The 57,671-nt window shown below is 64.5% G+C and carries 50 protein-coding genes, 1 tRNA gene and 2 pseudogenes (2 of these 53 only partly in view); 19 read left to right on the top strand and 34 right to left on the bottom strand.

Annotation, left to right across the window (positions count from 1 at the left end; genetic code table 11):
* From recG to ubiA, 7 genes are all read left to right on the top strand, one after another.
* Positions 1-810: the end of an ATP-dependent DNA helicase RecG gene (gene recG, locus PQR02_RS11515; RefSeq protein WP_408229944.1), read on the top strand. 1,551 nt of this gene lie to the left of the window's left edge; the window shows 810 of its 2,361 coding nt (coding positions 1,552-2,361); the start codon falls outside the window, past its left edge; the stop codon is at positions 808-810.
* A gap of 148 nt (positions 811-958) precedes the next feature.
* Positions 959-1,918 carry a LysR substrate-binding domain-containing protein gene (locus PQR02_RS11510; RefSeq protein WP_408229941.1) on the top strand — a complete coding sequence of 320 codons (960 nt, stop codon included), beginning with the start codon at positions 959-961 and terminating at the stop codon, positions 1,916-1,918.
* Between the two features lie 192 nt (positions 1,919-2,110).
* Entirely contained in the window at positions 2,111-2,251 is a 141-nt protein-coding gene (locus PQR02_RS11505; protein ID WP_408229938.1) for a hypothetical protein, read from the top strand.
* Between the two features lie 85 nt (positions 2,252-2,336).
* On the top strand, positions 2,337-3,791 hold the full coding sequence (locus tag PQR02_RS11500) for a catalase (RefSeq protein WP_408229935.1): 1,455 nt from the start codon (positions 2,337-2,339) through the stop codon (positions 3,789-3,791).
* Positions 3,792-3,891: 100 nt separating this feature from the next.
* Positions 3,892-4,053, top strand: a complete 162-nt coding sequence (locus tag PQR02_RS11495; protein WP_408229932.1) for a hypothetical protein — start codon at positions 3,892-3,894, stop codon at positions 4,051-4,053.
* Between the two features lie 153 nt (positions 4,054-4,206).
* On the top strand, positions 4,207-4,701 hold the full coding sequence (locus tag PQR02_RS11490) for a Dps family protein (protein ID WP_408229930.1): 495 nt from the start codon (positions 4,207-4,209) through the stop codon (positions 4,699-4,701).
* Between the two features lie 241 nt (positions 4,702-4,942).
* The gene (gene ubiA, locus PQR02_RS11485; RefSeq protein WP_408229927.1) at positions 4,943-5,806 is read left to right on the top strand and encodes a 4-hydroxybenzoate octaprenyltransferase; all 864 of its coding nucleotides are present in this window, start codon (positions 4,943-4,945) and stop codon (positions 5,804-5,806) included.
* A gap of 225 nt (positions 5,807-6,031) precedes the next feature.
* Here ubiA and proC read toward each other — a convergent pair whose 3' ends face one another.
* From proC to PQR02_RS11455, 6 genes are all read right to left on the bottom strand, one after another.
* Positions 6,032-6,847 (bottom strand): pyrroline-5-carboxylate reductase, encoded by an 816-nt coding sequence (gene proC, locus PQR02_RS11480; RefSeq protein WP_408229924.1) that lies wholly within the window; start codon positions 6,845-6,847, stop codon positions 6,032-6,034.
* A gap of 48 nt (positions 6,848-6,895) precedes the next feature.
* Complete coding sequence (locus PQR02_RS11475; protein ID WP_408229921.1) at positions 6,896-7,594, bottom strand: YggS family pyridoxal phosphate-dependent enzyme; 699 nt, start codon at positions 7,592-7,594, stop codon at positions 6,896-6,898.
* A gap of 39 nt (positions 7,595-7,633) precedes the next feature.
* Positions 7,634-8,860 carry a glycolate oxidase subunit GlcF gene (gene glcF / locus PQR02_RS11470; RefSeq protein WP_408229918.1) on the bottom strand — a complete coding sequence of 409 codons (1,227 nt, stop codon included), beginning with the start codon at positions 8,858-8,860 and terminating at the stop codon, positions 7,634-7,636.
* Between the two features lie 8 nt (positions 8,861-8,868).
* The gene (glcE, locus tag PQR02_RS11465; RefSeq protein WP_408229915.1) at positions 8,869-9,957 is read right to left on the bottom strand and encodes a glycolate oxidase subunit GlcE; all 1,089 of its coding nucleotides are present in this window, start codon (positions 9,955-9,957) and stop codon (positions 8,869-8,871) included.
* A gap of 139 nt (positions 9,958-10,096) precedes the next feature.
* Positions 10,097-11,590 carry an FAD-linked oxidase C-terminal domain-containing protein gene (locus PQR02_RS11460; RefSeq protein WP_408229912.1) on the bottom strand — a complete coding sequence of 498 codons (1,494 nt, stop codon included), beginning with the start codon at positions 11,588-11,590 and terminating at the stop codon, positions 10,097-10,099.
* A 114-nt stretch (positions 11,591-11,704) separates the two neighbouring features.
* A complete protein-coding gene (locus tag PQR02_RS11455; protein WP_408229909.1) occupies positions 11,705-13,120 on the bottom strand; it encodes an FAD-linked oxidase C-terminal domain-containing protein in 1,416 nt (471 codons plus the stop codon).
* 225 nt (positions 13,121-13,345) lie between these two features.
* Here PQR02_RS11455 and PQR02_RS11450 point away from each other — a divergent pair, with 225 nt between their 5' ends.
* Positions 13,346-13,900, top strand: coding sequence for a cob(I)yrinic acid a,c-diamide adenosyltransferase (locus tag PQR02_RS11450; protein ID WP_408229906.1), 555 nt, complete (start codon positions 13,346-13,348; stop codon positions 13,898-13,900).
* A gap of 39 nt (positions 13,901-13,939) precedes the next feature.
* On the opposite strand, the gene PQR02_RS11445 is transcribed toward PQR02_RS11450, so the two are convergent.
* From PQR02_RS11445 to PQR02_RS11420, 6 genes and pseudogenes are all read right to left on the bottom strand, one after another.
* On the bottom strand, positions 13,940-14,272 hold the full coding sequence (locus PQR02_RS11445) for a helix-turn-helix domain-containing protein (RefSeq protein WP_408229903.1): 333 nt from the start codon (positions 14,270-14,272) through the stop codon (positions 13,940-13,942).
* Positions 14,273-14,275: 3 nt separating this feature from the next.
* Positions 14,276-14,613, bottom strand: a pseudogene (locus tag PQR02_RS11440) (type II toxin-antitoxin system RelE/ParE family toxin).
* 197 nt (positions 14,614-14,810) lie between these two features.
* Complete coding sequence (gene aroG / locus PQR02_RS11435; protein WP_408229900.1) at positions 14,811-15,884, bottom strand: 3-deoxy-7-phosphoheptulonate synthase AroG; 1,074 nt, start codon at positions 15,882-15,884, stop codon at positions 14,811-14,813.
* Between the two features lie 405 nt (positions 15,885-16,289).
* On the bottom strand, positions 16,290-17,756 hold the full coding sequence (gene tldD, locus PQR02_RS11430; protein WP_408229897.1) for a metalloprotease TldD: 1,467 nt from the start codon (positions 17,754-17,756) through the stop codon (positions 16,290-16,292).
* A gap of 88 nt (positions 17,757-17,844) precedes the next feature.
* Positions 17,845-18,708 carry a carbon-nitrogen hydrolase family protein gene (locus PQR02_RS11425; protein ID WP_408229894.1) on the bottom strand — a complete coding sequence of 288 codons (864 nt, stop codon included), beginning with the start codon at positions 18,706-18,708 and terminating at the stop codon, positions 17,845-17,847.
* 143 nt (positions 18,709-18,851) lie between these two features.
* The gene (locus PQR02_RS11420) at positions 18,852-23,057 is read right to left on the bottom strand and encodes a YhdP family protein (protein ID WP_408229891.1); all 4,206 of its coding nucleotides are present in this window, start codon (positions 23,055-23,057) and stop codon (positions 18,852-18,854) included.
* A gap of 157 nt (positions 23,058-23,214) precedes the next feature.
* Here PQR02_RS11420 and glnE point away from each other — a divergent pair, with 157 nt between their 5' ends.
* Positions 23,215-26,040, top strand: coding sequence for a bifunctional [glutamate--ammonia ligase]-adenylyl-L-tyrosine phosphorylase/[glutamate--ammonia-ligase] adenylyltransferase (gene glnE, locus PQR02_RS11415; RefSeq protein ID WP_459252527.1), 2,826 nt, complete (start codon positions 23,215-23,217; stop codon positions 26,038-26,040).
* A 120-nt stretch (positions 26,041-26,160) separates the two neighbouring features.
* Here glnE and recN read toward each other — a convergent pair whose 3' ends face one another.
* Both recN and PQR02_RS11405 read right to left on the bottom strand, forming a co-directional pair.
* Positions 26,161-27,831, bottom strand: coding sequence for a DNA repair protein RecN (recN, locus tag PQR02_RS11410; RefSeq protein ID WP_408229885.1), 1,671 nt, complete (start codon positions 27,829-27,831; stop codon positions 26,161-26,163).
* A gap of 80 nt (positions 27,832-27,911) precedes the next feature.
* Positions 27,912-28,814 (bottom strand): NAD kinase, encoded by a 903-nt coding sequence (locus PQR02_RS11405; RefSeq protein WP_408229882.1) that lies wholly within the window; start codon positions 28,812-28,814, stop codon positions 27,912-27,914.
* Between the two features lie 348 nt (positions 28,815-29,162).
* Here PQR02_RS11405 and hrcA point away from each other — a divergent pair, with 348 nt between their 5' ends.
* The 3 genes from hrcA (at position 29,163) to PQR02_RS11390 (ending at position 31,839) form a co-directional block, all read left to right on the top strand.
* On the top strand, positions 29,163-30,182 hold the full coding sequence (hrcA, locus tag PQR02_RS11400) for a heat-inducible transcriptional repressor HrcA (protein ID WP_367838965.1): 1,020 nt from the start codon (positions 29,163-29,165) through the stop codon (positions 30,180-30,182).
* Between the two features lie 170 nt (positions 30,183-30,352).
* The gene (hemH, locus tag PQR02_RS11395; RefSeq protein WP_408229878.1) at positions 30,353-31,423 is read left to right on the top strand and encodes a ferrochelatase; all 1,071 of its coding nucleotides are present in this window, start codon (positions 30,353-30,355) and stop codon (positions 31,421-31,423) included.
* Positions 31,424-31,431: 8 nt separating this feature from the next.
* Positions 31,432-31,839: an RNA-binding S4 domain-containing protein gene (locus PQR02_RS11390; RefSeq protein WP_408229875.1), complete on the top strand. Its 408-nt coding sequence runs from the start codon at positions 31,432-31,434 to the stop codon at positions 31,837-31,839.
* Here the strand turns inward: PQR02_RS11390 and PQR02_RS11385 are convergent.
* Positions 31,811-31,972, bottom strand: coding sequence for a hypothetical protein (locus PQR02_RS11385; protein WP_408229872.1), 162 nt, complete (start codon positions 31,970-31,972; stop codon positions 31,811-31,813). The two genes, PQR02_RS11390 and PQR02_RS11385, sit on opposite strands and share 29 nt — an antisense overlap.
* A 377-nt stretch (positions 31,973-32,349) precedes the next feature.
* On the opposite strand from PQR02_RS11385, the gene grpE reads away from it, so the two are divergent.
* The 5 genes and pseudogenes from grpE to PQR02_RS11360 all read left to right on the top strand — a co-directional run bounded on the left by grpE (position 32,350) and on the right by PQR02_RS11360 (position 38,760).
* Positions 32,350-32,931, top strand: coding sequence for a nucleotide exchange factor GrpE (gene grpE, locus PQR02_RS11380; RefSeq protein ID WP_408229869.1), 582 nt, complete (start codon positions 32,350-32,352; stop codon positions 32,929-32,931).
* 45 nt (positions 32,932-32,976) lie between these two features.
* Positions 32,977-33,260 (top strand): annotated as a pseudogene (locus tag PQR02_RS11375) (hypothetical protein).
* A gap of 153 nt (positions 33,261-33,413) precedes the next feature.
* Positions 33,414-35,366 carry a molecular chaperone DnaK gene (dnaK, locus tag PQR02_RS11370; RefSeq protein WP_408229866.1) on the top strand — a complete coding sequence of 651 codons (1,953 nt, stop codon included), beginning with the start codon at positions 33,414-33,416 and terminating at the stop codon, positions 35,364-35,366.
* A 270-nt stretch (positions 35,367-35,636) separates the two neighbouring features.
* Entirely contained in the window at positions 35,637-36,776 is a 1,140-nt protein-coding gene (gene dnaJ, locus PQR02_RS11365) for a molecular chaperone DnaJ (RefSeq protein ID WP_408229863.1), read from the top strand.
* A gap of 25 nt (positions 36,777-36,801) precedes the next feature.
* Positions 36,802-38,760: a chorismate-binding protein gene (locus PQR02_RS11360; RefSeq protein WP_408229860.1), complete on the top strand. Its 1,959-nt coding sequence runs from the start codon at positions 36,802-36,804 to the stop codon at positions 38,758-38,760.
* Between the two features lie 101 nt (positions 38,761-38,861).
* On the opposite strand, the gene panB is transcribed toward PQR02_RS11360, so the two are convergent.
* From panB to PQR02_RS11325, 7 genes are all read right to left on the bottom strand, one after another.
* A complete protein-coding gene (gene panB / locus PQR02_RS11355) occupies positions 38,862-39,677 on the bottom strand; it encodes a 3-methyl-2-oxobutanoate hydroxymethyltransferase (RefSeq protein ID WP_408229857.1) in 816 nt (271 codons plus the stop codon).
* 35 nt (positions 39,678-39,712) lie between these two features.
* Positions 39,713-40,393, bottom strand: coding sequence for a deoxynucleoside kinase (locus PQR02_RS11350; protein WP_408229854.1), 681 nt, complete (start codon positions 40,391-40,393; stop codon positions 39,713-39,715).
* On the bottom strand, positions 40,390-40,932 hold the full coding sequence (gene folK / locus PQR02_RS11345; RefSeq protein ID WP_408229851.1) for a 2-amino-4-hydroxy-6-hydroxymethyldihydropteridine diphosphokinase: 543 nt from the start codon (positions 40,930-40,932) through the stop codon (positions 40,390-40,392). The genes PQR02_RS11350 and folK overlap by 4 nt, the downstream gene beginning before the upstream one ends.
* 48 nt (positions 40,933-40,980) lie before the next feature.
* A complete protein-coding gene (gene pcnB / locus PQR02_RS11340; RefSeq protein WP_408229848.1) occupies positions 40,981-42,573 on the bottom strand; it encodes a polynucleotide adenylyltransferase PcnB in 1,593 nt (530 codons plus the stop codon).
* On the bottom strand, positions 42,570-43,256 hold the full coding sequence (locus PQR02_RS11335) for a histidinol-phosphatase (RefSeq protein ID WP_408229845.1): 687 nt from the start codon (positions 43,254-43,256) through the stop codon (positions 42,570-42,572). Before PQR02_RS11335 ends, pcnB begins: the two co-directional genes overlap by 4 nt.
* Positions 43,249-44,025, bottom strand: a complete 777-nt coding sequence (gene hda, locus PQR02_RS11330) for a DnaA regulatory inactivator Hda (RefSeq protein WP_408229842.1) — start codon at positions 44,023-44,025, stop codon at positions 43,249-43,251. Before hda ends, PQR02_RS11335 begins: the two co-directional genes overlap by 8 nt.
* A 74-nt stretch (positions 44,026-44,099) precedes the next feature.
* Positions 44,100-45,176, bottom strand: coding sequence for an AI-2E family transporter (locus tag PQR02_RS11325; RefSeq protein WP_408229839.1), 1,077 nt, complete (start codon positions 45,174-45,176; stop codon positions 44,100-44,102).
* Positions 45,177-45,277: 101 nt separating this feature from the next.
* Between PQR02_RS11325 and purM the strand changes: the two genes are divergently transcribed.
* Positions 45,278-46,345 (top strand): phosphoribosylformylglycinamidine cyclo-ligase, encoded by a 1,068-nt coding sequence (gene purM, locus PQR02_RS11320; protein ID WP_408229836.1) that lies wholly within the window; start codon positions 45,278-45,280, stop codon positions 46,343-46,345.
* A gap of 91 nt (positions 46,346-46,436) precedes the next feature.
* Here the strand turns inward: purM and miaA are convergent, their stop codons facing one another.
* Both miaA and mutL read right to left on the bottom strand, forming a co-directional pair.
* On the bottom strand, positions 46,437-47,387 hold the full coding sequence (gene miaA, locus PQR02_RS11315) for a tRNA (adenosine(37)-N6)-dimethylallyltransferase MiaA (RefSeq protein ID WP_408229833.1): 951 nt from the start codon (positions 47,385-47,387) through the stop codon (positions 46,437-46,439).
* Between the two features lie 43 nt (positions 47,388-47,430).
* Positions 47,431-49,503, bottom strand: a complete 2,073-nt coding sequence (gene mutL, locus PQR02_RS11310; RefSeq protein WP_408229830.1) for a DNA mismatch repair endonuclease MutL — start codon at positions 49,501-49,503, stop codon at positions 47,431-47,433.
* Between the two features lie 205 nt (positions 49,504-49,708).
* Between mutL and PQR02_RS11305 the strand changes: the two genes are divergently transcribed.
* Complete coding sequence (locus PQR02_RS11305; RefSeq protein ID WP_408229827.1) at positions 49,709-50,380, top strand: VTT domain-containing protein; 672 nt, start codon at positions 49,709-49,711, stop codon at positions 50,378-50,380.
* Positions 50,381-50,550: 170 nt separating this feature from the next.
* Here PQR02_RS11305 and PQR02_RS11300 read toward each other — a convergent pair whose 3' ends face one another.
* The 10 genes from PQR02_RS11300 to tolR form a co-directional block, all read right to left on the bottom strand.
* Entirely contained in the window at positions 50,551-51,333 is a 783-nt protein-coding gene (locus PQR02_RS11300; RefSeq protein WP_408230063.1) for a mechanosensitive ion channel family protein, read from the bottom strand.
* A 346-nt stretch (positions 51,334-51,679) separates the two neighbouring features.
* Entirely contained in the window at positions 51,680-52,054 is a 375-nt protein-coding gene (locus PQR02_RS11295) for a hypothetical protein (protein WP_408229824.1), read from the bottom strand.
* A gap of 425 nt (positions 52,055-52,479) precedes the next feature.
* On the bottom strand, positions 52,480-52,884 hold the full coding sequence (locus PQR02_RS11290; protein WP_408229821.1) for a hypothetical protein: 405 nt from the start codon (positions 52,882-52,884) through the stop codon (positions 52,480-52,482).
* The gene (locus PQR02_RS11285; RefSeq protein ID WP_408229818.1) at positions 52,881-53,141 is read right to left on the bottom strand and encodes a hypothetical protein; all 261 of its coding nucleotides are present in this window, start codon (positions 53,139-53,141) and stop codon (positions 52,881-52,883) included. The genes PQR02_RS11290 and PQR02_RS11285 overlap by 4 nt, the downstream gene beginning before the upstream one ends.
* A gap of 445 nt (positions 53,142-53,586) precedes the next feature.
* A tRNA-Lys gene (locus PQR02_RS11280) sits at positions 53,587-53,662 on the bottom strand.
* A 180-nt stretch (positions 53,663-53,842) separates the two neighbouring features.
* Entirely contained in the window at positions 53,843-54,592 is a 750-nt protein-coding gene (gene ybgF, locus PQR02_RS11275; RefSeq protein ID WP_408229815.1) for a tol-pal system protein YbgF, read from the bottom strand.
* A gap of 20 nt (positions 54,593-54,612) precedes the next feature.
* On the bottom strand, positions 54,613-55,122 hold the full coding sequence (gene pal, locus PQR02_RS11270) for a peptidoglycan-associated lipoprotein Pal (RefSeq protein WP_408229812.1): 510 nt from the start codon (positions 55,120-55,122) through the stop codon (positions 54,613-54,615).
* Positions 55,123-55,154: 32 nt separating this feature from the next.
* Positions 55,155-56,447, bottom strand: a complete 1,293-nt coding sequence (gene tolB / locus PQR02_RS11265) for a Tol-Pal system beta propeller repeat protein TolB (protein ID WP_149672950.1) — start codon at positions 56,445-56,447, stop codon at positions 55,155-55,157.
* A 140-nt stretch (positions 56,448-56,587) separates the two neighbouring features.
* Entirely contained in the window at positions 56,588-57,589 is a 1,002-nt protein-coding gene (gene tolA, locus PQR02_RS11260; protein ID WP_408229808.1) for a cell envelope integrity protein TolA, read from the bottom strand.
* Positions 57,586-57,671, bottom strand: the 3' portion of a protein-coding gene (gene tolR, locus PQR02_RS11255; RefSeq protein WP_149672952.1) for a protein TolR. Its footprint extends 361 nt past the window's final position; the window shows 86 of its 447 coding nt (coding positions 362-447); its start codon lies beyond the right edge, outside the window; its stop codon occupies positions 57,586-57,588. Before tolR ends, tolA begins: the two co-directional genes overlap by 4 nt.

Below are 57,671 nucleotides of genomic sequence, written 5' to 3'. Positions count from 1 at the left end.
CTGATGATGTCCGCGACGCCGATTCCGCGCACGCTCGCAATGACCTATTACGCCGACCTCGACGTGTCGACCATCGACGAATTGCCGCCCGGACGCACGCCGATCCTGACCAAACTCGTCTCCGACGCGCGGCGCGACGAGGTGATCGGCCGCGTGCGCGAGGCGGCGCTCACGGGGCGTCAGGTGTACTGGGTGTGTCCGCTGATCGAGGAAAGCGAGACCTTGCAGTTGCAGACCGCGGTCGAAACCTACGAGACGCTGGTCGCCGCGCTGCCCGAGCTGAACGTCGGCCTCGTGCACGGGCGTCTGACGCCTGCCGAGAAGGCGTCCGTGATGGACGGGTTCACCCGCAACGAGGTGCAGCTGCTGGTCGCAACCACGGTGATCGAAGTGGGCGTCGACGTGCCGAATGCGTCGCTGATGGTGATCGAGCATGCGGAGCGCTTCGGCCTCGCACAGCTGCATCAGTTGCGCGGCCGGGTGGGGCGCGGCAGCGCCGCGTCGGTGTGCGTGCTGCTTTACACCGGACCGTTGTCGATGACGGCGCGCGCGCGCTTGCAGACCATGCGCGAGACGACCGACGGCTTCGAGATCGCGCGGCGCGACCTCGAGATTCGCGGACCGGGGGAGTTTCTGGGCGCTCGCCAGTCGGGCGCGGCGATGCTGCGGTTTGCCGATCTCGAAAACGACCAGTGGTTGATCGACCCTGCGCGCGAGGCGGCCGGGGTTCTGCTCGACGAATATCCCGACGTGGTGCTGCGGCATCTGGCGCGTTGGCTCGGCGCGCGTGAGCAGTATCTGAAGGCGTAATTCTGTTGATGTCGGCTAGCGCGCAGGAGGGCGTCGGAAAAATCTTCTTCTGTGCCAGCCCATTAGCCAGCAAACCAGAGGTTGGCGAACCGACCCTATCGGTGTATAACTAGAACCTATCAAAATCATCGCACTGATTGGTCCCCGAATGACGCTCACCGAATTGAAATACATCGTTGCGGTTGCCCGCGAGCGGCACTTCGGCCGGGCTGCCGAAGCGTGCTTCGTCAGCCAGCCGACTCTGTCGGTGGCGATCAAGAAGCTCGAAGACGAGCTGAACGTGCAGATTTTCGAGCGCGGCACCAGCGAAGTCAGTGTCACGCCGATTGGCGAGCAGATCGTCACGCAAGCCCAGCGCGTGCTCGAACAGACGCTCGCCATCAAGGAAATCGCCAAACAGGGCAAGGACCCGCTGGTCGGGCCGCTGCGGCTCGGCGTGATCTACACGATCGGGCCGTACCTGCTGCCCACGCTCGTCAAGCAGATGATCAAGCGCGTCCCGCAGATGCCGTTGATGCTGCAGGAAAATTACACGCTCAAGCTGATCGAACTGCTCAAGCAGGGCGAAATCGACGTCGCGATCATGGCGCTGCCGTTCCCTGAAACGGGTCTAATGCTGCGTCCCATGTATGACGAACCGTTCGTCGTCGCGCTGCCGTCCGGCCACGCGTGGGAAAACCGTCAGAAAATCGACGCCGACGATCTGAAGCAGGAAACCATGCTGCTGCTCGGCAGCGGTCACTGCTTCCGCGACCATGTGCTCGGCGTGTGCCCGGAGCTGATGCGCTTTTCGCAGAACGCGGATGGCATCCAGAAGACTTTCGAAGGGTCGTCGCTGGAGACCATCCGCCATATGGTGGCGAGCGGCGTCGGGATTACCGTGCTGCCGCGCATGTCGGTGCATGAGGTCAAGCCGCATGCGGGCGGCATCGACGCGGGTCTGCTCAGCTACGTCGCGTTCGACGAACCCGTGCCGGATCGCCGCGTCGTGCTGGCGTGGCGCAAGAGCTTCACGCGCATGCCCGCAATCGACGCCATTTGCGACGCGATCAACGCCTGCGAACTGCCGGGCGTCACGAAACTCGATCAGCCCGTCGCCGTTAGCTGAGGTTTCGCATCTTTTGTAGCAAGGTTGGCTGCGGGCGCGGACGCCCAGCAGTCACTTGGCGTTTCGTCCTCCGCATGCGGAAAGACTATGGAATAGATAAATTTAATCAACAACGAATATTCAATAGTATTGTTATAGTTTCCTCCACGGATCGCCCGATCCCTTATTTATTCGATAAGACCGGAGGACATCATGACGCGGCCCACCTCACAGCAAATCCACGCTCTCGTCGCTCAACCGGCTGGCACCGTTGCCGGCGGCGTGAACGCGTCGGCGCCGAGCGTGCGCACCGTCGCGCTGTCGCTGCTGATCGATCGGGCCTTGTCCGCCTAACGCGCCGGTCCGTATCAATCTGCGGCAATCGTGTGCCGCGCTTCTTTGCCCGTCCGTTTCGATAAAAACTACGCTGGAGTGACGCATGTCCGAACGTAAGCTCACCAATGCTGCCGGCGCACCCGTCGCCGACAATCAGAATTCGATGACCGCCGGCACACGCGGCCCGGTCGTCCTGCAAGACGTCTGGCTGCTCGAAAAGCTCGCCCATTTCGATCGCGAAGTAATTCCCGAACGCCGCGTGCACGCCAAAGGCTCGGGCGCCTTCGGCACGCTGAAGGTCACGCACGACATCTCGCGCTATACGAAGGCCAAGGTATTCGCGCAAGTCGGCAAGGAAACGCCGCTTTTCATGCGTTTCTCGACGGTGGCCGGCGAGCGCGGCGCAGCCGACGCCGAACGCGACGTGCGCGGCTTCTCGATCAAGTTCTACACGGAAGAGGGCAACTGGGACGTGGTCGGCAACAACACGCCGGTGTTCTTCATCCGCGATCCGCTGAAGTTTCCGGACTTCATCCATACGCAAAAGCGCGATCCGTACACCAACATGCGCAGCAATGTCGCCGCGTGGGATTTCTGGTCGCGTCACCCGGAGTCGCTGCATCAGGTGACGATTCTGATGAGCGACCGCGGCATTCCGCGCAATTACCGGCAGATGCACGGCTTCGGTTCGCACACGTACTCGTTCGTCAACGCGAACAACGAGCGCTTCTGGGTGAAGTTTCACTTCAAATCGCTGCAAGGCATCGAAAACTTCACCGACGCCGAAGCGGCCCAGGTGGTCGCGCAAGACCGTGAAAGCGCGCAGCGCGATCTGGTCGGCAACATCGATGCGGGCAACTTCCCGACATGGCGCTTCGCGATCCAGGTGATGCCCGAAGCGCAAGCGGCGAACTATCGCTTCAATCCGTTCGATATCACGAAAGTGTGGTCGCAGAAGGACTATCCGCTGATCGATGTCGGCACGATCGAGCTGAACCGCAACGCGGCGAACTATTTCGCGGATGTGGAGCAGGCGGCGTTCACGCCGGCCAACGTAGTGCCCGGCATCGGCTTTTCGCCGGACCGTCTTTTGCAAGGCCGGCTGTTTTCGTACGGCGACACGCAGCGCTATCGCCTCGGCATCAATCACCACCAGATTCCGGTGAATGCGCCGCGCGTGCCGAGTCCGCATTCGTTTCATCGCGACGGCGCGATGCGCTCGGACGGCAATCTCGGCGGCAACGTGAACTACGAGCCGAACCGCTTCGGCGACTTCGCGCAAGACCCGAACGCGTCGGAGCCGCCGCTCGCGGCGGACGCGGTGGATCGCTACGATCATCGCGCGGACGACGACTACTACACGCAGCCGGGCATGTTGTTCGCGCTGTTCGACGCGGCGCAAAGGCAACGTCTGTTCGGCAACATCGCTGGGCATATCGACGGTGTGCCGCAGGACATCGTCGCACGGCAGATCGAGCATTTCCGCCGCGCCGATCCTGCTTACGCGGCCGGTGTGATCGCCGCGATGGCCGAGTTGGCTGAAGGTCGCAAGAAGTAATCGACGAGCGGCTTAAGCGGGTTGAAGTGCAGCAGCCGAGCGGGGCGTGTCCGCGTCCCGCTTGTCACGATACGAAGCAAGACGACACGGGAGTACGATCATGATCCTGACGAGGTTTGCCGCGCCAGGCGGCTCGACGGCCGCACGCGGTGCGCAACGGCAGCAGGCGTTCATGCCGCGCAAGGCGGTCGGTTTCGCGATCGTCGCGAGCGGCCTGGCGGTGCTCGTCACGCAGGCGTTGCAGCATGCGCTGGGCGGCTGATCGCAGCCCTGCCGGCCATGCGGCGGGCGGGCGCACGTCACGCGAACGCAGCGGATTCCAGGCTAAACTGTCGAGCGTCCGACGTTTCGAATTTGCCATCCGCAAGACCGTCACCTTGCCGACCGGTTCGTATCCCTCTTCAAAGGAGTCATCATGGCCAAGAAAGAAGCCGCCGCCGTACAGCACGTCAATATCGGGATCAGCGACAAGGATCGCAAGAAGATTGCAGAAGGCTTGTCGCGCTTGCTCGCCGACACCTACACGCTGTACCTGAAGACCCATAACTTCCACTGGAACGTCACGGGTCCGATGTTCAACACGCTGCACCTGATGTTCGAAACGCAATACAACGAACTCGCGCTGGCAGTCGATTCGATCGCCGAACGCATCCGCGCGCTGGGCGTGCATGCGCCGGGCAGCTACAAGGAATTCGCGAAGCTGTCGTCGATTCCGGAAGCGGACGGCGTGCCGGCCGCGGAAGAAATGATCCGCCAGCTGGTGGAAGGCCAGGAAGCCGTCGTGCGTACCGCACGCGAGATTTTCCCGTCCACGGAAGCCGCCAACGACGAGCCGACCGCCGACCTGCTGACGCAACGCATGCAGACGCACGAAAAGACCGCGTGGATGCTGCGCTCGATGCTGGCTTGAGCGTCAACGCTCCTTCAGTGTGTCGCTTCGTGCGGACGCTGCTGTCGTACTGAAGCTGCGCTGATGAAGCCGCAGTGAAACCGAACTAGGCCTCCCTTTGCGGGAGGCTTTGTTTTGTGCGGCGGCAACTGGCGAGCCGGTCGCGACGCCGCCTTTTTCAGACCGCGTCCGCGCGAAAGCGGGCCGCCGCCGGCATCCCGTAAAATAGCCGTACCGTCTTCGCACTTCACCGAACCCGCCCATGTTCGCCCGACTTCCCCTATATCTGCGCCTCGTGCGCATGGACAAGCCGATCGGCAGCTTGCTGCTGCTGTGGCCGACGCTCAACGCACTGTGGATCGCATCCGACGGTCATCCGTCGTGGCCGTTGCTGGTGATCTTCACCGTGGGCACGGTGCTGATGCGCTCGGCGGGCTGCGCGATCAACGACTACGCGGACCGTGATTTCGACCGCTACGTGAAGCGCACGGAAAATCGTCCGATCACGTCGGGCAAGATCAAGGCGTGGGAAGCGGTCGCGCTGGCGGCGGGGTTGTCGCTCCTTGCGTTTCTGCTGATCCTGCCGTTGAATACGCTGACCAAGGAGCTTTCGGTGGCGGCGTTGTTCGTCGCCGGTTCGTATCCGTTCACCAAGCGTTTCTTTGCGATTCCGCAGGCCTACCTCGGCATCGCATTCGGCTTTGGCATTCCGATGGCGTTCGCTGCGATTCAGGACCACGTGCCGATGCTTGCGTGGGTGATGCTGCTCGCCAACGTATTCTGGTCGGTCGCGTACGACACCGAATATGCGATGGTCGATCGCGACGACGACATCAAGATCGGCATCCGCACGTCGGCGCTTACGTTCGGTCGCTTCGACGTGGCCGCGATCATGCTGTGCTATGCGGTGACGCTGGGGATTTACGTCGGCATCGGCGTGATGCTCGGTTTCGGGGTGCTGTACTGGGCGGGCTGGGCGGCGGCGGCGGGCTGCGCGGTCTACCACTACACGCTGATTCGCAACCGCGAGCGGATGGCATGCTTCGCCGCGTTCCGGCATAACAACTGGCTCGGCGGCGCATTGTTTGCGGGGATCGCCGCGCATTACGCGGTGGCTTCGTTTTAAGTCGCGCAGCGTGGCGGCGGCTGCCAGCCTACGTTCGCGTTCGCAGCGGTTTGTGGCACCACGCTGCGTAGCCCTGTTGTGCGGCATGCGCGCTTTTCTGTGCCGTAGGTGCCGGCCCGATTCGAACTCGGGCGCCGCGTCCTACGGCGCACTTTCTTTCCCGCCAGGCGAAAGCGTAATCAGGCGCAGTCGCAGCGCAAGCCAAAAGCGCCGCGTCGAACGTGCTTACTGCTTGCCGAACTCGTCGCCCATTTCCCGCGCGCGCGCATCGGCAGCGAGCGCGCCGCGCACGATCGCGTCCTTGATGCCGCTCGCGTCGAACGACGCCAGCGCCGCGGCCGTCGTGCCGCCCTTCGATGTCACCCGTTCGCGCAGCACGCCCGGCGGCTCGTCGGAATTCGCCGCCAGTTGGGCCGCGCCGGTGAAGGTCGCGACCGCGAGCGCGCGGCCTTGCGCTTCATCCATGCCGAGCTGGCGGGCGGCTTCCTGCAACGCTTCGATGAAATAGAACACGTAGGCCGGCCCGCTGCCCGAGATCGCGGTGACGGCGTCGATCTTCGCTTCGTCGTCGAACCAGACCGTTTCGCCGACCGCGCCGAGCACCTGCGAGGCGAGCGCGCGGCCCGCTTCGTCGACGCTGGCGGTTGCGACGAGACCCGTCACGCCCATGCCGATCAGCGCCGGCGTATTCGGCATCACGCGCACGATGCGGCCGTGGTCGTTCAGCCAGCGCGACATGTCGCCCATGCGAATGCCCGCGACGATGCTGATCGCGAGTTGCGACGCGCTCAGATGCGGCGCCAGCGCTTGCGCGACGCTCTTCAGGATCTGCGGCTTCACCGCCAGCACGACGGCGTCGTATTCGGCGAGCGCGGCGTCGGCGGCGGCGCCCGTGCGGATGCCGAACTGCTGTTCATTGCGTTGGCGCGCCTCACCGCTGGGGTCGATCGCGTAGAGGTCTGCGGCGGCGACGCCACGCTTGATGAGGCCGCCGATCAATGCCGCGGCCATGTTGCCGCCGCCGATAAAAGCAATTTTCATGATGGACCGAATCAGGTTCGGTGAAGAGCCCGCCAAGGCTCGGATAGGTTACTGAGAGTAATCGCGCGTGCCGAAAATCGCGGTGCCGATGCGCACGATCGTCGCGCCTTCGAGCACGGCGGCTTCGAGGTCGCTCGACATGCCCATCGACAACGTGTCGAGTTCGAGTCCGTCGGCACACAAGCGCTCGAACAGTTCGCGCAACTGGCGATGCGGTTCACGTTGCGCGTCGGTATCGCCGGCCGGCTCGGGAATCGACATCAGCCCGCGCAGCGTCAGTTTCGGCAACGCGGCGATCTGCTGCGCGACTTCGACCGCCTCGGCGATGCCGGCGCCGCTTTTCGACGCCTCGCCGCTGATGTTGACCTGCAAACACACGTTCAGCGGCGGCAGATTGTCAGGGCGCTGCTCCGAGAGCCGCTGCGCGATCTTCAGGCGATCGACCGAATGCACCCAGTCGAAATGCTCGGCGACCGGCCGCGTCTTGTTCGATTGCAAAGGACCGATGAAGTGCCATTCGAGCGACGCGCGCAGGTCGGCGAGCGTCTCGATCTTGGCAAGCGCTTCCTGCACGTAGTTCTCGCCGAACGCGCGCTGGCCGGCGGCGTGCGCGGCGCGCACGTCGTCGGCGGGAAAGGTCTTCGAGACCGCGAGCAGCGTGACCGAGCGCGCGTCGCGCCCGGCCGCGTGCGCGGCCGAGGCGATGCGTTGCCGCACCGCTTCGAGGTTGTGGGTCAGATCGGGCATGGAACAGAACCGGTAGTTCAGCGAATGGCGATCACCGGATTATACGGACAGCATGTGCTCGACCAATTCGATCCAATGCGCGACCGGCGTCGACGTGCCGCTTTGCAGATGCGCAATGCAACCGACGTTTGCCGACACGATCAACTGCGGCTCCTGTGCGTGCAATCGTTCGAGCTTCTGATCGCGCAGCGCGTACGAGAGCCTCGGCTGCGTGAGCGAGTAAGTGCCGGCAGAGCCGCAGCACAGATGACTGTCCGCGGGCAGGCGCACTTCGACGCCGAGCGCGGTGAGCAGATGCTCGACCTGGCCGCGCACCTGCTGGCCATGTTGCAGCGTGCAGGGCGGATGAAACGCCACCGTATGGACCGAGCGGCGGCGCGTGACCGTGCGCAGTGTCTCTTCGAACTCCGGCAGGATCTCCGCGATGTCACGCGTCAATTCGACGATGCGCCGCGCCCGGTCCGCATACGCCGGATCGTGGCGCAACAGATGCGCGTATTCCTTGACCGTCGCGCCGCAGCCGGACGCGTTCATCACGATCGCCTCGACGCCCTCCTCGACATATGGCCACCATGCGTCGATGTTGGCGCGCAGGTCGTCGAGCGCTTCGTCGTTGTAGCCCAGATGCAGGCGGATCGCGCCGCAGCAGCCGGCATCCGGCGCGATCACGGTTTCGACGCCGAGCGCATCGAGCACCCGCGCGGTCGCGATGTTGACGTTCGGCATCATCGACGGTTGCACGCAACCCGCGAGCATCAGCATCTTGCGCGGGTGCTTCGCGGTCGGCCATTCCAGTGGACGCTGCCGCGCGGGCACCTTGTCGCGCAGTTTCTTCGGCAGGACGCGGCGGAAGTGCTGGCCGATGCGCATGGTCGGCGTGAACACCGCGCTGTTCGGCACGAAGGTCGCGAGCAGCCGGCGCGTGAGCCGCTGACGCAGCGGCCGCGTGACTTTTTCTTCGGTGAGCTTGCGGCCGATTTCCACCAGCCGGCCGTATTGGACGCCGGACGGACAAGTGGTTTCGCAGTTGCGGCACGTGAGGCACCGGTCCAGATGGAGCTGGGTGCTGCGCGTGACCGGCGCGCCTTCGACCATCTGCTTGATCAGATAGATGCGCCCGCGCGGGCCGTCGAGTTCGTCGCCGAGCAGCTGGTAGGTCGGGCAGGTGGCCGTGCAGAAACCGCAATGCACGCAATTGCGCAAAATGGCGTCGGCTTCGTCGCCATCGGGCGTATTGCGAATGAAGTCCGCGAGGTTGGTTTGCATCGCGTCGCTCAAAACTCGGGGTAGAGACGGCCGCGATTGAAGATGCGGGCCGGGTCGAAAGCGCTTTTCAGGCCGCGATGGATTTTCATCAGTGGCGCGGGCAGCGGGGTGAACACGCCGGCGCTGCGGTCGTAGCCGTGGCCGGTGCGAAAGATCGTGGCATGACCGCCGGCCTGCTTCGCGCTGATGCGCACGGTTTGCGCGTCGGTGTCGGTGATCCACCAGCGTTGGCCGCCGCCCCATTCCATCAGTTGCGCGCCGGGCAGCTGCATCGGCTCGGTGATGGACGGCAGCGCGAGACGCCAGAGCGCGGCTTTCGGTGGGATGGTCGCGAAGAACGAATCGGTCTGTTCGCGCAGGCCGGCCCAGAAACGTTCCGCCTCGACCGCATCGACCACTTCGCCGCCGAGCGACGTGCGCGCCGCCTTGACCGCGGCTTCGGCCCCCGCGAGGCGCACGGCGAGCGTGCCGTGACGCCACGCGCTCGCGGAGATCGGCAGCGGCCGGCCGCCCCATTCGTTCAGCTTACGAACCGCATCGGTACCGTTCATGTCGAACTTGAGCGTGGCTTCGGCCTGCGGCAGCGGCAACACCTTAACCGACAATTCGAGGATCAAACCGAGCGTGCCGAGCGAGCCGGCCATCAGACGCGAAACGTCGTAGCCGGCGACGTTCTTCACCACCTGACCGCCGAAATGCAGCTTCTGCCCCTGGCCGTTCATGATGACCGCGCCCAGCACGAAGTCGCGCGCCGCGCCAGCCGCGGCGCGGCGCGGGCCGGCGATGCCGGCGGCGATGCAGCCGCCGAAGGTGGCCTGCGGTCCGAAGTGCGGCGGCTCGAAGGCGAGCATCTGATCGTGATCGGCGAGGGCGGCTTCGATCTCAAGCAGGGGCGTGCCCGCACGCGCGGTGATGACCAGTTCCGCCGGATCGTACGCGATGATGCCGCGATAAGCGCGCGTGTCGAGGACCTCACCTTCCAGCGTCTGACCATACCAGTCTTTGGTGCCGCCGCCACGGATGCGCAACGCGCGTCCCTCGGCGCTGGCCGAACGCACGCGCTCCGACCATACGGCGACGATGTCGTCCTCTTCCATGGTGTCCTGCTTCGTTGTGTTTCGTTTGATTGTACCGGGCGGGGGCTCGCTGGCAACCAGGAGCGGACCCGCATCGGGTAATCAGGGGAGGCACCGTGAAACGCCGCCGCAGCGGCGTGGCTATGCGCGGTGGGTACGCCTAGAAACGCGGCAGTTCGGGGTGGGGCAGCAGGCCGGCGCGCACGTGCATCTTGCCGTATTCGGCGCAGCGCGCTCGCGTGGGAATACCCTTGTCGGGGTTCAGCAGGCCGGGTGCGTCGAAGGCTCGCTTGACCGCGTGGAACGTGTCGCGCTCTTCCGGCGAAAACTGCACGCACATAGAATTGATCTTCTCGATGCCGACGCCATGCTCGCCCGTCACCGTGCCGCCCAGTTCGACGCATGCTTCGAGGATGTCGCAACCGAACGCCTCGGCGCGGTGCCATTCGTCCTGATCGTTGCCATTGAAGAGGATCAACGGGTGCATATTGCCGTCGCCGGCGTGGAACACGTTGATGCAGCGCAGGCCGTAGGTTTTCTCCATCGTTTCGATACGCGCGAGCAGCGGGCCGATACTGCGGCGCGGCACGGTGCCGTCCATGCAGTAGTAGTCCGGTGAAATGCGGCCGGCGGCCGGAAACGCATTCTTGCGGCCGGACCAGAAGCGCAGCCGTTCGGCTTCCGAGCGGGAAATCTGGATGCGTGTGGCGCCCTGTTCGCGCAGCACCGCGGTCATGCGCACGATTTCGTCGGCGACTTCTTCGGGCGTGCCGTCCGATTCGCATAGCAGGATGGCGGCCGCGTCGAGGTCGTAGCCCGCCTTGACGAATTCCTCGACGGCGCGCGTGGCGGGCTTGTCCATCATCTCAAGGCCCGCCGGGATGATGCCCGCGGCGATGATGCCGGCGACCGCGTCGCCGCCTTTCACGACGTCGTCGAAACTGGCCATGATGACCTGCGCGGTTTGCGGCTTCGGGATCAGCTTGACGGTGACCTCGGTGACGATCGCGAACATGCCCTCGCTGCCGATCAGCACCGCGAGCAGATCGAGACCGGGCGCGTCCGGCGCGAGCGAGCCGAATTCGACGACCTCGCCTTCCATGGTCACGGCGCGCACGCGCAATACGTTGTGCACGGTGAGGCCGTACTTCAGGCAATGCACGCCGCCGGAGTTCTCCGACACGTTGCCGCCGATCGTGCAGGCGATCTGCGACGACGGGTCGGGCGCGTAGTACAGCCCATACGGAGCCGCCGCTTCGGAAATCGACAGATTGCGTACGCCCGGCTGCACCGTGGCCGTTCGCGCATACGAATCGACTTCGACGATCTTGCGAAAGCGCGCGAGCGACACCACCACGCCGTGACGGATCGGCATCGCGCCGCCGGACAAGCCGGTGCCGGCGCCGCGCGGGACGATCGGCACGTCGAGCCGGTGGCAGATCTGCACGATGCGCTGCACCTGCGATTCGGTCTCCGGCAACGCGACCGCGAGCGGCAGACGCCGGTAGGCCGCGAGGCCGTCGCATTCGTACGCGACGGTGTCTTCCTCGCGATACAGCAGACAGTGGGTCGGCAACACCGCCATCAACGCCTGCACGACTTCGCGCTGGCGCTGGGCGAGTACTTCAGCCGTCAGTTCAGCGGGTGCGTTCATGTGACTTGTCTCCTAGTGCCTTTCGCCCATCTTGCTCTTATTGCGAGCTGCTTTATATCGAAGGTGGCGCGGGCCGCGCTGCCACGTCGCAACGCCGCCGCGCCTAACACTGCATCAAGCCGCCCAGGCGAAGATCTTGCCCGGATTCATCAGATTGCGCGGATCGAGTGCGTGCTTGATGGAGCGCATCGTGTCGACGGCGACGTCGCCGTGTTCTTCGAGCAGGAAGCCCATCTTGTGCAGGCCGACGCCATGCTCGCCGGTGCAGGTGCCGTCCATGCGCAGCGCGCGTTGCACGATGCGATGATTCAGGCGCTCGGCTTCTTCGAGCTCACCGGGTTTATTCGGGTCGATCAGGATCGCGACGTGGAAGTTGCCGTCGCCGACGTGGCCGACGATCGGGCAGGGCAGCGGCGATGCTTTCAGGTCCTGCTCCGTTTCCACCACGCACTCGGCAAGGCGCGAGATCGGCACGCAGACGTCGGTCGTGACCGCGCGGCAGCCTGGCTTCAGTTGCAGCATCGCGAAGTAGGCGTTGTGACGCGCGTTCCACAGGCGGCTGCGGTCTTCCGGACGGGTCGCCCATTCGAAGCCTTCGCCGGCATTCTGCGCGGCGATCTCCTCTACCAGTTCGGCCTGTTCTTTCACGCCCGCTTCGGTGCCGTGGAACTCGAAGAACAGCGTAGGCGCTTCACGCAGCGTCAGATTCGAGTGGCGGTTGATCGAGCGGATCGCGAGCGAGTCGACGAACTCCACGCGCGCAATCGGCACGCCGATCTGGATCGTTTCGATGACCGCCCGCACCGCGTCGCCCATCGACGGAAACGCGCACACGGCGGCGGAGACCGCTTCCGGTTGCGGATACAGACGCACGGTGATTTCGGTGATCACGCCGAGCGTGCCTTCCGAGCCGACGAACAGACGCGTGAGGTCGTAACCGGCCGACGATTTGCGCGCCCGCGTCCCGGTCTTGATCACGCGGCCGTCGGCCAGCACGACGGTCAGGCCGAGCACGTTCTCGCGCATCGTGCCGTAGCGCACGGCGTTGGTGCCCGAAGCGCGCGTGGCCGACATGCCGCCGATGCTCGCGTCCGCGCCGGGGTCGATCGGGAAGAACAGGCCGGTGTCGCGCAGCGCTTCATTCAACTGCTTGCGCGAGATGCCGGGCTCGACGGTGACGGTGAGGTCTTCGGCGTTGATCGACAGCACGCGGTTCATTTCCGACAGGTCGATCGACACGCCGCCTTGCACCGCGAGCAGATGGCCTTCGAGCGACGAACCATTGCCGTATGGAATGATCGGCACGTTGTACTGGCCGCACAGTTTGACGGCGGCTTGCACCTCTTCGGTGTTGCGCGCGAACACGACCGCGTCGGGCAGTTGGGGATCGAACGGCGATTCGTCGCGGCCATGGTGGGCGCGCACGGCTTCGGCAACCGACACGCGCTCGCCGAAGACGCCTTTGAGCGCGTCGAGCAACTCAGCGGGAAACGGCCGGCGCAGCGGGGCCGGCGGCACGGGATGGTTCACGCATGTCTCCTGATATTTGGGGATAGCTGGTTTGCAGCGGGTGTTTCATTTTACGCCGGTCGCCCGCGGGCCGGCGTCGGGCCGGCCATCGCTCCTATAATGGCGGCGACTTCACGATGCGCGCAATATGGATAAACGCGGTGGGCGCAGGGGCGCTGGTGCTGCTGCTCGCTGTTTCACGCCATGTTGGCTGGACGCATCGCCACTGAAAGCTTGGGAGACCTCATGGGCAACCGCTTGAGCAAGATCACAACCCGTACCGGCGACGACGGCACCACGGGTCTCGGCGACGGCCGCCGCGTGCGCAAGGACAGCACGCGTATTGCCGCGATCGGCGACGTCGACGAACTCAATTCGAACCTGGGCGTGCTGTTGTGCGAAGCGCTGCCCGACACGGTACGCGCGGCGCTGATTGCGATCCAGCACGATTTGTTCGATCTGGGTGGCGAACTGTGCATTCCCGGCCACACGATGATCACCGACCGGCATCTCGCCCAACTCGACGACTGGCTCGCCGATTACAACGCCGCATTGCCGCCGCTGAAGGAGTTCATTCTGCCGGGAGGTTCGCGCGCAGCGGCGCTTGCGCACGTGTGCCGCACAGTGTGCCGGCGTGCCGAACGGACGATTGTCGCGTTGGGAGAACACGAGCCGATCAACGCGCCGCCGCGTCAATATGTGAACCGGCTATCCGACCTGTTGTTCGTGCTCGCGCGCGTGCTCAATCGCGCTGATGGCGGCAGCGACGTGCTATGGCAACACGAGCGCGACGCAGGCTAGAACGCGCAGCGGGTTATTCACGTTAGGCAACGCCCCGCGTTAGCCGACGGCCAGCGTGACCGGTTTGCCGATCCGGCTCATCATTTCGACGAGCGTGTCGATAGTGAACTTGGTGGTTTTCTTGTTGACCACGTCGGAGACGCGCGGGCGCGACACCATCAGAATTTCGGCGGCTTCGGCCTGCTTCAGGTGATGTTGCTCGATCCAGCTGGACAGTTCGGTCATCAGTTGCTCTTTGAGCAGCCGCGTGTCGTTGATCTGCTTTTGCGAGGCGGCGTAGAGACGCTTTGCTTCATCGGCGGGAAAACCCAGTTCAAGGAACAGATTTGCACCGGGCTTTGTTACGTGCCGGACTTTGGTGTCGACGGTCATTTGTTAAGTTTTCCTATCATTAACGATGGCGCGGTAGCGCATTGCGGCGATCGTTCTGTCGTGCGGCGTCAGCTTTTGGGTTTTCTTCTGGAAGCAGTGCAGCACATACAGCGCTTCGACGTACTTGGTCACATACATCACGCGAAACATGCCATCAGCGTCTCTGATGCGGATTTCGCGCGTTCCCGCGCCGATCGAGTCAAACGATTTCCAGTCGTCAGGGTCGAGTCCTGCCTGGATCTTGCCGAGCTGAAACCCTGCGCGACGACGCGGTCTTCGGGAAAGGCGAGTAAGTCGTGATAACTGGAACCCAGCCAGCGAATTTCCTTTTCGTACTCCATAAGCGTCTTTAATGTACAAAATATTATACGCAACATTCACCCCCGTCAAGTCATTCGCGACGGGGGATGAGTCGTTACGGTACAGAGACGCTTGATGAAGCACCATTCGTCCGTTTGGCTAAAAAAAAAGCCCGGCTCGACGAGCCGGGCTTTTCTACGGACCACTAAGAACGCACTGTGAACAGCCGGGCACGGTGTTAATTGCCGCTGCCGCGCGCGACCCGGCGTTGCTTGACCGCGTCGGCGAGACCTTCGAGCACCGCGACGCTTTCGTCCCAGCCGATGCAGGCATCGGTAATGCTCTGGCCGTACGTCAGCGCGCAGCCTTCCTGCAGATCCTGGCGACCCGCCACCAAATGTGATTCCACCATCACGCCGACAATCCGTTCGTCGCCCGAAGCAATCTGGCGGCCGATGTCCGCGCACACCGGAATCTGGTTCTCGTGTTTCTTCGAACTGTTCGCGTGGCTCGCGTCGATCATCAGACGCGCCGCGAGACCCGCCTTGCCGATGTCCGCGCAAGCCGCGTTGACGCTGTCCGCGTCGTAGTTCGGCGTTTTGCCGCCACGCAGGATGATATGGCAGTCCTCATTGCCCGCGGTCGACACGATCGCCGAGTGGCCGCCCTTGGTGACCGACAGGAAATGGTGTGGCTGCGAGGCGGCCTTGATCGCGTCGACGGCGATCTTGACATTGCCGTCCGTGCCGTTCTTGAAGCCGACCGGGCACGACAGTCCCGAAGCGAGTTCGCGGTGCACCTGCGACTCGGTGGTGCGCGCGCCGATCGCGCCCCACGAGATCAGATCGGCGATGTATTGCGGGCTGATCATGTCGAGGTATTCGGTGCCGGCCGGCAGGCCCAACTCGTTGATGCGCAACAGCAGTTCGCGCGCGGTGCGCAGGCCTTCATTGATCTTGAAGCTGTTGTCCATGTGCGGGTCGTTGATGAGACCCTTCCAGCCCACCGTCGTGCGCGGCTTTTCGAAGTACACGCGCATCACGATTTCGAGTTCGCCGGCGAAGCGCTTGCGCTGCTCGATCAGACGTCCGGCGTATTCCAGCGCCGCTTTCGGATCGTGAATCGAGCAAGGCCCGATGATGACGATCAAACGATCTTCCATGCCGTGCAGAATGCGATGCATCGCATTGCGCGAGTTGTAGATCACGTCGGATACCGTTTCGTCGCAGGCGAATTCGCGGATGAGGTGGGCGGGCGGTGTGAGTTCTTTCAATTCGCGAATGCGTACATCGTCGGTATTGTGCGGGGGCATGCTGTTCTCCTGAATCGGTTCGTAGCGTGTTCGCGCGGGCAACGAAGGCTGTGATGAGGCAGCGATGCCAGAGCGGACAACGAGCAAAAAATGTTCAACGACAAAGTTTCAAATGCGGTTTCAAAGGCATGAGGCGAAAAAAAACCGCCAGGCTGGCTGGCGGTTTTTCGGGAATTCTCGGTGTCCTGCGTGCACTAACACCCCTCTCGATCCGCCAGCGGTCTGAGATACCAAAAAAAGTAAAAGTAAAACTTGGCGGACATGGCGAAATGAGGTTGCTGGTCAAAAAAGGGTGGAGTGACTTTATAACCCGCTCACGCTCGGCTGACAAGCTTAGCGGGGCAAAAATGCGGAAAATCCGCATACTTCGTGCCATCCGTGCACGAAGTATGCGTTTCATCGAGATCAGGCCGTGCCGCCCACCGTCATCCGGTCGATGCGCAGTGTCGGCTGGCCGACGCCCACCGGCACGCTCTGGCCTTCCTTGCCGCACACGCCGACGCCCGAATCGAGCTTCATGTCGTTGCCGATCATGCTGACGTACTTGAGCGATTCCGGACCGCTGCCGATCAGCGTCGCGCCCTTGACCGGGTAGGTGATCTTGCCGTTCTCGATCATGTACGCCTCTGAGGCCGAGAACACGAACTTGCCGTTGGTGATGTCCACCTGGCCGCCGCCGAAGTTCACCGCGTACAAACCGTTCTTCACCGACTCGAGGATTTCCTGCGGATCCTTGTCGCCGTTGAGCATGTACGTGTTGGTCATGCGCGGCATCGGCAGCGCTGCGTACGACTCGCGGCGCGCGTTGCCGGTAACCGGCATCTTCATCAGCCGCGCGTTCAGCGTGTCCTGGATGTAGCCCTTCAGGATGCCGTCCTCGATCAGCGTCGTGCACTGGGTCGGGTTGCCTTCGTCGTCGATATTGAGCGAGCCGCGGCGGTTCGGCAGTGTGCCGTCGTCGACCACCGTGACGCCCTTCGCGGCGACCTGCTCGCCGATCCGGCCCGCGAACGCCGACGAACCCTTGCGGTTGAAGTCGCCTTCAAGGCCATGACCGATCGCCTCGTGCAGCAGCACGCCGGGCCAGCCCGGTCCGAGCACGACGGTCATCGCGCCGGCCGGGGCGGGACGAGCGTCGAGGTTCACCAGCGCGGCGTGCACCGCGTCGTCGACGTAGCGCGACAGCACTTCGTCGGTGAAATAGCCGTAGTCGAAGCGCCCGCCGCCGCCGCCGCTGCCGATTTCGCGGCGGCCGTTCTGCTCGGCGATCACCGTGACTGACACGCGCACCAGCGGCCGGATGTCGGCCGCGAAGCCGCCGTCGCTGCGCGCCACCAGCACCACGTCGTATTCGCCAGCGAGACCGGCCATCACCTGCTGGATGCGCGGGTCGCGGCCGCGCGCCATCTGTTCGATGCGTTCGAGCAGCTTGACCTTTTCGGTGGCGTCGAGCGAATGGAGCGGATCGGACGGCAGGTACAGATCGCGCCCGGCAATGCCGGTCAGCGACGACGCTACCTTGATCTTCTGCTTGCCGCCGCCCGCCTTGGCGATGGCGCGCGTGGCGAGAGCCGCCTGGCGGATCGCTTCGGGCGACAGGTCGTCCGAGTAAGCGAAAGCGGTGCGGTCGCCCGACACGGCGCGCACGCCGACGCCCTGGTCGATGCTGAAGCTGCCCGACTTCACGATGCCTTCTTCGAGACTCCACGCTTCGCTGCGGGTGGCCTGGAAGTACAGGTCCGCGTAGTCGATGCGATGCGTGAAGATTTCGGCGAGCGTGCGGGTGAGCAAGGATTCGTCGAGACCGTAGGGCGTCAGGAGGATGTCCTTGGCGGTGGCGAGATTACGGATACCGGGTTCGATGATGTTCATGCGAAGTATGTTCTGCTCGATACGAAGGATTCGGTTAGCGCCCGAGTCACCTACGTGAGTGCGGGGCGCCGCAGTTTCAATGCCGGCTTCAACTCAGTACACGATGACGCCAGGCGGGCAGGCTCTGCCGCACTTCGTCGATGCGCGCACGCTCCAGATTGCCGGCGACCACGCCGGCGCCTTCGTCGCGCACCGCGACGACTTCGCCCCATGGGTCGATCAGCATGCTGTGGCCCCAGGTACGGCGGCCGTTTTCGTGTTTGCCGCCTTGCGCCGCGGCCAGCACGTAACACTGGTTTTCGACCGCGCGGGCGCGCAACAGCATTTCCCAATGCGCGCGGCCGGTGGTGTAGGTGAAGGCGGACGGCACCACGATCAGCGCGCAGTCGCCCATGCGCCGGTACAGCTCAGGAAAGCGCAGATCGTAGCAGACCGACAGGCCGACCCGGCCGAACGGCGCCTCGAAGCTGCGGACCTCGCCGCCGGGGCAGATGGTGCGCGCCTCGTCGAACGATTCTTCACCTTTCTCGAAGTTGAACAGGTGGATCTTGTCGTAGTGCGCGGCTTCGTTGCCTTGCGGGTCGAATACCAGGGTGGTGTTCAGCACGCGCGACGCTTCCGGCGCGGTGATCGGCAGCGTACCGCCGATCACCCAGACGTTGTGGCGACGCGCGGCGTCGGCGAGAAAATGCTGGATCGGCCCGTCCCGATAGGGCTCGCGCACGGCCAGCTTGTCCGTGTCCTTGAAGCCCATGAAGCAGAAGTATTCGGGCAGCAGCACGAGTTGCGCGCCGTCGGCGGCGGCCTCGGCGATCAGACGCTGCGCGTCGGCCAGATTGCGTTCGCGATCCGGCGTGCTCACCATCTGCAGCGCGGCGACCCGGAACGTGCTTGCTGAGGGACCGCGGGACGCCGCGGCGGACGGAGAGGAGAAGACGTGTGTTTCGCTCATGAGCGTTTCGGAAAACTCCCGGCAAGGCGGCGACGCGAACCACTGGCGCCGCTGACGTCGTTCAGGGTTGGCTGGGGCCGCCGTTGCGGCGCTGGGCTATTCCGGCAGGGGAAGGGGTAAAGGTGCAAAGGGCCGGATAAAACTCAGTGCGCTTCCACGGTCGAAGCCGGAGCGTCCATCTTACCGCGATCGCCCGTCACCCGCTCGACGTGCGGTTTCGACCACGACCCGGTGATCGCATAGTCGCGTGCGAACATGTGCGAAACCGAATGGCTGAACGCCACATCGGCCAGCAGCGCACCCAGGCCTAGCAGTGGATTGATGACCGCCGTGGCGATCACCGCGGCGCCGACGCTGATGGTCGGCGTGACGTGCAGGTGCATGTCCTGGGTCTTTTGTGCAAGATCGACCGAGCCCGCCATGTCGACGCGCGCCGGCGCGGTCACCATCTTGAAGTTATCCGTGCGGCCGATGCCGTCGTGGATCTGCACCGTGCCGGTGACGCTCGAGAATGGCAGCCCTTCGCCGATCACGTCGCGGAAATCCAGCGTGGCGATGCGCGCGAGACTTTGCAGGCTGAGCACGCCCAGCAGCGTGGCGACGCCCGGGTCGATCTTGAGAATTTGCCCGTGGTGCAGGTCCACGGCCAGGTTGCCGTTCAGCGTCGGGTAGTCGATCGTCGCGGGGCCGCCGCGCCACACCACCTTGCCCGCCAGCGAGCCGCTGCCGCCCTTGATCGTACGCGGCTGGCCGAGCTTTTCGAGCAGCGCGCCGGCGTCTTTCACGTCGAGCTTGAAATCGAACACGGTGCGGCGCGGCGTGGTTTCGTCGGCGCCGCCGCCCAGTTCCGACGAGGTGCGCCAATTCGCGGTGGCGGTCAGCGTGGCGGCGGGGTTCGTGATGTCGAGCTTGTCGAGTTGCCAGACCGGCGCGCCGTCTTCCTCGAAGTTGTGCGCGTCGACTTCGAGGCGGCCGATGTTGCGATCCCGCACGATCAACTCGTTGACCACCAGATCGATCGACGGCATGTTCTGCGCGGGCGCCGACATCGCCGGGCCGAGCAGGTCCTTGTCCGCCACCGACGGAATCACGACGCGGGCAAAGCGCGCCTGCAGCGTGCCCGGCGAGTCGCGGGTGGCGCCCGGCAGCCACGAGACGTGGCCGGAGACCTGGTTCGACGCCACGTTCGCCTGCCATTTGCCGTCCGCGTGCGACGCGCCGACGACCACGTCATCCCAGTGGCGCTTGAGCAGCGTCAGCGCGTCGATGTGCAGCGCGAAGCGGTTCGGCAGGAATTGCGTGACGGCGGGATTCGGCGCGGCCGGCGGCGTGGCCGCTCTGGGCGCGGCAGGTGCTGCGGCCGTGCCCTGGTTGCGCATCTCGGTGACGACCGCGCGCCATGCGTCGGCGTCGAACTCGGGCACGTCGACGGCGGCGACCACGCCTTCGGACGGCAAGTCGGCGGGCCGGTTCACGCCGATCGCGCCGCGCACGACCGTCGGCGGCGCTTTGGGCTGGTAGCGCAGTAGATACGCGGCGGCAATCGGCCCGAAGGTGAGATCGGCGCGCTCCAGGCCCGCTTCGCCCGGCGCCGCGGACGGCCTGACGGCGAAGCGCAGCGGCATCGGCGTGCCGACCTGCTTGTTGAACGGCGCGGGGAAGTCGAGCGTGAGGCCCGTCAGATCGGAGTTCGCGTTCACTTCCGGCAAGCCACCCTTCGCGCCGCGCACGTTCAGCGCGTAGGGCGCGCTGCCGCTCATGCGCGTGAGCACCTGCGCGGCCGGGCCATGCAGATCGAGGCCGCGCGCGGCCTCGACAGCGACATGGCCGCCGAGCGCCAGCGCATACGTGCCGTCCTGACGCAGCCCGCCGTTCGCGTGGATGTCGCCGCCGAGGAACTGCCCGGAGAGCCGGTCGACCTGGGCGGTGCGCTCGGTGAAACGCACTCTGCCGTTCAGTTGCGACAGCGGCGGCACGTGCGGGACGCTCAAGCGGTTATTCAGGAAGCCCACCGCGCCTTCCACGCCGATGTGCGGTTTCGGCGTGCGCGGCACTGTCAGCTTGAGCGCGAGCGAGGCGGCCCCCTCGGCGCGGATCTTCTCGGTTTGATGCCGGGCCATGATGCCGAGCGAACTGCCGTTCACGTAGTCGAGCATGTCGGCGAGCGGCCCGCGCCCGTTGCCCTGGATCACGAGGTTCGAGCCCCGGTTGCCGAGGTCGTCGATCCTGCCGTTGACGCCCGTCAGCGCGACGCGCTCGTAACGCCCGCGGTCGATATCGAAGCGCAGCACGTTCTGCTTGAGCTCGAACACGCCGTCGATGCCGTCGAGCGGCGGCCATACGTTCGGCGTGCCGTTCCTCATTTTGCGCGGCGGGTAGGGCGAAGGGTCGAACTTGCCGCCCTTGAACGGCGCAACGATATGGAAGAGGCCGGCGTCGGGATCGCGCGAGTAGGGGAATTTGGTCAGATCGCCATGCACTTCGATCGTCGCGCCGTGCGACGCGCCGGCCTGCAGCCCGTGGCCCAGATAGATGCGCAGCTTTTCGCTGATGCTGGTCGGCAGATAGCGGGCGATGCGCGGGACCTGCGCGCGCTGGAAATCGGCTTTGAGATCCAGTGAGCCGCGGCCGTGGCCGGGGTTGCTGTAGTCGGCGTTGGCGGTGGCCGCGACATCCGCGTTCGAGACGCTGAGATCGGCCAGCTTCACGGTGAAGGGCCGATGATTTTCGCCAGGCACCTTCGGCTTCACGGCCCAGTCGGCGCGGCCATGCAGGCGGTCGAGCTTCAGACGCGGATCGTCGAACACGCCGGGCAGCGTGAGCGCCACATTCGAGGTGTCGAGGAGCGCGGTGCCGTGGTTCTCGTCGGCGTCGACGCGGCCCCACAGGTTTTCGATGCCCGGTATGCCCGCGCGCGGGTGATTGCGCGGGGTGAGCCCCGGCGGCGGTTCCTGGGCGGCCACGCTGATGCCTTGCAGGTCGCCGTTGAAGCGATAGTGCTCGATCGGCTCCGTGCCGCTCGAGCGCCGGTCGCTGCCCGCCTCGCCGGACTCCGGTTTGCCGCGCTCGATTTCGATTACATAGTTGGCGACGAGGCCGCGCGGGTTGAAGCGCACGAGACTGTTCAGCAGACGCCGCGGCAGCGGCAGCGCCCGCATGAATTCCGCGAGAATGCCCAGGTCGACGCGATCGCCGGTGACGCTGAAGAGCTGCCCGTGCTGCTGCGACGTGGTCCGGTAGCGGGCATTCAGCGTCGAGAACGTGAGCGTGCGCGTGAGCGGCGTGCCGTCCTCGAGCGGCGGCTGGCCCAGATCGGCGCGCAGGTCGGTCAGCTGCAGCCGGTAGTCGCCCTGGCCGGCGTCGAGGCGCCACGAGAAATGGGCGATCGGGAGCAGCAGTTTCGGCTGCGTGGGACGCACTCGCAGCGCGACGTCCGTGCCGGCCAACTGCCCGTACGCCGTCTTCATCTGGCCGTCGGTGAAGTCGATCCAGATGGCGTTGTCGATACGGCCCGCAAACGTCTCGATCGGGAAGTTGACGTAGCGCGCGAGCGTCGGGAGGTCGACCGGACCCGTCGACACGTACACCTGGCCGGTCCAGTTGATCGGCTTGCCCATCGCGGAGAGCGGAATGTGCCGGAAGTGTGTGCGGAAATCGATCGGGCCGTGCAGCACCTGGCCGTCGGCCGGCGCTTGCATCGCTAGCCGGTGGTCGTAGCCGTCGTTGAGAATGGCGATCCGGATGTCGCGCAGCGCGAGTTCCGGCGCGTCGTGCGTTGCATCGCGCCAGCGCAGCACGCCGCCGCGCACCACGATCGCCTGCTGGCGCAATAGCCAGGTGGATAAGGTGTCGTTGCCGCTGTGGCCGGTCGGCACCGGCACGCCCGCCACGGACAGCACGCCGTCGTCGCTGCGTGACACCAGCACGTCGGGCTGCTCGACGATCAAGCTGGAGAGCGCCGGATGAAAGAGCCAGAGCGAGCGCCACGAAACCGTCGCGGTGGCGCGCGGAATCGTCAGCGCGGCTTTGCCTTCGTGATCGCGGATGACCAGATTGGTGACGTCGACGCCCGGTTGAAAGCCGCTCCAATGCGGCGCCAGCCTGCCGATGGTGAACTGCGTGCGCAGCTGGTCGGAGATGGCGGCTTCGATCTGCGGGCGGAACGAGTCGACGCGCGGCAGCACCACGTAACGCAAGCCGAGAAACAAACCCGTCGCAATGAAATAGAGGACGAGCGCGAGCGCCAGGACCACGTGCAAAATCCGACGCAGCACGATGTGGTCGTTTCCGCTCACGGGCCGGACCTGCCCGGTTTCGTGCGGGTCGGCGGATTCGTTTCGCTCGGACATGCTGCGGCGGGTGGGCGTATGGTAGTTTTGCGAATTAACGACGAAATGTAACACACGCGATAGCGTCGGCGGACTTCCTGCAAACCCTGTCTGCATGCCGCCTCACGGGCTGCACGGGGGCCCCGGAGCGTGGTAACACAGCGAACTGAACAACGCCATTCAAGCAACGAGCGAGCCAGACCCTTTAATGACTGACGCCACTCTACTGAGTTCCCACTATTCACACTATGCCGCGCGCGCCGCCGCGGCCCGTCCGCAACTCGCCACGCAGGTGGCGGCGCTTGCGTCCGCGCCGCTGACCCGCGAGCGCCTCGATGCGCGCCTCGACGCGTTGTGCGCGCAAGCCGCCGGCGCGGCCGGCGCGCCATTGAGCGAGGATGCACTCAAACGGGCGTTGCGCCAACTGCGTACCGAAGTGTTTTGCGCGGTGATGGAGCGTGATCTCGCGGGTGAGGCGGACGTCGCCGAAGTCACCGGCGCGATGACCGATCTGGCGGAGGCGACCATCCAGCGTGCGCTCGCGGTTCTGTCCGCGGAATTCGAAGCGCTGTACGGCGAGCCGCGCGGTCCGCACGGCGAACGGCTCGTGCTCGGCGTGGTAGGCATGGGCAAGCTGGGCGGGCGCGAGCTGAACGTGTCGTCGGACATCGATCTGATCTTCGTTTATGAAGAGGATGGCGAGACCGCGGGCGGCCAGCGTTCCCCGATCGCCACGCAGGACTTCTTCACGCGGCTCGGCAAGCGCCTGATCGCCGCGCTCGCCGAAATGACCGCCGACGGCTACGTGTTCCGGGTCGACATGCGGCTGCGCCCGAACGGCGACTCGGGGCCGCTTATGTGCAGCCTTGGGATGCTCGAAGAGTATTTCTACGTGCAGGGCCGCGAGTGGGAGCGCTATGCGTGGATCAAGGGCCGCCTCGTGTCCGAAGGCGCGAGCGACGCCGCGCAACGGCTGCAGAAGCAACTCGACGCGATCGTCACGCCGTTCGTCTACCGCCGCTATCTCGACTTCGGCGTGATCAGCGCGATCCGCGCGCTGCATCTGCAGATTCGCCAGGAGGCGCAGCGCCGTGCGTCGATGCGGCCCGACAAAGCCGACGACATCAAGCTCGGGCGCGGCGGCATCCGCGAAATCGAATTCAGCGCGCAGGTGTTCCAGCTGATTCGCGGCGGCCAGGACGCGGGCTTTCGGGTGCGGCCGACGCTCGCCGTGCTACGGCATGCGGCCACGCACGGGCTGCTGGATTCGTCGGTGTGCGTGCGGCTCTCGCAGGCCTACCGTTTCCTGCGCGAGCTGGAGCATCGGCTGCAATACCGCAACGATGCGCAAACCCACGCGATGCCGGTCGATCCCGAAGAGCGCGCCGCGCTCGCTCAGGCAATGGGGTGCGACGACTACGCCGCGTTGATGGAAAAGCTCGACGCGCATCGCGAATTCGTCGAGCAACAGTTCGACCAGATTTTCGCCGACAAGGTGAGCGGCCGCGACGGCTGCGGCGCGCCCGAAGACGGCGCGGCCGCGTGGGTCTGGAGCAGTGCGCTCGCCGACGACAGCGCCGGCGACGCGCTGCGCGCGCGCCTGATCGAACTCGGCGTGGCCGAGCCGGGTGACCTGCTCGCGCGCCTGCGAGCGGTGTGGCAATCGTCGCGTTACGCGGGGCTCGCCGAGCGCAGCCGGCAACGTTTCGACATCGTCGCGCAGCGCGCGCTGGAAGCCGCGCGCACGCTCGAGCCGCCCGACCGGCGCGGCGACACCGTCGCGCGCTTCTTCGATCTGCTTGAAGCGGTGAGCCGGCGCGGCGCCTACCTCGCGCTGCTGACTGAGTATCCGCAGGCGCTGCACCAGGTGCTGTCGGTGCTGGGCGGCTCGCGCTGGGCGGCCGGTTATCTGATCCGCCATCCGCAACTGCTCGACGAACTGCTGGACGACGAAGCGATCAACAGTCCGTTCGACTGGCCCGAGTTCAAGCGCACGCTGCGCTTGCGGCTGGCCGCCGCCGACGGCGTCGAGCAGCAGATGGATCTGCTGCGGCATGCGCACCAGGCCGAGGTGTTCCGCATTCTGCTGATCGATCTCGCCGGCAAGCTGAGCGTCGAACATGTGAGCGACCGGCTGTCCGAACTCGCCGACGCCGTGCTCGACGTCACGCTCGAAGCCGTCTGGAACCAGCTGCCGAAACGCCACCGCGAGGTGCCGCGTTTCGCGGTGATCGCCTACGGCAAGCTGGGCGGCAAGGAGCTGGGCTACGCGTCCGACCTCGACGTGATCTTCCTGTACGACGATCCCGACGACGCCGCGGCCGACGTCTATGCAACCTACACCCGCCGCCTGATCACCTGGCTGACCACCGCGACCGGCGCCGGCACGTTGTTCGACATCGACCTGCGCCTGCGGCCGAACGGCGAGTCGGGTCTGCTGGTCACCGACCTCGACGCGTTCCGCCGCTACCAGTTGCGCGAAGGCGACGCGGCCAATACCGCGTGGGTCTGGGAGCATCAGGCATTGAGCCGCGCGCGTTACTGCGCGGGCGACGCCGAGATCGGCGCGAAGTTCGAGGCGATCCGCGAGCAGGTGTTGACCATGCCGCGCGAAGCCGGGCCGCTCGCGAAGGAGATCGTCGAGATGCGCGAGCGCGTCGAGGCGGGACACCCGAACCATACGCCCGCGCTGTTCGACCTGAAGCACGACCGTGGCGGCATGGTCGATATCGAATTCACCGTGCAGTACTGGGTGCTGTTGCACGCGGCCAGCGATCCCGAGCTGATCCGCAATACCGGAAACATCGCGTTGCTGCGGGAAGTGTCGCGCTTTGGTCTGATGAGCGAGGCGGAAGCGGAGACGGTCGGCGCCGCATATCGCACCTACCGCAAGTTGCAGCACACGCTGCGTCTGGACGGCATGGAGAAGGCGCGGGTCGAGCCGGCGCTGGTCAGCACCGAGCGTGAAGCGGTGCTGGCGCTGTGGAAGCGGGTGTTCGGGTGACGGGGTGTTGCTTGAATTGAACGTGAAGGAGGCGGGTGCCGAGCCTGCCCTCCGCGTTTTCCCGTAGTGGACTGACCTATTCCCACTGGCCCGGACGATCGGTTCGCCGGCCACTTCACGCTAGGCGGCCAGCATCTCCTTCGCGTGCTTGCGAGTCGTCGCGGTGATTTCCAAACCGCCCAGCATCCGCGCAACTTCCTCGACGCGGCTCGCCTTGTCGAGCGAAATCACGCTGCTCACGGTGCCGCCCTTGCCGTTGCCGGCTTTCGCCACCTGGAAATGGTGGTCGCCGCGCGCCGCGACTTGCGGCAAATGAGTCACGCACAACACCTGGCGCGCTTGTCCGAGCTGATGCAGCAGCCGTCCGACTACTTCGGCCACACCCCCGCCAATGCCTGTGTCGACTTCGTCGAAGATCAGCGTGGGGGTCGGGCTGGCGGCGCTGGCGATCACCGCCAGCGCGAGGCTGATACGCGCCAGTTCGCCGCCCGAGGCGACCTTGGCGAGCGGCCGCAGCGGCACACCAGCATGACCGGCAACCCGGAATTCGACCTGTTCGAGCCCATGCGCGCCGCCGTCGGGCAATGGCACGAGCGCGACTTCGAAGCTGCCGCCTTTCATCGACAGCTCCTGCATCCCGGTGGTGACCGCCGCGCCCAGCGCGGTGCCGGCCTTGGCGCGCGCCTTCGAGAGCTTTTTCGCCTCGGTCAGGAATCCTTCTTTGGCTTTGGCCTCGGCTGCGTGCAGGCTGTCGAGATCGGCGGCGGCATCGAGCGCGGCCAGTTGCGCGCGCCGCGCCTCGTGTTCGTCAGGCAGGGTTTCGGCTTGCAGACGGAATTTGCGCGCGGCCGAGTGCAACGCGTCGAGGCGTTTTTCGACTTGCGCGAGCCGGTCCGGATCGAGTTCGAGTTTTTGCGCGTAATGACTCAGCGAATACACCGCTTCCTGCAACTGGATTTCGGCCGGTTCGAGCGCGGCCAGAACGTCGTTCAGCGCCGGGTCGATCTCCGCGAGGTCGCGCACCTTCGACACGATCGACGCGAGGTGCGTGATCATCGCTTCGTCCGACTCGGACAGCGCGGCGAGCGCGCCTTGCACGCCGTCGATCAGATTGGCCGAGTGGGACAGCCGCCGGTGCTCGCTATTGACCTCTTCCCATTCGCCGGGCTGCGGCGCGAGCTTGTCGAGTTCGGTGAGCTGCCACGCGAGGCGCTCGCGTTCGAGCTGCAACTCGCGGTCGCGCGTCTGCGCGTGCTCGACCGCCTGCGCTTTCTCGCGCCACGTGCGCCACGCCCGTGTGACGTGGGCCGCGACGTCCGAAAGGCCGGCGTGGGTATCGAACAGTTCGCGTTGTGCGTCCGGGCGCATCAGCAACTGGTGCGCGTGCTGGCCGTGAATATCCACCAGCATCTCGCCGACCTCGCGCAACTGCGCGAGCGTCGCCGCCGTGCCGTTGATGAAAGCGCGCGAGCGGCCGTTGGCGTCCACCACGCGCCGCAGCATGACCGTGCCGCCGTGCTCGTCGTTCCCGGCGGTTGCGCCGAGCGCCTGCTCGTCGAGCCATTGTTCGACCTGCGCATGGGTCTCGAATTCGGCGGTGATGTCGGCGCGGCTCTCGCCGGTGCGCACGACGCTCGCATCGGCGCGAGCGCCTAGCGCAAGCGCCAGCGCGTCGATCAGGATCGACTTGCCGGCGCCCGTTTCGCCCGAGAAAACAGTAAAGCCGCTGTCGAATTCGAGGTCGAGCTCGGCGACGATGACGAAGTCGCGTATCGAGAGGTGGCGAAGCATGGAGGGTGTCTGATGAGCTTGAGATTCAGGGTTCGGCAGCGGCGGCCTTTGTCGTTAGCGTTCCAGCGTTGCTGCGCCGCTCAGGGCTTGGGGTCTTCTTCGTGCGACGGGTATTCGTTCCAATGCAGCTTTTTGCGCAGCGTGGCGTAGTAGCTGTAGCCGACCGGGTGCAGCATGGGCACCGTATGACGCGAGCGACGCACTTCGATCGTGTCGCTCAACTCCAGCGAGGTGAACGACTGCATGTCGAAATTGACGTTCACTTCTCGCCCGGAGACGATCTGGATGCTCACCTTCGAGTCGTCCGGCAGCACGATCGGACGGTTCGACAAAGCATGCGGCGCGATCGGCACCAGCACGATGCCTTGCAATTGCGGATGCAAAATCGGCCCTTGCGACGACAGCGCGTAGGCGGTCGAGCCGGTCGGCGTGGCGACGATCAGACCGTCCGAGCGCTGGTTGTACATGAAGCGCCCGTCCACCGAGACGTGCAGTTCCGCCATCCCCGAAAAGCCGCTGCGGTTGACCACCACGTCGTTGAAGGCCAGCGCGTGATAGATCGGATTGCCGCCACGCATGATGCGCGCTTCGAGCAGCACGCGTTCTTCGCGCTCGAAATTGCCGGCCAGCATTTGCGGCACGATCTCGCTCATGTGCGAGATCGGAATGTCGGTGATGAAGCCGAGCCGACCGTGGTTGATGCCGATGAGCGGCGTGCGGTACGGCGCGAGTTGGCGGCCAATGCCGAGCATCGTGCCGTCGCCGCCCAGCACCACCGCGACGTCGGCGCGCGCGCCAATCTCTGCGGGACGCAGCGCCGGATAGTCGGTGATGCCGATTTCGGCGGCGGTGTCGGCTTCGAACACGACCTCGAAGCCGCGCTTCGCGATGCAAGAAGCGAGCGCGGTCAACGGCTCGCTGATGCCTGGCGTGTTGTTGCGCCCAACGAGCGCGACGGTCTTGAACTGGCTGGTCACTTGCATGCCGGCATTACACCATAGGTAGGGCCCGAAAAGAACCGCAGACAGACCCGGTAGCGGGCCGGCGCACGCGGGGCGCCGGCGCATGCGGCGATTATCGTTAGAATGGTGAAGCCTTGATCACCGATGCGCCGATTAGTGTGCGGCGATCCGCCGATCGGCGCCCGGCGGTCTGAAGGATGCCCCGGGTGAGGTGCATGATGACCAGTGCGGCGCCGGGTCGAATGCCGGACGCCTCGCCAGCACCCGATCACGGAGCGGCCGGCGTCCCGGCAAGCAGTCGCGTTTTCGTCAGGGCCAGGCATTGTTAGCGCTCGCGGTAGTTCCGTCATTGAGCTAAAATTTTCCGTCATGCTAGATCCTCGCGCACAAACCCTCCTCAAAACGCTGATTGAGCGCTACATCGCCGAAGGTCAGCCGGTCGGCTCGCGCACGCTGTCACGTTATTCGGGCCTCGAGTTGAGTCCGGCAACCATCCGTAACGTGATGTCCGATCTCGAGGACCTGGGGCTCGTGATCAGTCCGCATACATCCGCAGGCCGCATTCCCACGCCGCGCGGCTACCGGCTGTTCGTGGACACGATGCTGACGGTGGAATCCGCCGCGGACGAAGAAGCCGTGATGCGCACCGTCAAGACCACGCTGCAGGCAGGCGAACCGCAGAAAATCGTCGCCGCGGCGGCCAGCGTGCTGTCCAACCTGTCGCAGTTCGCAGGCGTCGTGCTCACGCCACGGCGCAGCCACGTGTTCAAGCAGATCGAGTTCATGCGTTTGTCCGACAAGCGCATCCTGCTGATCATCGTGACGCCCGAAGGCGATGTGCAGAACCGCATCATGGCGACCCAGCGCGATTTCTCGCCGTCGCAACTGGTCGAGGCCTCCAATTACATCAACGCGCATTTCGCGGGCCTGTCGTTCGACGAGGTACGCCGCCGTCTGCGCGAGGAAATCGACGAGCTGCGCGGCGACATGACCACGCTGATGCATGCCGCCGTCACGGCCAGCACGGACGAGTCCGACACCGGCGAGACCGTGCTGATATCCGGCGAGCGCAACCTGCTCGAAGTCGCCGACCTGTCGTCGGACATGGCGCGCCTGCGCAAGCTGTTCGATGTGTTCGACCAAAAGACCAGTCTCCTTCAATTGCTCGACGTGTCGAGTCACGCGGCGGGCGTGCAGATTTTCATCGGCGGCGAGTCGAATCTCGTGCCGATCGAGGAGATGAGCGTCGTCACCGCGCCGTACGAGGTGAATGGCAAGATTGTCGGCACGCTCGGCGTGATCGGGCCCACCCGCATGGCCTACAACCGCGTGATTCCGATTGTCGACATCACAGCGCGTCTGCTTTCGCTGACCTTGAGCCAGCAGTAACGGTCCCTCCCCACTGCGGCAGGCCGTGCTGAGCATGATGCGTGAGCGAACGCTGCTTGCCAATCGGCCGAACGGCCAGGGGTGCGTGGCGGACCCGGCCAGGGACCGCGCCGCTATAATGAATTTCCACTGAATCGACTCGCCGCGTAAAGCGGTGACTCCTGCTGCCTATGCGCTTCGACCTCGAGCGGCCTTCGCAGAACGCCGCGTCACATCGCGTCGCCGTGCTGCTGATCAATCTCGGCACGCCCGACGCGCCGACGCCGCGCGCGGTCCGCCGCTATCTCGCGCAGTTCCTGTCTGATCCCCGAGTGGTCGAGATTCCGGCGCTGCTCTGGCAGATCATTCTGCGGCTCCTGATCCTGCCGTTTCGCGGCCGCAGCTCCGCGAAAAAGTACGCCGCGGTCTGGATGCCCGAAGGCTCGCCGCTGCGCGTCCATACGGAGAAGCAGGTGGAGGGCTTGCGCCATCTGCTGCAATTGAACGACTACACGGTGCTGGTCGATTACGCCATGCGCTACGGCACACCGGGCATTCCGGCCATGCTGAACCAACTGAAGCTGGCGGGCGCCGAACGTGTGCTGCTGATGCCCATGTACCCGCAATACTCGTCGTCGACCACGGCTACCGCGTTCGACGCCGCCTTTTCGGCGCTCAAGCGCATGCGCAACCAGCCGGAGCTCCGCACGGTGCGCCAGTACGCGGATCATCCGGCGTACATTGCGGCGCTCGCCGCGCAGGTCCGTCACTATTGGCATCATCACGGCCGGCCGGATTTCGCGGCGGGCGACAAACTGGTGCTTAGTTTTCACGGCGTGCCCAAGCGCACCCTGGACCTCGGCGACCCGTACCACGAGCAATGCCAGCAGACTGGCGCGTTGTTGATGCAGGCGCTGGAACTGACTCCGGTGGAATGCCGGATCACCTTCCAGTCGCGTTTCGGCAAGGCCGAATGGCTGCAGCCGTACACCGCGCCCACGCTGAAAGAGCTGGGTGCGGCGGGGGTGCGGCGCGCAGACGTCTTCTGTCCGGGCTTTACCGCCGACTGCCTTGAAACGATTGAAGAAATCGGCATGGAAGTGCGCGACGAATTCCTGCATGCAGGCGGCAAGGAGTTTCACCGGATTGCCTGCATGAACGCGGCGCAGCCGTGGATCGCCGCGCTCGGCGAAATCGTCGCGCAGAATCTCCAGGGCTGGCCGGTGCAGGCGGCGGCTGTGCCGCACATCACGGGAGCTTGAGCAGACTCATGAACTACCGGATTTCAACCGAAGCGGGCGCGAAACTGCGCATCGACAAATGGCTGTGGGCGGCGCGCTTCTTCAAGACGCGTTCGCTTGCGGCAGACGCGGTCGACAAAGGGCACGTGCGGATCGGCGGGGCCAGCGTCAAGCCAGCCAAAGACGTGCGGGTCGGTGATCTGGTCGAGATCGAGATCGAGCGGATCGTGTGGCAGGTGCAAGTGCTGGGTGTGTGCGACGTGCGCGGCCCCGCGAGCGTCGCGCAAACGCTCTATGCAGAGACCGGGGAGAGCAAACTGAAGCGGCAGGCGGAGCAGGAGCGCCGCAGGACGTATCGCGAGCCGGCCGCGGAATTGCATGGGCGGCCGACCAAGCGCGACCGCCGTATCATCGACAGATTTTCGGGTGAGAACTGAATAGCTGTTCCATGGTCGCGTGCACGCCGCCGTACTCGGTGGTGTGATCGTTGACCGCTCCGGACATGCAGATGGTGGTGGTGCCCGCAACCAGTACCAGTGCGACCACTCCTATTGCAAAGGTCAGTTTCACGGTACTCCCTTCATGAAGATTCGGGACGAAACGGGCGAATCAGGTGGAATGGTTAAATCGGTAAGGGATACGTCAGATTAGGGTTAACGTGTCTTTTCCGATGCTTTATTGGAGCATAGGCCACTTGTTCGCCGCACTCAATCTCAATCTGATTGCGCGGGCAATAATGGTTGTAACGGTGCATTTCGACGGCCCGCGGACGGTGCGAAAAGAACGCGGTGCGCCGCTTGAAAGGGGTCTGTCCGACCCCATCTGCCACCTTGATATGCGGTTGCGCGCCAACGCGCAGGGCGCGATTTTTAGCAATGCACAAATCGCCTCCTGCTTGATGCGCTGCCGCCACCATTGGTTTTTACTTTTTAACGACTTTCAGCGACATGGAAAACACGCAAGAGAACCCGACGAGCCAGAATCCCACGCCCGCGGACGAAGCCGCGCGCCAGGCCGCCGAGGCGGCGGCACCCCAAGATACGGCTGCAAGCGCTGCCGAGCAGACGCCTGTCGCCGCCGAGCAGGCGGCGCTGGCCGAAGCTCAGGCGAAGATCGCCGAGTTGCAGGAAAGCTTCCTGCGCGCGAAGGCGGAAACGGAAAACGTGCGCCGTCGCGCTCAGGAAGACGTCGCCAAGGCGCACAAGTTTGCGATCGAGAGCTTCGCGGAGCATCTGCTGCCGGTGGTCGACAGCCTCGAAGCGGCCGTCGCTCACTCGTCCGACGACCTGCAGAAGGTGCGCGAAGGCGTCGAACTGACGCTGCGTCAGTTGACCGGCGCGCTGGAGAAAGGCCGCGTCGTCGCGCTGAACCCGGTCGGCGAGAAGTTCGATCCGCACCGCCATCAGGCCATTTCGATGGTGCCGGCCGATCAGGAGCCGAACACCGTCGTCGCCGTGCTGCAAAAGGGCTTTGTGATTGCCGATCGCGTGCTGCGTCCCGCGCTCGTGACCGTCGCCGCGCCGAAGTAACGCGGCACGAGGCTTCGTAAGCCGTTTCATCGCGCACGCACAGCCATGGCCAACATCCGCGTCGACGCCACCGCGTTTGCCGTCTTCGACATGCAGGCGTTGAGCGCCGAATCGTTCGACGCGGGCTTGGCCCGCGGTTCATGCTGCACGGCGTGCCTACCTAGTTTTTCTTTCGCCGCGGCAAGCGGCTTGGCGGGGCGACCGGCTGGCACGGCCTTGGGCAATTCGAGGCGGCGGTCGCCGCCGCGCGTGAAAAGATCCGGGCGGCCGCTGCCGCAGGCGGCGCGCAAGCAGAGGGTACGGATGCAGGCAAAAGTTCGACCGATTGAAAAAAATTAAAGACCGCATCGCAAAAGAGGTCTTGAAAACGATGCGGACGCACTTATGTTGAGTGCAGACAGGAATTGAGGGCGGATCGCCTGACCGCCGGATGGGCAAACAGGGCGATTCCCGCAGCGATCAAAGTTAGGAGATTAGTGAAAATGGGCAAAATTATCGGCATCGACCTCGGCACGACCAACTCGTGCGTGGCGATCATGGAAGGCAATTCGGTCAAGGTGATCGAGAATTCGGAAGGTGCGCGTACCACGCCGTCGATCATCGCTTACATGGAAGACGGCGAGATCCTCGTCGGCGCGCCTGCGAAGCGTCAGTCGGTCACGAACCCGCGCAACACGCTGTACGCGGTCAAGCGCCTGATCGGCCGCCGCTTCGAAGAAAAAGAAGTGCAGAAAGACATCGGCCTGATGCCGTACAAGATCATGAAAGCCGATAACGGCGACGCATGGGTCGAAGTGCGCGATCAGAAGCTGGCTCCGCCGCAAATCTCCGCGGAAGTGCTGCGCAAGATGAAGAAGACCGCTGAAGACTACCTCGGCGAGCCGGTGACGGAAGCCGTGATTACGGTTCCCGCGTACTTCAACGACAGCCAGCGTCAGGCGACCAAGGACGCCGGCCGCATCGCCGGTCTGGAGGTGAAGCGGATCATCAACGAACCGACCGCAGCCGCTCTGGCATTCGGCCTGGACAAGGCTGAAAAGGGTGACCGCAAGATCGCCGTGTTCGACCTCGGCGGCGGCACCTTCGACATCTCTATCATCGAAATCGCCGATGTCGACGGCGAAATGCAGTTCGAAGTGCTGTCCACGAACGGCGATACGTTCCTCGGCGGTGAAGACTTCGACCAGCGCATCATCGATTACATCATCGGCGAGTTCAAGAAAGAGCAAGGCGTCGATCTGTCGAAAGACGTGCTCGCGCTGCAACGCCTGAAGGAATCGGCTGAAAAGGCGAAGATCGAGCTGTCGTCGAGCCAGCAAACCGAAATCAACCTGCCGTACATCACGGCCGACGCATCGGGTCCGAAGCATTTGAACCTGAAGATCACGCGTGCGAAGCTGGAAGCGCTGGTTGAAGAACTGATCGAACGCACGATCGAGCCGTGCCGCGTGGCGATCAAGGACGCGGGCGTGAAGGTCGGCGAAATCGACGACGTGATTCTGGTCGGCGGTATGACCCGTATGCCGAAGGTGCAGGAAAAGGTCAAGGAGTTCTTCGGCAAGGATCCGCGCCGTGACGTGAACCCGGACGAAGCCGTCGCCGTCGGCGCCGCGATTCAAGGTCAGGTTCTGTCGGGCGACCGCAAGGACGTTCTGCTGCTCGACGTGACCCCGTTGTCGCTCGGCATCGAAACGCTCGGCGGCGTGATGACGAAGATGATCAACAAGAACACCACGATCCCGACCAAGCACGCACAGGTCTACTCGACGGCGGACGACAATCAGGGCGCCGTCACGATCAAGGTGTTCCAGGGCGAACGCGAAATGGCAGCGGGCAACAAGCTGCTCGGCGAGTTCAACCTGGAAGGCATTCCGCCGGCACCGCGCGGCACGCCGCAGATCGAGGTGAGCTTCGACATCGACGCGAACGGCATTCTGCACGTCGGCGCGAAAGACAAGGCGACCGGCAAGGAAAACCGCATCACGATCAAGGCAAACTCGGGTCTGTCCGAAGCCGAAATCGAGAAGATGGTGAAGGACGCGGAAGCGAACGCGGAAGAAGATCACAAGCTGCGTGAGCTGGCCGATGCCCGCAACCAGGGCGATGCGCTGGTCCACAGCACGAAGAAGGCGCTCACCGAATACGGCGACAAGCTGGAAGCAAGCGAGAAGGAAAAGATCGAAGCCGCGTTGAAGGACCTCGAAGAAACGCTGAAGAGCGGTTCGAGCGACAAGGCCGCGATCGAAGCCAGGATCGAAGTGGTAGCAACCGCGTCGCAGAAGATGGGCGAGAAGATGTACGCCGACATGCAGGCTGCGCAAGGTGCCGAAGCAGCGGCGGCAGGTGCGGCGGGTGCGGGTGCATCGGCGGCCGGTGCGAGCCAGCAGCAGGACGACGTGGTCGACGCCGAGTTCAAGGAAGTGAAGAAGGACTAAAGCCAGGTCGCATTTCGACCGTAAAGCCGCACACGGCAACGTGTGCGGCCCGGCTGCACAAGCAACGGCCCGCTTAGGGCAACAAGCAACGTGCAAGAGCGGTTACCACGCCTGGCGAGCCTTTTGGGGCTCTCCGGGCACATTTGTTTTATGGAGGGCGTTGTTTTGAGCCGTGTCGAATCGGGTGAAAACAGCGGCCGGACGAGTCGTGAGACTCCAGCATTCAAGAGGAGCCACCGCGTCGCATTGCGCGAGTGGCGTTGAACCGATATGGCGAAACGGGATTACTACGAGGTTCTGGGCGTCGCAAAGAACGCGAGCGACGACGAAATCAAGAAGGCTTATCGCAAGCTCGCGATGAAGCACCACCCCGACCGCAATCCGGGCAACAAGGATGCGGAAGAGCATTTCAAAGAGGTGAAGGAAGCCTATGAAATGCTGTCGGATTCGCAAAAGCGTGCCGCGTACGACCAGTACGGCCACGCGGGCGTCGATCCGAACATGGGCGGAGCCGGTGCGCAAGGCTTCGGCGGTTTTGCGGATGCGTTCGGCGATATTTTCGGCGACATCTTCGGCCAGGCGGCCGGCGGCGCCGCACGCGGCGGCGGACGTGCCGGCCCGCAGGTGTATCGCGGCGCCGATCTGCGCTACAGCATGGAAATTACGCTGGAACAGGCCGCGCATGGTTATGACACGCAGATTCGCGTGCCGAGCTGGGTTTCGTGCGAAGTCTGTCACGGTTCGGGCGCGAAGCCCGGCACCAAGCCGGAAACCTGCCCGACCTGTAGCGGCTCGGGTTCGGTGCGGATGTCGCAAGGCTTTTTCAGCATTCAGCAGACCTGCCCCAAGTGCCACGGCACCGGCACCTACATTCCCGAGCCGTGCGGCCATTGCCACGGCGCGGGCAAGGTGAAGGAAACCAAGACGCTGGAAGTGAAGATTCCCGCAGGTATCGACGACGGCATGCGCATCCGCTCCGCCGGCAACGGTGAGCCGGGCATCAACGGCGGTCCGTCGGGCGATCTGTACGTCGAGATTCACATCAAGCAGCACTCGGTGTTCGAGCGCGATGGCGACGACCTGCATTGCCAGATGCCGATTCCGTTCACCACCGCGGCACTCGGCGGCGAAATCGAAGTGCCGACGCTCGCGGGCCGCGCCAGCTTCACCGTGCCGGAAGGCACGCAGTCGGGCAAGACGTTCCGTTTACGTGGCAAGGGCATCAAGGGGCTGCGTTCGAGCATCGCCGGCGATCTGTACGTGCATGTGCAAGTCGAGACCCCGGTCAAGCTCACCGAGTCGCAACGCGATCTGCTCAAGCAGTTCGAAAAGGCGCTGGTGGAAGGCGGCTCGCGGCATAGCCCGCAAAGCAAGAGCTGGTTTGATCGGGTGAAGAGCTTCTTCGATTAATAGCAGTTGGAAGTTGGCGGTGAGCATGACGACTGACAGGCGCGGCGCGGTGTTCGCGTTGCTCGACGATTGCGACGCGACGGCGGCGCGCCGTTCGAGTCGTCTGTACACGGGTTTCGTGCATGAACGGGTTTGCCCGGACGGCGCGCAACTGGAGACCGTCTGCGAGAGCGTCGCGGCGGACATCCGGGCCGGCTTGCATGCCGTCGTGCTCGCCGAGTATGAATTTGGCCGGACGCTTCTCGATATCAGGACGGTCCGGTCTCCGAAAACGCAGCGTGGCAATGCCACGCTGCGTTTTTTATTGTTCGGGCGCCGCGGCAAACATTCACGCGAAGAGGTCGATGCGTGGCTCGCGGAAGGCGACGAGGGCGCAGCCGAGCCGTCGGTGGCGGGTACGGCCAACGTGCGCGGGAGCGTCGATCCCGCGCAATTCAATGCGGCAATCGATGCGATTCATGCCGCGTTGCGCGCGGGCGATTCGTACCAGGTCAACTACACGTACCGGCTCAATTTCGACGTGTTCGGCTCGCCCACTGCGTTCTATCGGCGCCTGAGGGCTCGTCAGCCGGTTCCGTTCGGCGCGCTGATCGCATTGCCCGGCGATAACTGGGTGTTGTCGTGCTCGCCGGAGCTTTTCGTCGAGAAGCAGGGCGAGAAGTTGCGCGCGCGGCCGATGAAAGGCACCGCGCCGCGCTCGGACGATCCGGTAGCCGATCGTCGCACCGCCGAATTCCTCGGCAGCGATCCGAAAAACCGCGCCGAAAATGTGATGATCGTCGACCTGTTGCGCAACGATCTGTCGCGGGTCGCGCAGACGGGGTCGGTCAAGGTGCCGACGCTGTTCGCGGTCGAACCGTATGCGTCGGTCTGGCAGATGACGTCGACCGTGGAAGCGGCGTTGCGGCCCGGCACGTCGTTCGTGGGCATTCTGCGCGCGCTGTTTCCGTGCGGCTCGATTACCGGCGCGCCGAAGCATCGCACGATGCAGCTGATCGACGAGCTGGAGAGCACGCCGCGCGGGCTTTATACCGGGGCGATCGGGTGGCTCGACGGGTCTTCGGATGCGGCGCGTGCTGACGCTGAAGACACGTCGGCAGATGCCGCGGGCGGCCCAAGGCCTCCCGCCGCCACCACCACCCACAACGAATCCCCTTGCGGCGACTTCTGCCTCTCTGTCGCAATCCGGACATTGACCTTAAAGCGGTCCGCGCAAACCGGCGACCTGAAAGGAGAGATGGGCATCGGCGCGGGCATCGTCCTCGACAGCGTGGCCGCCGACGAATACGCGGAGTGCAATTTGAAAGCGCGTTTCCTGACCGGCGCCGAGCCGGGTTTCGAACTCTTCGAAACGATGTACGCGACACAGGAAGAGGGCGTGCGCCATCTGGCGCGTCATCTCGAACGATTGTCGTCGAGCGCTTCGACGCTCGGCTTCAGGCTCGACGATATCGATTCGATTCGCGCGCAAATCGCCGCGAAATGTGCGACGCTGCCGGCGCACTCTCCCCATCGCATGCGGCTCGTGCTGAGCAAGGACGGCACGGTGCAAATCATCGCCGCAGTCCTTGCACCCCTCGCGGACTCGACCGTCGGCGTGCTGCTCGGTCCCGATCAGGCCTTTCCCGCGACCGAGGCCGGCGACCCGCTGCTGCGCCACAAAACCACCCGCCGCGCGCACTTCGACCGCGGCTGGCGCGACGCCGAGGCGAAGGGCGCGTTCGATACGCTGTTCTTCAACGAACGAGGTGAGTTGACTGAAGGCGGCCGGTCGAATGTGTTTGTGAAGCTGGCGGGGCGATGGTGGACGCCGCCGCTCGCGTCGGGCGTGCTGCCCGGCGTGATGCGCAGTGTGCTGCTCGAAGCAGCGCCGGACCTGCAAGCGGCTGAAAAAGTCCTGACGCAGGCGGACGTGCTGAACGCCGAAGCGCTGCTGATCTGCAACGCGTTGCGCGGCGCGCTGCCGGCGCGGATTGTCCGTTAGCACAGTGAAGCGAACCGCACGCGTGCATCGGCAAGAAAGAACCGCCCGCGTGCGCAAACACAAACCAGCGCCCGGCTAAACACCCAGGCGCTTCGAACTCATCAGAACGTGTGCTCCGGTCCGGGGAACGAACCGTCCTTTACCGCGCGCACATACGCTTCCACGGCGGCCAGAATGCTCGGCTGCCCCTGCATGAAATCCTTGACGAAGCGGGGCCGCTTGCCGGGGAAAATCCCCAGCATGTCGTGCAGCACCAGCACCTGACCCGAACAATCGAGACCCGCGCCGATCCCGATCGTCGGAATGCGCAGTTGTTTCGTGACGTCGCTGGCAAGCTGCGTCGGAATCGCTTCCATCACGATCAGCTGCGCGCCGGCCGCCTGCATCGCGAGCGAGTCGCGCAACAGTTGGCTCGCGCCCGCCTCGGTTTTGCCCTGCACCTTGAAGCCGCCGAACGCATGCACCGACTGCGGCGTGAGGCCGACGTGCGCGCACACCGGAATCGATCGGTCGACCAGAAAGCGCACCGTATCGGCGAGCCATTCGCCGCCCTCGAGCTTCACCATCTGCGCGCCGGCGCGCATCAATTCCACCGAACTTCTGAATGCGTCCTCGGGCGTGCCGTAGGTGCCGAACGGCAGATCGGCCACCACCAGCGCCGAGGTCCGCGCGCGCGCGACGCTGACCGTGTGATACGCGATGTCGGCGAGCGACACCGGCAGCGTGGTCGTCTGGCCTTGCAGCACGTTGCCGAGCGAGTCGCCGATCAGCAGCACGTCGACGCCCGCGCGATCCAGCAGCGCGGCGAAGCTCGCGTCATAACAAGTGAGCATGGCGATTCTTTCGCCGGCGTCGCGCATTGCCTGCAGTTTCGGCACGGTGATAGCGCTCCGGCTCGCTTCCTGCAAATAAGTCATGGGTCAATCCATTGGAAAAGGGGTGTCCGCGCCGCTCAGAGCGTCGTGCCTTTGACAAAGAATTCCTTACGGCCGCGCATCGTTTCGATGCGTTCGGCGAGCAGCGCAAGGTCCGCGTCCGAGTCGAGCGGATTCAGGTGTTCAGCGTTGACCGTCAGCACGGGCGTGCGGTCGTAGTGATAAAAGAAGTCGTTGTACGCGTCGCACAGCGCGTGCAGATACGCATCGGAAATCTGCAGCTCCATCGGCACGGCGCGCTTCTGAATGCGCGCGAACAGCACCTCGGGACTGGCCTGCAGATAGAGCACGAAATCCGGCGCCGGCGCGCTGGTTTCGAGCCGCGCCGCGAGCGCGCGATACAGTTGCCACTCGTCTTCCTGCAAGGTCAGACGCGCGAAGATGTCGTTCTTCTGCGTCATGAAATCGGCGATGAGCGGCGTGCCCGAATCATACGCGGCGCTCACGTCCTGAGCCTGCTGCGCGCGCTGCAACGCGAAGTGCAACTGCGTGGGCAACGCGTAACGCGCGGTGTCGCGATAAAAACGTTCGAGAAAGGGATTGTCCTGCGGCCGCTCGAATAGTTCGTGCATCGACCAGCGCTGCGCGAGGCGCCGCGCGAGCGAGGTCTTGCCGACGCCGATCGGCCCTTCGATCGCGAGATAGCCGAACGGTGGACGCAAGTGCGGCGCGGTGACCGTGAGGGGCGGCGAACTCATTCGCAGCGGCCTTTGTCGGCGCTGCCGGTCGTCAATGCATTGAGCATTGGACACTGACAGGCCGACTTCACCTTCTCGATGCGTTGATGAGTGACGCCGGCGAGCAGTGCGTCGGCGCGGCCGTGTTGCGGGATGACGAGCGCCGCGTCGATTTCGACGAGCGGCACCAGCGCGAACGCGCGTTCGGCCAGGCGCGGATGCGGCACGATCAGGTCGGCTTCGTCGATCGATTGATCGCCGTACAGCAGGATGTCCAGGTCGAGCGTGCGCGGTGCGTTGCGAAACGGCCGTTCACGGCCGAACTGATGCTCGATCTTGTGGCACAGCGCCAGCAGATGCCGCACGGGAAGCGTCGTATCGACCTTCACGACGCAGTTGAAATAATCGTCACCGCCCGCGTCGATCGGGGCAGTGCGATACAGGCTCGATTTCGCGAGCACGGAGATGGTGTGCTGTTGGGCCAGGCACACCACTGCGTCTTTCAGGGTCTGGCGCGCGTCCCCGAGATTCGCGCCGAGGCCGAGATAAGCAACCGTCATGGCATAACTTCCTGCAACTATCGTTCGACGGCTTCAGCGAACGCCGCGTCAGTCGTCGTGCGAGCCGTCGTGGCCCGCGTCGTTGTCTGTGCGTTCGGCTGGCGTGCCGCCCTCCATTCCGTCGCCCGCATTGCGGTTTCTGGCGCCACTGCTGCGCCGCCGTCGTTTTCTGGGACTCCGGTCCTTCCCGCCCTGCGTGAGCAATGCCTCACGCGCGGCGACGTCTCCTTCGATGAACTCCGTCCACCACGCACCGACCGACTCGTCGAGTTCGCCCGATTCGCAGCGCAACAGGAGGAAATCATACCCCGCTCTAAATCTTTGGTGTTCCAGCAGCTTCAGCGCGCTTCTTCCCGAGCGTTTTTCGAGGCGCAGCTGCAGGCCCCAGATCTCGCGCATATCCGACGAGAAGCGCTTGTGGATCGCGAGTTTCTCGGTTTGCATGTCGAGGACGTCGTCCATCGCGCGATGCAGCGCAGGCACCGGATATTCACCGTCCGCTTCGAATTTCTGCCAGCGCTGCTGCACGTCGTGCCACAACAGCGTGGCGAACAGAAAGCCCGGCGACACCGGTTTGCCGGCGCGCACGCGGGCATCCGTGTTGGTCAGCGCCAACGTGATGAATTTTTCGCCGGTGGGCTGCTCCAGCACCACGTCGAGCAGCGGCAGCAGCCCATGATGCAGGCCCTCGTCGCGCAAGCGCTTCAGGCAGGCGAGCGCGTGACCCGACAGCATCAGCTTGAGCATCTCGTCGAACAGACGCGCGGCGGGCACGTTGTTGATCAGATCGGCCATTTTGGCGATCGGCGCGCGGGTGCTGTCTTCGATCTCGAACTCGAGCTTCGCGGCAAAACGCACCACGCGCAGCATGCGCACCGGATCTTCGCGATACCGCGTGGCCGGATCGCCGATCATGCGCAACAGACGCGCGCGCATGTCGGCCATGCCGTTGTGATAGTCCAGCACGGTTTGCGTGGCCGGATCGTAGTACATCGCGTTGACCGTGAAGTCGCGGCGCGTGGCGTCTTCGTGCTGCTCGCCCCACACGTTGTCGCGCAGCACGCGGCCGCTCGCGTCCACCGCGTGAGTGCGGCGGTCGAGCTCGTCGCGCTTCAGGCGCCGCGCCGGCGCGGCGTCCGCCGCGGGCGGATCGACCAGCGCGCGGAACGTCGAGGTTTCGATGATCTCCTGGCCGAACTGCACGTGCACGATCTGAAACCGTCGGCCGATGATGCGCGCGCGGCGGAACAGCTTCTGCACCTGTTCGGGGGTGGCGTCGGTGGCGACGTCGAAGTCTTTCGGCTTGATACCGAGCAGCAGATCGCGCACCGCCCCGCCGACGATGAACGCGCGGTGCCCCGCCTGCTGCAAGCCTTCGGTCACGCGAATCGCGTTCCGCGAGATCAACGCGGGATCGATGCCGTGCACGTCGTGCGGAATGATCACCGGCACGTCCGGGTCGGGCACGACCTGCGCGGCCGCGCCGGTGGCTTTGCGGCGCGGCCTGGCTGTGCCCGCGGTGGTGGACTTCGTGCGCGTGCGGGCGCCGCCGGTTGAGTCTGCTTCGGCTTCGGCGGGCACGGTGTCGTCAGTGGGCGCCTTGTCCTGGCCGAATAGCTTGCGAATGAGTTTTTTTATCACGAGGGTTGAAAGAGTTCGAGGATGCGCCAGCCTTTGGCTTGCGCATGAGCGCGCAATGTGTCGTCCGGATTGGTCGCGATGGGGTCGGTGACCTTCTCGAGCAACGGAATGTCGTTGTGCGAATCGCTGTAGAAATAGCTGTGCTCGAAGTCGCTCCAGCTCTTGCCGAGCGACGCGAGCCACGCTTCGGTGCGGACGATCTTGCCTTCCTTGTAGCTCGGCGTGCCGGTGGGGCGGCCGGTGTAGGGCCCGTGCGGATCGCCGCCGAGGGTTTCCACTTCGCAGGCGATCAGCGTATCGACGCCGAAGGCCTGGGCGATCGGGCGCGTGATGAATTCGTTGGTCGCGGTCACCACGCAGCAGAGGTCGCCGGCTTCACGGTGCTGCTTCACCAGCTCCAGCGCGGCCGGGAAGATGGCCGGCGTGATCACTTCGTGCATGTACTGCGCGTGAAGGTCGGCGAGTTGGGCGCGCGTGTATTTGGCGAGCGGCGTGAGCATGGCCATCAGATAGGCGTGAATGTCGAGCTTGCCGGCTTTGTAGTCGGCGAAAAAGCGGTCGTTTTCACGGGCGAAATTTTCGGCGTCGACCATGCCTTGTTTCACCATGAAGCGGCCCCATTCGTGGTCGCTGTCGGTGGGAATGAGCGTGTGGTCGAGATCGAAGAGTGCGAGGTTAGCCATGGGGGCCTATTTTACTTGAAGCGGATGAAGCGGATGAAGCGGCGTGCGAACCCGCCGCCGAGCCGGCGCGCCGTTCGTCGACGCCGGGCGAAGCCAGCATGGTGCGCAACAGCGGCAGCGTGACCGCACGCTTCTGTTCGAGCGAAAAGCGGTCGAGCGCGTCGAGCAGCGCCATCAGGCTCGGCATGTCGCGGCGAAAGTGCGTGAGCAGGTAGGCGGGCACGTCGTCGGCGAGCATGAGGCCGCGCTCGCGCGCCGCGTGCTTGAGTACCGCCGCCTTGGCTTCGTCCGGCAGCGGCGCGAGATGGAACACGAGGCCCCAGCCGAGGCGGGTGCGCAAATCCTCGCGCACCGTCATGCCGATCGGCGCCGCATTGCCCGCGGCGACCAGCGCGCTGGTGGGATGCGCGCGCACTTCGTTGAACAGGTTGAACACGGCGATCTGCTGGGCGGCCGACAGCGCGTCGCAGTCGTCGATCGCGTAGAGCGCGACGCGCGGGTCGAAGCCGAACGCGGCGAGGCTGCTCTGCGGACCGGCGAAGCGCGCATGACCCGGCGGCGCTTCGTGCACGAGCGCCTGCAACAGGTGCGTGCGGCCGCTGCCGGATTCGCCCCAGAGATAGAAGGTGCGGTCGGCGACCGGTCCGGCGGCAAGCGCGTTGTCGAGCTCACGCAGCCGCGTGACCAGCTCCGCGTTCGCGCCGGCGAAGAAATTGTCGAATGTCGATGGCGGCGGGGTGCCGAGATCGAGCGTCAGTTGACGAAGCACAGTAGGTGAATGCCGAAAATGAGGCTAAGGCCGCAAGCGGCCCGGACCTCGGGCCCTGAAACGTCAGTAAGCAGTTAGTTGTTGTAAAGCGCGCTGGCCAGATAGCTTTGCCGCAACTCGCGGATCGCCACCGACAGGATCGCGCTGACCGGCAACGCGAGCAACACGCCGAAAAAGCCGAACAGCTGGCCGAACGCGAGCAAAGCGAAGATGACCGCGAGCGGGTGCAGCCCGATCCGTTCGCCGACGAGGCGCGGCGTGAGATAGAAACTCTCGACGATCTGCGCGAAGCCGTAAATCAGCGCGACCGCGCCAAAGCCGTACCAGTCGCCGAACTGCAGCAGCGCGGCGAGCAGCGCCAACACCAGACCGGTGGCAAAACCCAGGTACGGGATGAAGACCGCGAGTCCCGTGAAAATGCCGACCGGCAACGCGATCTCGAAACCGGCCAGACTCAGCGCGACCGAGTAGTACACCGCCAGCACCGCCATCACCAGCAACTGGCCGCGCAGGTATTGCGACAGCATCTGGTCCATGTCGCGCGCCAGTTGCAGCGTCTTGTCGAGCCAGCGGCGCGGCACCACGATCTGCATGCGCGCGAGCATGCGGTTCCAGTCGAACAGCAGATAGAACAGCACGAGCGGCACCAGCACGAGGTTGCCCACCACCGTCATCATCAGGTTGCCGCTGGTGCGCAGCGAGGTCCACACGTACATCGCGACGGTTTGCGCGCTGCCTTCCAGCTGCCCCATCGCGAGGTCGCGGATGCTGGCGAAATCGAGCGAGTCGGCCAGTCCCATCATCGCCAGCTTGGGTTGCAGCCACGCGCTCACATGCGCGAAGAACACCGGCACCTGCTGCCGCAATTGCGGCCCTTCCTTGTGGATCACCGCGAGCACCAGCAGCACGAGCATCGTCATCAGCAGCGTGAAAAACAGGATCATCAGCAACGCCGCGAGGCCGCGCGGCACGCGCCGCCGCACCATCCACGCGACACCCGGCTGCAGGATGTACGCGAGAATCGCGCCGAGCAGAAACGGCGTGAGGACCGGGCTGAGCAGCCACAGCAGGATGCCGACGCCCAGCGCGATAGCCAGCCAGATGATGGCGCGGCGCTGAACCGGAGTCGGAATCGGTGAGGTTTGTTGCAAAGTTGGTTTCCCAGGTGTCGTCGGAACCGGATGATTCAAATTCCAGCCAGTCGGCCGGCATCGGGTAAAATCGCATTTTACCGACCTTCGAGCTCTTCCCCATGAATCACCCGAAATCCGCCCAGCCTTCAACTGATTCGGCCCAAGGTTTGTCGTATCGCGACGCCGGCGTGGACATCGACGCGGGCGACGCCCTCGTCGACGCGATCAAGCCCTTTGCCAAAAAGACGATGCGCGACGGCGTGCTGGGTGGCATCGGCGGGTTCGGCGCGCTGTTCGAAGTGCCGAAGAAATACAAGGAACCGGTGCTCGTGTCCGGCACCGACGGCGTCGGCACCAAGCTGCGCCTCGCGTTCCAGCTGAACAAGCACGACACCGTCGGCCAGGATCTGGTGGCGATGAGCGTGAACGACATTCTCGTGCAGGGCGCCGAGCCGCTGTTCTTCCTCGACTACTTCGCGTGCGGCAAGCTGGACGTCGGCACGGCGGCCACGGTCGTCAAGGGCATCGCGCATGGCTGCGAACTGTCGGGTTGCGCGCTGATCGGCGGCGAAACGGCGGAAATGCCGGGCATGTATCCGGACGGCGAGTACGACGTGGCCGGCTTCGCGGTCGGTGCGGTCGAAAAGAGCAAGATCATCGACGGCAGCACGATCGCCCCCGGCGACGTGGTGCTGGGCCTCGCGTCGAGCGGCATCCATTCGAACGGTTTTTCGCTGGTGCGCAAGATCATCGAGCGCGCGCAGCCCGATCTGAATGCGGACTTCGACGGCCGAACGCTCGCCGACGCGCTGATGGCGCCGACGCATATCTACGTGAAGCCGTTGCTGGCGCTGATGCAGCAGATCACCGTGAAGGGCATGGCGCACATCACGGGCGGCGGGCTGGTCGAAAACATTCCGCGCGTTCTGCGTGACGGCCTGACGGCCGAGCTGGATCATCGCGCATGGCCGATGCCGCCGCTGTTCTCGTGGCTGCAAAAGCACGGCGGCGTCGCGGAAGCGGAAATGCATCGCGTGTTCAACTGCGGGATCGGCATGGCGGTGGTGGTTTCGGCAGCCGACGCCGATGCGGCGATCGGCCTGTTGTCGGCGGCTGGCGAACAGGTCTGGAAGATCGGCGCGATTCGCGGGAGCGCGGCCGGTGAAGCGCAGACCATCGTAATCTAAAGATTGGTATGCGCCGCGCGGCGTGCGGATCGCACAACGCCGCGCGGGGCCGCTGCTTCGACGCATCACATCAAAGCTTCACCTCAACGCTTCAAATCAACTCCTCGATCTGATCGAGCACCCGCGCGGTAGCGTGCGGATCGCAGCAGTCCACGACCACCCGCTCAGTCATGCTTCGCAGCCACGTGAGCTGCCGCTTGCACAACTGCCGGGTCGCAAACACGCCCTTGTCGCGCATGGTCGGATAATCGACCGTGCCATCCAGATACTCCCAGACCTGCCGATAGCCGACGCATCGCATCGATGGCATCTCGGGCTTCAAGTCACCGCGTTCGCGCAGCCTCACCACTTCATCGACGAAACCGCCCGCCAGCATCGCGTCGAAGCGCTTCTCGATGCGCGCATGCAACACGCCGCGATCGGCCGGCTCCAGCGCGATCGGCACGAAGCGCCACGCGGCGGCTGCGTCGTCTGGGCGCGCCGGAGCGGCCAGCAGCGTCGACATCGCCTGCCCGGTCAGCAGGAAAACTTCGAGCGCGCGCTGAATCCGCTGCGAATCGTTCGGCGCGAGCCGCGCGGCCGTCACGGGATCGACGGCGGTGAGCCGCGCATGCAGCGCCGGCCAGCCCTCGCGCGCGGCGTCGGCATCGAGCGCGGCGCGCACGTCCGGGTCGGCGGCGGGCAGGTCGTTGAGCCCCTGCGTGAGCGCCTTGTAGTACAGCATGGTGCCGCCGACCAGCAACGGCAGCCGCCCGCGCGCGTGGATTTCGCCGGTCAGCCGCAGCGTGTCGGCGCGAAACTGCGCGGCCGAATAAGCGTCGGTCGGGTCGACGATGTCGATCAGATGATGCGGCGCCACTGCGCGCTCCCCTGCCGTCGGCTTCGCGGTGCCGATATCCATCTCGCGATACACCAGCGCCGAATCGACGCTGATGATCTCGACCGGCCGCCGCGCGGCCAGCGCCAACGCGGCGGCGGTTTTACCGGAAGCGGTCGGGCCGAGCAGGCAGGGAATCGGCGTCGGTGAAGGGCGTGTCGTCATGGGCGAGCGGGCGCGCGTCGAAACACTGTCATCGAGCGCACCGTCACTGCCCGCGCATGAACAGCCGATCGAGATCGGACAGCGTCAGTTGATACCACGTCGGACGCCCGTGATTGCATTGGTCGGCGCGCTCGGTCGCTTCCATCTGACGCAGCAGCGCGTTCATTTCGTCGAGCGTCAGACGGCGGTTCGCCCGCACCGCGTGATGGCAGGCGAGCGTGCCGAGCAGTTCGTGCTGACGCTCGGTCAGTACGCGCGAGCCGCCGAACGAATGCAGGTCGGAGAGGACCGCGCGCGCCAGCGCCTGCAGATCGGCGTCTTTCAGCAAGGCGGGCACCGCGCGGATCGCCAGCGTGGTCGGCGAGAGCACGGCGAGGTCGAAGCCGAGTGCGTCGAGCGTGTCGCGCTCTTCTTCGACGGTGCCGATTTCGATCGGATCGGCCTGCATCGTCTGCGGGATCAGGAGCGGCTGCACGGCGATCGCGCGATCGGCCAGCGCGTTCTTGAACTGCTCGTACAGAATGCGCTCGTGCGCGGCGTGCATGTCCACGATCACCAGTCCGTGTGCGTTTTGCGCGAGCACGTAGATGCCGTGAATCTGACCGAGCGCGAAGCCGAGCGGTTGCTCGTCGGCGGCGTTGAAGGCGGGCGAGTTATAGGGCGCCGATGCGTGATACGGCGCCGGCGTTTCGCCGGCCGAGTCGCGCGCTTCGAAGAGCGCGGCGCCTTCGGCGATGCCGGCGTTGGTGTCTTTGCGGCCGAACAGCGCGTCGTAGAACGCGAGCGGTTGGGCGACCGGCAGCGTGCCTTGCGTCATGCGCGCCTGGCGCGTCCAGGTCGTGCCGGATTGCGACGAGCCGAATCCACCGCTCGGCCCGCGATTCAGGCCACCGGCAAAGCCGCCGGAGCCAATGCCGGAGCCAAAACCGCCGCCACTGCCGCCGCCCACTCCGGGACTTGCGCCCGCGCCGCCCAGCGGTGTCGCACCGAACGAGGCCGGGCCGCCTGCCGCAGGCTCCAGATGCGCCGCATGCCCGCCCGCCGTCGTTTCCGGCGATGCGCCCGCATGCCGCGCCAGCGCGCGCTGCACCGCGTGAAACACGAACTGGTGAATCGAGCGCGAGTCGCGAAAGCGAACCTCGATTTTCGACGGATGCACGTTCACATCGACCCCTTCGGGCGGCAGATCGAGGAACAGCACATACGACGGATAACGGTCGCCGTGCAGCACGTCTTCGTAGGCGGCGCGCACCGCGTGCGTGAGCAGCTTGTCGCGCACGAAACGGCCGTTGACGAAAAAGTACTGCTGATCGGCGCGGCCGCGGCTCGCGGTCGGCAGCCCGGCGCAGCCGTAGACGGCCAGCGGCCCGGCGGATTCGTCGAGCGGCAAATGGGCCGTCGCGAAGGTGTCGCCGAGAATCTTCGCGACCCGCACCGGCGGTTCGCTCGCGTTCCAGTGTTCGACCGCCTTGCCGTTATGCAGCACCGAAATCGCCACGTCCGGCCGCGCCAGCGCCACGCGCCGGACCTGTTCGAGGCAATGGCCGAGTTCGGTCTGCTCGCTTTTCAGGAATTTGCGGCGTGCGGGCGTGTTGAAGTACAACTCGCGGACTTCGATCATCGTGCCCTGCGTGCCGGCCGCGGGGCTCAGCACGCCGGTTTGCGCGTCGACGCGCACGGCATGCGGCGCGTCGGCGGTGCGGCTCGTGATGGTCATTTGCGCAACCGACGCGATCGACGCCAACGCCTCGCCGCGGAACCCGAGCGTAGCGACCGCTTCCAGTTCGGCGAGCGAGCAGATCTTGCTGGTCGCGTGTCGCATTAGCGCGAGCGCCAGTTCGCTCTCGGGGATGCCGCAGCCGTCGTCGGTGATCGAGATGCGCTTGACGCCGCCTTCGTCGAGCAGAATACGCAGCGTTTGCGCACCGGCATCGAGCGCGTTCTCCAGCAGTTCCTTGACCACCGAGGCCGGCCGTTCGACCACTTCGCCGGCGGCGATCTGGCTGATGAGCTGATCGGGAAGGGGCTGGATCGCGCGCAACGGACGTGGCGCGGACGCGGGCGCGGCTGCTGGGAGCGTGGCGGAGCCGTCAGGCGTATCGGAGAATTCGGACATGGCGAAATTATAGCGATTCGGCACGCGGGTCCGCCGCCGCACACGGCGGCGGCAGATTTTTAATCGCGGCGGGGCACTTTCGGTATCATGACGCGGTCAATTTCGGGCTGCCGGCGTGAGCTTGTGTGAACTCGCCGCGGTTGTTCGCAGGCTTGCCGGCAACGGCGTTTCGCCACACTCTCAATCGTTTAACAAAGGACGCTCCTTGGATACGCTGCTACATTTCGTCAACCTCGTCCTGCACATCGATAAGTTCCTCGGAGACTTCATTCACGTGTACGGCGCCTGGGTCTACGCGGTGCTGTTTCTGATCGTGTTCAGCGAAACCGGGCTGGTGATCCTGCCGTTTTTGCCCGGCGACTCGCTGCTGTTCATCGGCGGCGCGTTTTGCGCGACGGGCCAGTTGAACCTGGGTCTGCTGATCCTGCTCCTGCTGATTGCGGCGGTCGCGGGTAACACCGTCAACTACATGATCGGGCGGGCCATCGGGCCACGGGTGTTCAATTCGCACATTCCTTTCCTCGAACGCTTCCTCGATCGTCGCGCATTGCAGAAGACCCACGACTTCTACGAGAAGCACGGCGGCAAGACCATCGTGCTCGCGCGTTTCATTCCGGTGGTGCGGACCTTCGCGCCATTCGTGGCGGGCGCATCGTCGATGACGGTGAGCCGGTTCCAGATGTTCAACATCATCGGCGCGTTGCTGTGGGTGTTGCTGCTCGTGTTGCTCGGCTACTTCTTCGGCAACATTCCGTTTATCCGCCAGTACCTGAATGTGATCGTGCTGGTGGGTATCGGCGCGGCCGTGGTGCCGGTTGTGCTCGGCGCACTATGGAAGATGTTCCGCAAGGATGCCGCGAAGGCCGGCGGCCGCTGACGCGCCGGCGCGGCCGCGCGGCCGCTGATGCCGGGGTACGAAAAGGCGCCGCGAAGTCTCGCGGCGCCTTTTTATTTCGCAAAGCTTGAGTCTGCTGCGGCGGGAGGCGCTACGCCGGCGTCGGGGCGCAAACGCTCCTTTCTTCTGATGTACCGCGATCCCGGCTCCGCTTACTGAACCACGCGCGGCGCCAGCGGAGTTTCCGGCGTGGGGTAGCCCGCGTCCTTGAACGTCTGAACGATCGCGCGATTCGTGTCGAAATAGACCTGCCAATAATGGTCATTGGCCGTATAGGGCCGCACGCAGAGTAGCGGTCCTTCCGGCGTGAAGCTCAACACTTCGATGTCGGGCGGGGGGCTCCCGACCACGTTGGGAATCTGCACGACGGCCGCTCGCAAGCGGGCCATCGCGTCGGTCGGATCGACGCCGTTGGCGATCTTCGCGGTCAGCTCGACGCGCCGCACCGGCAATATGCTGAAGTTCGAGATCGTGTCGGAGAAGATCTTGTTGTTGCCGACGATGGTCGTCACGTTGTCCGGCGTCACGATGGTGGTGCCGAACAGACCCAGCTCCGAGACCGTGCCGGTCACGCCGCCCGCGGTGACGAAATCGCCTACCTTGAACGGCCGCAGCACCTGCATGAAGACGCCCGCCGCGAAATGGGCGAGCAGGCCGCCCCACGCGGTGCCGATCGCGAGGCCGAAGCCGGCGAGCAGCGCGGCGAACGAAGTCGTCTGGACACCGAACACCTGCAGGATCGCGAGGATCAGCAGCAGGTTCAGCAAGGCGCCGAGAATCGAGCCGAGATAGTGAGCCAGCGTGGGATCGACCCGGCCATGGCGTCCGAGCACCTTGCGCAGCAAACCGGTGATCAGGCCGATGATCCAGCGGCCGACGATCCACAAGACGATTGCCCCGAGGACCTTGGTGCCGAGGTCGATGCCCCGGGTCATGATGAACACGCGTATGTTATCGAGATCCAAGATGTTCCTCGCTGGATAAGTTGCCTTCTACTGATTGAACGACGGTGGCGCAATACAGCGGCAAACGCCCGACGACGGGCGCAAACGGGCACACTCGGCTTCGGGAGTTATAGGCGACGGCGCGCGCATTCGCAAGGACCGTTCCTGCTGACTGAGGGGCAGGCCTGGCGGGAAAGAGCGGGCGCTTTGGTGGCCGGGGTCAAGGGTGGGGTCCGACGCGTTCGCGGTGCGCGGGGTAGTGCAAACGTAGTTTGGGGCGTGCGCTGTCGCCGCGGCCTTGGGGATGCCAACTGGTTGCGCTTACATACGCATTGGCTCACATGCGCAGATGCGATTCAGAATAGGGCGACGTGCGAATGACGAGCGCCTTGTCGGCGCGCACTCCTGTATCGCGTTTGCGGCGTGCGAGGGAGTGCCACGCGAAAGCGGCAACGATGGAGAACAGATACGCGCCGGCACGCTGACAAAACGCGGCTGGCGCGCTGAACTGGCCGTAGCGGTTTTGTGCGTCGGCGAACACAAGGAAGGTCAGCGCCGCATCGAGCGCCAGCGCGGTAGATGCCAGCGCCGCGAACACATGCGCGCCATTGACTGCTGGGCCGGCGGTGAACCGGTTGTACAGGCCGCACACGAGCAAAACGGTCGCGAGTAACGCGAGGTTCGAGAAGACATCGAACAGAAAATTGACCATATCGATTCAATGAAAGCGCAGGGCGCCGCAGGGTTGCCGAAGCGTCTGCTGACGCGAGGGCCCGGTAGATTCTCCCGGGGCGGCAGCGATCATTGCATATCTTTCCGTCTCGATAAATGTGCTGGTTTTGAAGGTGTTTGGGGCGATGCCGACATGGCGGAGTAGTTGTGTGAAAAAGCTTGATCGTTCTATGCGATGCAGTGATTTTCGGTGCGAGAGTGCGTCGATGAAATTGTCAGGAATGCTGTAGAAGGACGTTGAGCGGGGGAAGTTTCCCCACGTCCTTCGGCGGGGAAGGGGAGGGAGTTTGTGCTGCCGGATACCGGTGAGACACAGCGCGTCAGTGAATCACGTTCGGATGCGCATTCCCGCAACCAGTCCGGTTATATGTGATTGTGATGTAAGTAGCCGTCGACGCCCGCGGCTCAGAAACGATACGAAATGCCGATCTGCAACGTCGGATACCACCGAAACGGCGACGCCTTATCGCGCAATTGCTGCAGCCCGGTCGCGATGATCTGCTGACGCATCGCCGGGCCGGCGGCTTGAGAGAGAGCAGGTGAGAGCGTGTAGTAAGAGCGAGGGATGCCGTAGGCGACGCCCAGATCGACCACGAGGCCAAGTCCCTTCGACGCCGGTCGCAGCCCGTAGCCCACGCCCAGATAGGGCATCACAGGCGGGTACTTGACGGTGGCCGTCGCGTACTCGCCCGGAAAGGCGGGCGAGGCTACTCCGTTGAATATATAAACGCCGTTCGTCGGAACGGAATTCCCGGAGACCTCGTTATCCGTAATACGGACGCCGGCCGTGATGCGAAAGCCGCTATTCACCCACGGAAAAAATCGCCATACAGGCCGCCTTGACGCAGACGCAAGTCGTCCTCATAGCGATTGCCGCCTACGGTGAAGTCGTGCGACAACTTGATCGCATTGAAGTCTGCATGCACGCCGAACCTCGAATTGATGCTCAGCGCGGCACCGACGCCGATGCCAAGCGTGCCGCCCTGGACGAATATTTCCTGAGCGTGCGACGTTTCGGTCGAGATCGCGATGCCGACTACCCAGATTACTTTTACCGTCGTTTTCATGGGCACCCCTAAGCGGTTGGGCGGCGGGAATGTTGTCCCTCGCTTGCCGGTCCTGTGGTCTTGTCTGGAGCGCTCTAGGGGCGCCACGAAACGATCATGCTTGGGCGGCGCGCGGACGGTCTGTGGAATGTCGAACTGTTTTAAGGAATGACGAAGAGGACGCCAAAGCGTGAAGCGCATGCAAAGGGGACTTGCGAGGTTGATGCGTGCAGGCCCTGGACTCTCTTGCCCGGCCTGATGAAATTCGCCGCTATCTGTGTGTGCGGTTTCGCACGCCGGGCGATTCATGCAGTGACGTAACCCTATGTAAGATTGCGATCTGCTGAATGGCTCTCTTCGATTGCGGGAATCGACCTGGAGGCAATCGGACGCAGCGCCTGCACGGACCGGCGCTGGAAAGGAAAAAGGGCTTGCGACGCTGACGCGTGCAAGCCCTTGAATCTTTTGGTAGGCCGTACGGGATTCGAACCTGTGACCAACGGATTAAAAGTCCGCTGCTCTACCAGCTGAGCTAACGACCCAAAAGAGAAGCGAAATTATAGCGACGGCCTCAGGGGCTGTCAACACGTGGGCCGCCACGGCCATCGAGACTTCAGATAGTGAAAAGCCCGGGCATCACTGCCCGGGCTTTTCAGCGAGAGGCGCGCGTGGCTATGACATCGGACACTGCGCGTTACTGCCAACAACTCAATCTGATACGGCTACTTGATCTGCGCCAGCTTGCTTTGAGCCGACTGCGCAACATCCGAACCGGCGTATTGCGCGACGATCTGCTCGAGCGTCTTTTTGGCTGCAGCCTTCTGACCTTGCTCGAGCTGATTGTTCGCAATCGCCAGCAGCGCTTCCGGCGCACGCGGATGCTGCGGGTAGTTCTTCACCACACCTTGCCAGACAGCCGTCGAACCCTTGTAATCGCGCAGCGCATATAGCGCGTTGCCGAGCCAATACTGCGCGGTCGGCTGGTAAGGGCTGTTCGGATACTTGGAGATGAAGCTGCGGAACGACGCCGCCGCGTTCTTGAAATCGCCGCTGCGGAACTGCTGCGAAGCCGCATTGAACGAATCGGTTTCGCCCGGCTGCACCTCGCCCTGGACGCCGTCCACCGTCTGTTGCTGCGGCTCGAATTTCTTCAGGCGCGTGTCCAGATCGGTGTAGTAGTCCTTCTGCTGTTTTTGCAGCGTGGTGAGTTGGTTGCCCATGTCCTCGTTCTGCCCGCGCAGCGTCGCGACCTGCTGGTTGAGCTGGTCGAGACGGTTGGACTGATCGAGGATCGTGCGTTGTGCGGCCGACAGCTGGCTCGACAAACTATCGGTCTTCGAGCGCAGATCGAGAATCGCCTGGCGGGCCTGATCGTCGTCGAAGATGCCCGCATGCGCGGGCACGGCCGCGAAGGCCGTGCCTGCGACGCAGGCCGCTGCGGTAAACCGCAGCCAGGAGAAACGATGCGTCATGCGGCTCATCATCTGTTGACTTACTGTTGATACACGAGGTCGGCGCGGCGGTTTTGTGCCCACGACGCTTCGTCATGACCGGTAGCTTGCGGCTTTTCCTTGCCGAGGCTCACGGCTTCCATTTGCGAATCCGTCACGCCCATCAGCGACAGCGAACGGCGCACGGCTTCAGCACGCTTCTGGCCGAGTGCCAGGTTGTACTCGCTGGTGCCGCGCTCGTCGGTGTTGCCCTGGATCAGGACGTGACGCTGCGGATGGCCCTTCAGGTATTGCGCGTGTTGTTGCAGCAGCGACTGGTAGTCGTCCTTGACCGAGTAGCTGTCGAAATCGAAGTAGATGCTGCGCTTGGCGAGCGGGCTATTCGGATCGTTCAGCGGGTCGACGTTGACCGTCGCGACGTCGTTCGGGTTCGGCTGCGCCGAGCCTGCGCCGCCCTTGTTGGCATTTTCGTCGAGCTTTACGCCCGAGTGACACGCGGCCAGCGCGCCGATCATCAGTACAGCAAATGCGAAACGAAATTTGGACATCATTTGACTACTCTCCTTGTGTTATTGCATCAACGTTATTGCATAAACGGGCCCCAGGACGGCTCGCGTACGCTGCCGCCCTGAACGGACAGGACCTGCCGAGTGCGACCGTCGGTCGATACTGCGGCCAACACGCCACGGCCGTTCACCTGTGTGGCGTAAAGAATGTACTGACCGTTCGCCGCGAAGCTCGGCGATTCGTCATGTGTCGTGTCCGTCAGGCCCGTGGCTGATCCGCCTTGCAGGTCCTGGATATAGAGCTTGAACCCGCCGCCGACGCGCGAGATATAGGCGAGCTGCTTGCCGTCCGGGCTCACGCGCGGGCTGGTGTTGTAGTTGCCCGTGAACGTGACGCGTTGCGCGGCGCCTGCGTTTTCGCCCTGGGCCGGCATCTTGTAGATTTGCGGTGCGCCGCCACGGTCGCTGGTGAAATAGATCGACTGGCCGTCAGGAGAGAAGGTCGGCTCGGTGTCGATCGAACTGCCTTGCGTGAGACGACGCAGGCCGCTGCCGTCCGCATTGACGGCGAAGATCTGCGTGTTGCCGGTGCGCGAGAGCGCGACGGCGAGCGTGCGCCCATCCGGCGACCACGCCGGCGCACTGTTGTTGCCCTTCTGATCCGATACGACCACGCGACGTCCCGTGGGCAGATCGTGGATGTAGACGATCGGCTTTTTCTTCTCGAACGAAACGTAGGCGACCTTGGTGCCGTCAGGCGACCACGCCGGCGAGATGATCGGCTCGGGGCTCGACAGCGCGATGTGCGCGTCCTGGCCGTCCGAGTCGGAGATCTGCAACTGGTAGCGGCCGCCCGTCTTGATGACGTACGACAGGCGCGTGGCGAACACGCCGCGCCCGCCCATCAGCTTCGCGTAGATGTAGTCCGCGACCTTGTGCGCGCTCATGCGCAAGCCGCTTTCGGGGCTCACCAGCACGAGGCCGCCGAGGCTTTCACCCTTGACGGTGTCGTACAGCTTGAAGCGCACTTCGTACTGGCCGTTCGGCAGGCGGTTCACGCTGCCCGCCACGAACGCATTGGCGCCCTTGGCCTTCCACGCGCCGAGGTCGACGGAATCCGACTCTGACACCGGCGTGGAGCCCGCGTCGATGTTGGTGAATTTGCCGCTGCGCTGCAGATCCTGACGCACGATCGTGCTGACCTGCTGCGGCGAGTTCGCTTCATTGGCGAAATTCGCCGTGGCGATTGGAAACTGGGTGGACCCGACGCCTGTCACGAGGACGTTCAGTTGTGCGTTGGCGGTGCCGCCAACGGCGATCAGGCACGATGCTACGAGTGTCCGCAGGCCTAGCTTGGTCATCAAACTCATGCTGTATGGATTCCCCAAAAACGGTTTTACTAACACTTCACGACAGCAGACAGACCGGAAAACGCCTAATTCGTTCCCGAGCGCGTCCCGCTGAGCGGGGCCGCGGCGTCTGCTGTCAACCGATAGTCAAGATGCTGCAATCAACCTGCCGGACGCAGCGTAATCAGGAAGCTTTCCGGCGCCTTGCCATTGGTGTCCAGAGGCATCGGATCGGAGCGCTGGACGGCCCGCAGTGCGGCGGCGTCCCACGCGGCGTTGCCGCTGCTGCGGGAGACTGACGCGCTCAGCAAGGTGCCGTTCGGCGAGCAACGCACGGAGATCACGGTTTCCAGACCTTCGGTTTCGCCCCCCCACGAGATGTTCGGGCGCACCGCGCGACGCACCTTGTCCGCGTAACCCGGCGATGCCGCTGTGCCGCCCGAGCCGCTGCCCGTGCCGCTCTTGCCGAGCCCATTGCTGGTCGAGCCTGTGCCGCCCGCCATGCCCTGCATCTGCGCGAGGCGCGCACGACGTTCCGCATCGACCTTCTTCGCTTGTGCCGCAGCGTCGGCTTGCGCCTTGGCCTTCGCCGCTTTCTGCGCGTCGGCCTTCTTCTGCGCTTCCGCGTCGGCTTGCTCCTGCTGCTGTTCCTTCAACTGCTGCTGCTTTTGCTGTTCGGCCAGTTGCTGTTGCTTCAGCTTCTCAGCCTGCTGCTGCTGTTGTTGCTGTTGCTTCAGTTTGGCTGCCGCGGCCTTCTGCGCGGCCTGGTCCGCCGCCACTTGCTGCTGGCGTTTCGCCTCGGCTTCCTGCTGTGCCTGCAGCTTCTGCTGACGCTGCTGTTCGGCCAGTTGCGCTTCGCGAGCCGCCTGCTGTTGCTGGCGCTTCTTTTCCTGCAGCGCGATGTCGGCCTGCTCGTCGCGCACCGGCGGGGCTGGGGCGGCCGGCACGGGCGGCGGCGGCGCGACCGGATGCGGGATCGCCGTGTCCGGCACCTCGGTCCAGAGCTCGGCTTCAGCGCCTTCGGGCGTACTGTTTTGCCACTGAATGCCGTGATACAGGAAGAACCCGAGCAGCGCATGCATCACCAGCGCGAACGCAAAGGCTCGCCCGGTGCCGCGTTCTCGCGGTGGCTGGAGCGGGTATTCGGAGTTCTTGCGGATCATTGCGATTTGACGAGCAGTCCAACGCGCTTGACGCCCTGGGCTTTCAGCTCGGACATCACGTTCATCACGACTTCGTACTTCA

Source organism: Paraburkholderia sediminicola, from assembly GCF_046026895.1.
Classification (GTDB): Bacteria; Pseudomonadota; Gammaproteobacteria; order Burkholderiales; family Burkholderiaceae; genus Paraburkholderia; species Paraburkholderia sediminicola_C.
The sequence above is the reverse complement of the archived record's forward strand: the minus strand, read 5'-3'. Positions and strand labels throughout refer to the sequence as shown.

Bases quoted from the DNA above. Each gene is read 5' to 3' on its own strand.
- pal (WP_408229812.1), bottom strand. From the start codon at position 55,122: ATGATGTCCAAATTTCGTTTCGCATTTGCTGTACTGATGATCGGCGCG.
- tolA (WP_408229808.1), bottom strand. From the start codon at position 57,589: ATGATCCGCAAGAACTCCGAATACCCGCTCCAGCCACCGCGAGAACGC.
- miaA (WP_408229833.1), bottom strand. From the start codon at position 47,387: ATGACGACACGCCCTTCACCGACGCCGATTCCCTGCCTGCTCGGCCCG.
- PQR02_RS11350 (WP_408229854.1), bottom strand. From the start codon at position 40,393: ATGAGTTCGCCGCCCCTCACGGTCACCGCGCCGCACTTGCGTCCACCG.
- mutL (WP_408229830.1), bottom strand. From the start codon at position 49,503: ATGTCCGAATTCTCCGATACGCCTGACGGCTCCGCCACGCTCCCAGCA.
- PQR02_RS11300 (WP_408230063.1), bottom strand. From the start codon at position 51,333: ATGACCCGGGGCATCGACCTCGGCACCAAGGTCCTCGGGGCAATCGTC.
- hemH (WP_408229878.1), top strand. From the start codon at position 30,353: ATGCGCTTCGACCTCGAGCGGCCTTCGCAGAACGCCGCGTCACATCGC.
- glcF (WP_408229918.1), bottom strand. From the start codon at position 8,860: ATGCAAACCAACCTCGCGGACTTCATTCGCAATACGCCCGATGGCGAC.
- folK (WP_408229851.1), bottom strand. From the start codon at position 40,932: ATGACGGTTGCTTATCTCGGCCTCGGCGCGAATCTCGGGGACGCGCGC.
- grpE (WP_408229869.1), top strand. From the start codon at position 32,350: ATGGAAAACACGCAAGAGAACCCGACGAGCCAGAATCCCACGCCCGCG.
- ybgF (WP_408229815.1), bottom strand. From the start codon at position 54,592: ATGACGCATCGTTTCTCCTGGCTGCGGTTTACCGCAGCGGCCTGCGTC.
- PQR02_RS11295 (WP_408229824.1), bottom strand. From the start codon at position 52,054: ATGGTCAATTTTCTGTTCGATGTCTTCTCGAACCTCGCGTTACTCGCG.
- PQR02_RS11285 (WP_408229818.1), bottom strand. From the start codon at position 53,141: ATGAAAACGACGGTAAAAGTAATCTGGGTAGTCGGCATCGCGATCTCG.
- hrcA (WP_367838965.1), top strand. From the start codon at position 29,163: ATGCTAGATCCTCGCGCACAAACCCTCCTCAAAACGCTGATTGAGCGC.
- PQR02_RS11405 (WP_408229882.1), bottom strand. From the start codon at position 28,814: ATGCAAGTGACCAGCCAGTTCAAGACCGTCGCGCTCGTTGGGCGCAAC.
- dnaJ (WP_408229863.1), top strand. From the start codon at position 35,637: ATGGCGAAACGGGATTACTACGAGGTTCTGGGCGTCGCAAAGAACGCG.
- panB (WP_408229857.1), bottom strand. From the start codon at position 39,677: ATGACTTATTTGCAGGAAGCGAGCCGGAGCGCTATCACCGTGCCGAAA.
- PQR02_RS11445 (WP_408229903.1), bottom strand. From the start codon at position 14,272: ATGACCGTCGACACCAAAGTCCGGCACGTAACAAAGCCCGGTGCAAAT.
- PQR02_RS11360 (WP_408229860.1), top strand. From the start codon at position 36,802: ATGACGACTGACAGGCGCGGCGCGGTGTTCGCGTTGCTCGACGATTGC.
- tolB (WP_149672950.1), bottom strand. From the start codon at position 56,447: ATGAGTTTGATGACCAAGCTAGGCCTGCGGACACTCGTAGCATCGTGC.
- dnaK (WP_408229866.1), top strand. From the start codon at position 33,414: ATGGGCAAAATTATCGGCATCGACCTCGGCACGACCAACTCGTGCGTG.
- PQR02_RS11500 (WP_408229935.1), top strand. From the start codon at position 2,337: ATGTCCGAACGTAAGCTCACCAATGCTGCCGGCGCACCCGTCGCCGAC.
- aroG (WP_408229900.1), bottom strand. From the start codon at position 15,884: ATGCCCCCGCACAATACCGACGATGTACGCATTCGCGAATTGAAAGAA.
- recN (WP_408229885.1), bottom strand. From the start codon at position 27,831: ATGCTTCGCCACCTCTCGATACGCGACTTCGTCATCGTCGCCGAGCTC.
- PQR02_RS11495 (WP_408229932.1), top strand. From the start codon at position 3,892: ATGATCCTGACGAGGTTTGCCGCGCCAGGCGGCTCGACGGCCGCACGC.
- PQR02_RS11490 (WP_408229930.1), top strand. From the start codon at position 4,207: ATGGCCAAGAAAGAAGCCGCCGCCGTACAGCACGTCAATATCGGGATC.
- purM (WP_408229836.1), top strand. From the start codon at position 45,278: ATGAATCACCCGAAATCCGCCCAGCCTTCAACTGATTCGGCCCAAGGT.
- tldD (WP_408229897.1), bottom strand. From the start codon at position 17,756: ATGAACATCATCGAACCCGGTATCCGTAATCTCGCCACCGCCAAGGAC.
- proC (WP_408229924.1), bottom strand. From the start codon at position 6,847: ATGAAAATTGCTTTTATCGGCGGCGGCAACATGGCCGCGGCATTGATC.
- PQR02_RS11335 (WP_408229845.1), bottom strand. From the start codon at position 43,256: ATGGCTAACCTCGCACTCTTCGATCTCGACCACACGCTCATTCCCACC.
- PQR02_RS11425 (WP_408229894.1), bottom strand. From the start codon at position 18,708: ATGAGCGAAACACACGTCTTCTCCTCTCCGTCCGCCGCGGCGTCCCGC.
- PQR02_RS11460 (WP_408229912.1), bottom strand. From the start codon at position 11,590: ATGAACGCACCCGCTGAACTGACGGCTGAAGTACTCGCCCAGCGCCAG.
- glcE (WP_408229915.1), bottom strand. From the start codon at position 9,957: ATGGAAGAGGACGACATCGTCGCCGTATGGTCGGAGCGCGTGCGTTCG.
- PQR02_RS11390 (WP_408229875.1), top strand. From the start codon at position 31,432: ATGAACTACCGGATTTCAACCGAAGCGGGCGCGAAACTGCGCATCGAC.
- ubiA (WP_408229927.1), top strand. From the start codon at position 4,943: ATGTTCGCCCGACTTCCCCTATATCTGCGCCTCGTGCGCATGGACAAG.
- PQR02_RS11510 (WP_408229941.1), top strand. From the start codon at position 959: ATGACGCTCACCGAATTGAAATACATCGTTGCGGTTGCCCGCGAGCGG.
- PQR02_RS11475 (WP_408229921.1), bottom strand. From the start codon at position 7,594: ATGCCCGATCTGACCCACAACCTCGAAGCGGTGCGGCAACGCATCGCC.
- PQR02_RS11505 (WP_408229938.1), top strand. From the start codon at position 2,111: ATGACGCGGCCCACCTCACAGCAAATCCACGCTCTCGTCGCTCAACCG.
- PQR02_RS11420 (WP_408229891.1), bottom strand. From the start codon at position 23,057: ATGTCCGAGCGAAACGAATCCGCCGACCCGCACGAAACCGGGCAGGTC.
- PQR02_RS11450 (WP_408229906.1), top strand. From the start codon at position 13,346: ATGGGCAACCGCTTGAGCAAGATCACAACCCGTACCGGCGACGACGGC.